This window comes from Flavobacterium sp. AG291 (assembly GCF_003350375.1).
GTDB lineage: Bacteria > Bacteroidota > Bacteroidia > Flavobacteriales > Flavobacteriaceae > Flavobacterium > Flavobacterium suzhouense.
This window is the reverse complement of the sequence record NZ_QQAR01000019.1, coordinates 1-57,671: the sequence shown is the minus strand read 5'-3', so window position 1 is coordinate 57,671 and position 57,671 is coordinate 1. Positions and strand designations below refer to the sequence as shown.

Annotated in this window: 49 protein-coding genes and 1 riboswitch (1 of these 50 running past the window's edge); of the genes, 28 read left to right on the top strand and 21 right to left on the bottom strand. The window is 39.5% G+C overall.

What is annotated here, in order from left to right:
* The 5 genes in view from DEU42_RS16530 to DEU42_RS16510 are tightly spaced (at most 57 nt apart) and all read right to left on the bottom strand, a layout consistent with a single transcriptional unit that may run on beyond the window.
* Positions 1 to 610 carry the 5' portion of a pseudouridine synthase gene (locus tag DEU42_RS16530; protein WP_114759441.1) on the bottom strand. 389 nt of this gene lie to the left of the window's left edge, so the window shows 610 of its 999 coding nt (coding positions 1-610); it begins with the start codon at positions 608 to 610; its stop codon lies beyond the left edge, outside the window.
* A 27-nt stretch (positions 611 to 637) separates the two neighbouring features.
* Positions 638 to 1,561, bottom strand: coding sequence for a geranylgeranylglycerol-phosphate geranylgeranyltransferase (locus tag DEU42_RS16525; protein ID WP_114759440.1), 924 nt, complete (start codon positions 1,559 to 1,561; stop codon positions 638 to 640).
* Positions 1,562 to 1,564: 3 nt separating this feature from the next.
* Positions 1,565 to 2,116, bottom strand: coding sequence for a hypothetical protein (locus tag DEU42_RS16520; protein ID WP_114759439.1), 552 nt, complete (start codon positions 2,114 to 2,116; stop codon positions 1,565 to 1,567).
* Between the two features lie 5 nt (positions 2,117 to 2,121).
* The gene (locus DEU42_RS16515; protein ID WP_114759438.1) at positions 2,122 to 3,060 is read right to left on the bottom strand and encodes a mevalonate kinase; all 939 of its coding nucleotides are present in this window, start codon (positions 3,058 to 3,060) and stop codon (positions 2,122 to 2,124) included.
* 57 nt (positions 3,061 to 3,117) lie between these two features.
* Positions 3,118 to 4,197: a diphosphomevalonate/mevalonate 3,5-bisphosphate decarboxylase family protein gene (locus DEU42_RS16510; protein ID WP_114759437.1), complete on the bottom strand. Its 1,080-nt coding sequence runs from the start codon at positions 4,195 to 4,197 to the stop codon at positions 3,118 to 3,120.
* Positions 4,198 to 4,362: 165 nt separating this feature from the next.
* Here DEU42_RS16510 and DEU42_RS16505 point away from each other — a divergent pair, with 165 nt between their 5' ends.
* Entirely contained in the window at positions 4,363 to 4,854 is a 492-nt protein-coding gene (locus tag DEU42_RS16505) for a TspO/MBR family protein (RefSeq protein WP_114759436.1), read from the top strand.
* 156 nt (positions 4,855 to 5,010) lie between these two features.
* Here DEU42_RS16505 and DEU42_RS16500 read toward each other — a convergent pair whose 3' ends face one another.
* The 10 genes from DEU42_RS16500 to DEU42_RS16455 form a co-directional block, all read right to left on the bottom strand.
* Positions 5,011 to 5,604: a hypothetical protein gene (locus DEU42_RS16500; protein ID WP_114759435.1), complete on the bottom strand. Its 594-nt coding sequence runs from the start codon at positions 5,602 to 5,604 to the stop codon at positions 5,011 to 5,013.
* 95 nt (positions 5,605 to 5,699) lie between these two features.
* Positions 5,700 to 6,920 (bottom strand): NAD(P)/FAD-dependent oxidoreductase, encoded by a 1,221-nt coding sequence (locus DEU42_RS16495; protein ID WP_114759434.1) that lies wholly within the window; start codon positions 6,918 to 6,920, stop codon positions 5,700 to 5,702.
* The gene (locus DEU42_RS16490; RefSeq protein WP_114759433.1) at positions 6,917 to 7,603 is read right to left on the bottom strand and encodes a glycerophosphodiester phosphodiesterase; all 687 of its coding nucleotides are present in this window, start codon (positions 7,601 to 7,603) and stop codon (positions 6,917 to 6,919) included. The genes DEU42_RS16495 and DEU42_RS16490 overlap by 4 nt, the downstream gene beginning before the upstream one ends.
* A 103-nt stretch (positions 7,604 to 7,706) precedes the next feature.
* The gene (locus DEU42_RS16485; protein WP_114759432.1) at positions 7,707 to 8,876 is read right to left on the bottom strand and encodes a T9SS type A sorting domain-containing protein; all 1,170 of its coding nucleotides are present in this window, start codon (positions 8,874 to 8,876) and stop codon (positions 7,707 to 7,709) included.
* An 80-nt stretch (positions 8,877 to 8,956) separates the two neighbouring features.
* Positions 8,957 to 10,393, bottom strand: a complete 1,437-nt coding sequence (locus DEU42_RS16480) for an alpha-amylase family glycosyl hydrolase (RefSeq protein WP_114759431.1) — start codon at positions 10,391 to 10,393, stop codon at positions 8,957 to 8,959.
* Positions 10,394 to 10,521: 128 nt separating this feature from the next.
* Positions 10,522 to 12,360: a glycoside hydrolase family 13 protein gene (locus DEU42_RS16475; RefSeq protein ID WP_114759448.1), complete on the bottom strand. Its 1,839-nt coding sequence runs from the start codon at positions 12,358 to 12,360 to the stop codon at positions 10,522 to 10,524.
* 203 nt (positions 12,361 to 12,563) lie between these two features.
* Positions 12,564 to 14,873 carry a glycoside hydrolase family 65 protein gene (locus tag DEU42_RS16470; RefSeq protein ID WP_114759430.1) on the bottom strand — a complete coding sequence of 770 codons (2,310 nt, stop codon included), beginning with the start codon at positions 14,871 to 14,873 and terminating at the stop codon, positions 12,564 to 12,566.
* 1 nt (position 14,874) lies between these two features.
* Complete coding sequence (gene pgmB, locus DEU42_RS16465) at positions 14,875 to 15,531, bottom strand: beta-phosphoglucomutase (RefSeq protein WP_114759429.1); 657 nt, start codon at positions 15,529 to 15,531, stop codon at positions 14,875 to 14,877.
* Between the two features lie 31 nt (positions 15,532 to 15,562).
* Positions 15,563 to 16,927: an MFS transporter gene (locus tag DEU42_RS16460; RefSeq protein ID WP_114759428.1), complete on the bottom strand. Its 1,365-nt coding sequence runs from the start codon at positions 16,925 to 16,927 to the stop codon at positions 15,563 to 15,565.
* Between the two features lie 203 nt (positions 16,928 to 17,130).
* A complete protein-coding gene (locus DEU42_RS16455; RefSeq protein ID WP_114759427.1) occupies positions 17,131 to 18,162 on the bottom strand; it encodes a LacI family DNA-binding transcriptional regulator in 1,032 nt (343 codons plus the stop codon).
* A 227-nt stretch (positions 18,163 to 18,389) separates the two neighbouring features.
* Here DEU42_RS16455 and DEU42_RS16450 point away from each other — a divergent pair, with 227 nt between their 5' ends.
* The 10 genes from DEU42_RS16450 to tsf all read left to right on the top strand — a co-directional run bounded on the left by DEU42_RS16450 (position 18,390) and on the right by tsf (position 31,044).
* Positions 18,390 to 21,449 carry a SusC/RagA family TonB-linked outer membrane protein gene (locus DEU42_RS16450; protein ID WP_199509107.1) on the top strand — a complete coding sequence of 1,020 codons (3,060 nt, stop codon included), beginning with the start codon at positions 18,390 to 18,392 and terminating at the stop codon, positions 21,447 to 21,449.
* Positions 21,450 to 21,462: 13 nt separating this feature from the next.
* On the top strand, positions 21,463 to 23,013 hold the full coding sequence (locus tag DEU42_RS16445) for a RagB/SusD family nutrient uptake outer membrane protein (protein WP_114759426.1): 1,551 nt from the start codon (positions 21,463 to 21,465) through the stop codon (positions 23,011 to 23,013).
* 17 nt (positions 23,014 to 23,030) lie between these two features.
* Complete coding sequence (locus DEU42_RS16440) at positions 23,031 to 24,140, top strand: SusE domain-containing protein (RefSeq protein WP_114759425.1); 1,110 nt, start codon at positions 23,031 to 23,033, stop codon at positions 24,138 to 24,140.
* 49 nt (positions 24,141 to 24,189) lie between these two features.
* Positions 24,190 to 27,024, top strand: a complete 2,835-nt coding sequence (locus DEU42_RS16435; protein WP_114759424.1) for an alpha-amylase family glycosyl hydrolase — start codon at positions 24,190 to 24,192, stop codon at positions 27,022 to 27,024.
* A 151-nt stretch (positions 27,025 to 27,175) separates the two neighbouring features.
* The gene (locus DEU42_RS16430; RefSeq protein WP_147278146.1) at positions 27,176 to 27,643 is read left to right on the top strand and encodes a hypothetical protein; all 468 of its coding nucleotides are present in this window, start codon (positions 27,176 to 27,178) and stop codon (positions 27,641 to 27,643) included.
* Between the two features lie 186 nt (positions 27,644 to 27,829).
* Positions 27,830 to 28,168, top strand: coding sequence for a hypothetical protein (locus tag DEU42_RS16425; RefSeq protein WP_147278145.1), 339 nt, complete (start codon positions 27,830 to 27,832; stop codon positions 28,166 to 28,168).
* A 149-nt stretch (positions 28,169 to 28,317) separates the two neighbouring features.
* On the top strand, positions 28,318 to 28,773 hold the full coding sequence (gene rplM / locus DEU42_RS16420) for a 50S ribosomal protein L13 (RefSeq protein WP_114759421.1): 456 nt from the start codon (positions 28,318 to 28,320) through the stop codon (positions 28,771 to 28,773).
* Between the two features lie 3 nt (positions 28,774 to 28,776).
* A complete protein-coding gene (gene rpsI, locus DEU42_RS16415; RefSeq protein WP_114759420.1) occupies positions 28,777 to 29,163 on the top strand; it encodes a 30S ribosomal protein S9 in 387 nt (128 codons plus the stop codon).
* A 173-nt stretch (positions 29,164 to 29,336) separates the two neighbouring features.
* Positions 29,337 to 30,116: a 30S ribosomal protein S2 gene (gene rpsB, locus DEU42_RS16410; RefSeq protein ID WP_114759419.1), complete on the top strand. Its 780-nt coding sequence runs from the start codon at positions 29,337 to 29,339 to the stop codon at positions 30,114 to 30,116.
* 103 nt (positions 30,117 to 30,219) lie between these two features.
* Positions 30,220 to 31,044, top strand: coding sequence for a translation elongation factor Ts (tsf, locus tag DEU42_RS16405; RefSeq protein ID WP_114759446.1), 825 nt, complete (start codon positions 30,220 to 30,222; stop codon positions 31,042 to 31,044).
* 169 nt (positions 31,045 to 31,213) lie between these two features.
* On the opposite strand, the gene ald is transcribed toward tsf, so the two are convergent.
* Complete coding sequence (gene ald, locus DEU42_RS16400) at positions 31,214 to 32,317, bottom strand: alanine dehydrogenase (RefSeq protein ID WP_114759418.1); 1,104 nt, start codon at positions 32,315 to 32,317, stop codon at positions 31,214 to 31,216.
* Positions 32,318 to 32,528: 211 nt separating this feature from the next.
* On the opposite strand from ald, the gene DEU42_RS16395 reads away from it, so the two are divergent.
* Both DEU42_RS16395 and DEU42_RS16390 read left to right on the top strand, forming a co-directional pair.
* Entirely contained in the window at positions 32,529 to 33,212 is a 684-nt protein-coding gene (locus DEU42_RS16395; protein WP_114759417.1) for a queuosine precursor transporter, read from the top strand.
* The gene (locus tag DEU42_RS16390; RefSeq protein ID WP_114759416.1) at positions 33,190 to 33,747 is read left to right on the top strand and encodes a DNA-3-methyladenine glycosylase I; all 558 of its coding nucleotides are present in this window, start codon (positions 33,190 to 33,192) and stop codon (positions 33,745 to 33,747) included. Before DEU42_RS16395 ends, DEU42_RS16390 begins: the two co-directional genes overlap by 23 nt.
* A 163-nt stretch (positions 33,748 to 33,910) precedes the next feature.
* Here DEU42_RS16390 and ahcY read toward each other — a convergent pair whose 3' ends face one another.
* Positions 33,911 to 35,227, bottom strand: coding sequence for an adenosylhomocysteinase (gene ahcY / locus DEU42_RS16385; RefSeq protein WP_114759415.1), 1,317 nt, complete (start codon positions 35,225 to 35,227; stop codon positions 33,911 to 33,913).
* A gap of 152 nt (positions 35,228 to 35,379) precedes the next feature.
* Here ahcY and DEU42_RS16380 point away from each other — a divergent pair, with 152 nt between their 5' ends.
* The 6 genes from DEU42_RS16380 to DEU42_RS16355 all read left to right on the top strand — a co-directional run bounded on the left by DEU42_RS16380 (position 35,380) and on the right by DEU42_RS16355 (position 43,801).
* Complete coding sequence (locus DEU42_RS16380) at positions 35,380 to 36,024, top strand: 4'-phosphopantetheinyl transferase family protein (protein WP_114759414.1); 645 nt, start codon at positions 35,380 to 35,382, stop codon at positions 36,022 to 36,024.
* A complete protein-coding gene (pnuC, locus tag DEU42_RS16375) occupies positions 36,024 to 36,659 on the top strand; it encodes a nicotinamide riboside transporter PnuC (RefSeq protein WP_114759413.1) in 636 nt (211 codons plus the stop codon). Before DEU42_RS16380 ends, pnuC begins: the two co-directional genes overlap by 1 nt.
* Positions 36,620 to 38,527 carry a DUF4301 family protein gene (locus DEU42_RS16370; RefSeq protein ID WP_114759412.1) on the top strand — a complete coding sequence of 636 codons (1,908 nt, stop codon included), beginning with the start codon at positions 36,620 to 36,622 and terminating at the stop codon, positions 38,525 to 38,527. The genes pnuC and DEU42_RS16370 overlap by 40 nt, the downstream gene beginning before the upstream one ends.
* 7 nt (positions 38,528 to 38,534) lie before the next feature.
* Positions 38,535 to 38,936, top strand: a complete 402-nt coding sequence (gene arfB / locus DEU42_RS16365; RefSeq protein WP_114759411.1) for an alternative ribosome rescue aminoacyl-tRNA hydrolase ArfB — start codon at positions 38,535 to 38,537, stop codon at positions 38,934 to 38,936.
* Between the two features lie 101 nt (positions 38,937 to 39,037).
* Positions 39,038 to 39,131: riboswitch (TPP riboswitch) on the top strand.
* Positions 39,132 to 39,220: 89 nt separating this feature from the next.
* A complete protein-coding gene (locus DEU42_RS16360) occupies positions 39,221 to 41,404 on the top strand; it encodes a TonB-dependent receptor (protein WP_114759410.1) in 2,184 nt (727 codons plus the stop codon).
* A 102-nt stretch (positions 41,405 to 41,506) separates the two neighbouring features.
* On the top strand, positions 41,507 to 43,801 hold the full coding sequence (locus tag DEU42_RS16355; RefSeq protein ID WP_114759409.1) for a GH92 family glycosyl hydrolase: 2,295 nt from the start codon (positions 41,507 to 41,509) through the stop codon (positions 43,799 to 43,801).
* Positions 43,802 to 43,804: 3 nt separating this feature from the next.
* Here the strand turns inward: DEU42_RS16355 and DEU42_RS16350 are convergent, their stop codons facing one another.
* Complete coding sequence (locus tag DEU42_RS16350; protein ID WP_114759408.1) at positions 43,805 to 44,245, bottom strand: Rieske (2Fe-2S) protein; 441 nt, start codon at positions 44,243 to 44,245, stop codon at positions 43,805 to 43,807.
* A gap of 164 nt (positions 44,246 to 44,409) precedes the next feature.
* Between DEU42_RS16350 and greA the strand changes: the two genes are divergently transcribed.
* The 3 genes from greA to DEU42_RS16335 all read left to right on the top strand — a co-directional run bounded on the left by greA (position 44,410) and on the right by DEU42_RS16335 (position 45,790).
* Positions 44,410 to 44,886 (top strand): transcription elongation factor GreA, encoded by a 477-nt coding sequence (greA, locus tag DEU42_RS16345; RefSeq protein WP_114759407.1) that lies wholly within the window; start codon positions 44,410 to 44,412, stop codon positions 44,884 to 44,886.
* A gap of 2 nt (positions 44,887 to 44,888) precedes the next feature.
* Positions 44,889 to 45,278: an HIT family protein gene (locus DEU42_RS16340; protein WP_114759406.1), complete on the top strand. Its 390-nt coding sequence runs from the start codon at positions 44,889 to 44,891 to the stop codon at positions 45,276 to 45,278.
* A gap of 98 nt (positions 45,279 to 45,376) precedes the next feature.
* Positions 45,377 to 45,790: a lipocalin family protein gene (locus tag DEU42_RS16335; RefSeq protein ID WP_114759405.1), complete on the top strand. Its 414-nt coding sequence runs from the start codon at positions 45,377 to 45,379 to the stop codon at positions 45,788 to 45,790.
* Between the two features lie 38 nt (positions 45,791 to 45,828).
* On the opposite strand, the gene DEU42_RS16330 is transcribed toward DEU42_RS16335, so the two are convergent.
* Entirely contained in the window at positions 45,829 to 46,980 is a 1,152-nt protein-coding gene (locus tag DEU42_RS16330; protein WP_114759404.1) for a sensor histidine kinase, read from the bottom strand.
* A 149-nt stretch (positions 46,981 to 47,129) separates the two neighbouring features.
* On the opposite strand from DEU42_RS16330, the gene DEU42_RS16325 reads away from it, so the two are divergent.
* The 3 genes from DEU42_RS16325 to aat all read left to right on the top strand — a co-directional run bounded on the left by DEU42_RS16325 (position 47,130) and on the right by aat (position 49,706).
* A complete protein-coding gene (locus DEU42_RS16325) occupies positions 47,130 to 48,002 on the top strand; it encodes a flavin reductase family protein (protein WP_114759403.1) in 873 nt (290 codons plus the stop codon).
* Positions 48,003 to 48,053: 51 nt separating this feature from the next.
* A complete protein-coding gene (locus DEU42_RS16320; RefSeq protein ID WP_114759402.1) occupies positions 48,054 to 48,515 on the top strand; it encodes a DUF3127 domain-containing protein in 462 nt (153 codons plus the stop codon).
* A gap of 555 nt (positions 48,516 to 49,070) precedes the next feature.
* Positions 49,071 to 49,706, top strand: coding sequence for a leucyl/phenylalanyl-tRNA--protein transferase (gene aat, locus DEU42_RS16315; RefSeq protein ID WP_114759401.1), 636 nt, complete (start codon positions 49,071 to 49,073; stop codon positions 49,704 to 49,706).
* A gap of 177 nt (positions 49,707 to 49,883) precedes the next feature.
* On the opposite strand, the gene rpmA is transcribed toward aat, so the two are convergent.
* On the bottom strand, positions 49,884 to 50,144 hold the full coding sequence (rpmA, locus tag DEU42_RS16310; RefSeq protein WP_114759400.1) for a 50S ribosomal protein L27: 261 nt from the start codon (positions 50,142 to 50,144) through the stop codon (positions 49,884 to 49,886).
* Between the two features lie 23 nt (positions 50,145 to 50,167).
* On the bottom strand, positions 50,168 to 50,536 hold the full coding sequence (gene rplU / locus DEU42_RS16305; RefSeq protein WP_114759399.1) for a 50S ribosomal protein L21: 369 nt from the start codon (positions 50,534 to 50,536) through the stop codon (positions 50,168 to 50,170).
* A 200-nt stretch (positions 50,537 to 50,736) separates the two neighbouring features.
* On the opposite strand from rplU, the gene DEU42_RS16300 reads away from it, so the two are divergent.
* The 3 genes from DEU42_RS16300 to DEU42_RS16290 all read left to right on the top strand — a co-directional run.
* Positions 50,737 to 52,062, top strand: coding sequence for a M16 family metallopeptidase (locus tag DEU42_RS16300; RefSeq protein ID WP_114759398.1), 1,326 nt, complete (start codon positions 50,737 to 50,739; stop codon positions 52,060 to 52,062).
* Between the two features lie 15 nt (positions 52,063 to 52,077).
* Complete coding sequence (locus DEU42_RS16295; protein WP_114759397.1) at positions 52,078 to 54,123, top strand: M16 family metallopeptidase; 2,046 nt, start codon at positions 52,078 to 52,080, stop codon at positions 54,121 to 54,123.
* Between the two features lie 201 nt (positions 54,124 to 54,324).
* A partial coding sequence (locus tag DEU42_RS16290) for a fibronectin type III domain-containing protein (protein ID WP_147278144.1) occupies positions 54,325 to 57,671 on the top strand: 3,347 nt, incomplete at its 3' end.

Genomic DNA, 57,671 nt, shown 5'->3' with positions numbered 1-57,671 from the left:
TATTCTTATCCATGCGACCTACTGGCTGAAGCTTAACGTTAGTAGCGCCACGAACAAGGTCAAGCACATTACGCATACTGCCATCTCCTTCTCCCGAAGTGGTAAAGTTCTTAGGCTTATTTAAAAGTAAATATTCTTTTCTTTCAGGTGTAATAGTAACCCCGTCAAAATTTACTACGTCAGAAATTTTAACGACATAACCCATCTCAGTAATAACCTGTCCGTTTACTTTTACGTTACCCGACTGGATATAGATATCAGCATCACGACGTGAACAAGCCCCTGAATTAGCTATATACTTATTAAGACGCATTTCGTCTTTAGCAATCTGGCGTTTAACTGAAGGTTTCTTTTCTGTAACAGGTTTATCAGCTACCGGCTTAATTTTAGGGTAGCCACCCTTTTTAGCAAAAGTTGCCGGCCCTTTTTTAGGTGCTGCCGGTTTTTTAGTTTTTTTTGCTGCCGGACTTGCTTTTGGAGTTTCATCCTCAAAAGCAGGCTTATCAAAAGATTTAGGTTTAGAAACCGGTTTCCTCGCTTTGTTCATGGGTTTGGAAGGACCGCTTTTCTTTCTGTCATTGCCGCCTCTCCTGCTATTGCCGTTGTTCATCTTGTCAAATATTTTTGCAAAGATAGCTTAAATACACGATAAAAGTTTCCTGCCATTCACTAAAACTGAAGGATCTATCAGTACAATAGAAAAGATACCAGCAACAATAAGGACCTTTAATATATTATGAAGCAGTAAATAATCCTTTTGCGAATCAGCTTTCCATAACTGAAAAAGGAACCAGATGATCACAATCATACCCCCATAAAAGTACATATCCATATATCCCACATCATATACATCGATAAGCAGGTACACGGGGATAATAGTAAGAATAGTAAGCGCCATGATTACAACCTTAGATACCTTTTCGCCAAACATTACCGGTATAGTACGGTAATCGGCAACAAGATCCCCTTTCATGTTCTCAAGGTCTTTTATAAGTTCACGGGTAAGTATGAGCAGATATAAAAATGTAGCATGCGCAAATATTACCTGATAGAAGTTCTTGAAATACATAAGTATCCCAAAGAAAGGCAATACCGCCAGAAATGCCGCTGTTAGGTTACCTATAAGCGGATATTTCTTAAGCTTATGCGAATAGAACCATATCAGGAAAATAAAACCTGAATAAAAGAACACTGCACGCCATGAAACCCAAAAAGCGAGCAGAACCACAATCAGGTTCATTGAAAAATACACATGCAGTTTTGTCTGCTGGCTAACCAGCCTGTCGAGCATGGATTTCTTAGGACGATTGATAAGGTCCTTTTGCGCGTCGTAAAAATTATTGATTATATAGCCCGAAGCAATCGTAAGTGACGATGCCAGTACTATCAGGAAAAGGTTAAGATCTAGGATAACATCGAGTGCTCTTTTCTCAGGAGCCAATATAAATATTGCAGACAGGTATTGCGCGAGGGCGATTACAGGAATATTGTAACCGCGCACCACAGAGAACAGGCTGAGAATCTTCATCAGAACCAATCGTGTTTCCCTCGATGCTGCCATACTTTATGCCTTTTTATCTTTTAACTTACCTCCCATCAATATTATTGTGAAAGTAATAAAGATAAATATGATACAACTTATAAGCGTTTTTAATATCTCCGGACCGCTAAGGGTCGCCTTAAGAGCCGGCATAAAATCCTGCGATTTGGCAATAGCCAAAAATACCGCCGAAGGCAACAGCAGCAACATAAAGGACAAAGTGATACGTGAACCTTTTTTCATATATAACCTTTTGATCCAGAAAAGCTGAGTGATAACCAGCGTCATGATTGGCGAAAAAAGGATGTACATAGCAAAACCGCCAAAATCAACTTTTACATTACCCGCCATAGTATTATCATGCATCAGCAGCGGATAAACCGCAACAGCTGCCAGTATGAAATAAATTATCCCTGAAATCCTCACCGTCTGAACAGCAGTAAGAATAAGGAGGTCTTTTACCTGTAAAGTTTTAAGATCGGAGATTCTTAACAGGGTAAGAATAGGTATAATAAAACCGAAGCCCACAAAAATGGACTTCAGGAGTATATTTAAAATATCGGTTATGCTTTGCATAATGTTTAGAATTGGTAAACCACTTCAAGTTTGTGGCCTTCAAGCGATTGTTTTGCTTTTTCTATATCTTCGGTAAAACCAAGGATATAGCCACCACCACCCGATCCGCAAAGTTTCAGGTAGTAGTCATTGGTATCAATACCTTTTTGCCATAATTCGTGAAAACCTTCCGGAATCATTGGCTTAAAGTTATTGAATACCACTTTAGAAAGCTCTTTGGTGTTATTGATAAGCGATTTCGCATCCCCCTTAAGGAAGTTATCAATACAGGCATCGGTATATTTAAGGAATTCTGTTTTGATCATATTACGGAAACCTTTATCTTTAAGGCTTTCCATAAATATCTGTACCATTGGTGCCGTTTCTTTTACAATCCCTGAGTCAAGCAAAAATACTGCGCCTTTTCCTTCAAGGTTTTGCATTGGTATACCAGTAGCCTCAACATTATCGTGCGAATTGATAAGGATAGGAATACTCAGGTAACTGTTAAGCGGGTCAAGACCTGAACTTGTTCCGTGAAAATACGATTCCATTTTACTGAAGATCGTTTTAAGCTGTAGTAGCTTCTCACGGGTAAGATTCTCAAGGACAGTTATCTTATTATTAGCATATTGATCATAAACCGCTGCTACAAGCGCACCGCTACTTCCTATACCATAACCTTGCGGAATACTTGAATCAAAGTACATTCCTGCATCAACATTACGCTTAAGGGTATCAAGATCAAAAGTAACCAAATCGGGTTGCTCTGTCTGAAGCTGTTCAAGATAAGCCACAAAACCTTTAAGGCTCTGGTTTGACTTTTTAGCAAGTTCGGTATTGGTGTCGTCTACTCTAAGACCTCCATTATAAAAATTATATGGAATTGCCAACCCTTTAGAGCCCTTGTTAATGCCATGCTCTCCAAAGAGTAAAATTTTTGAGTAAAATAACGGTCCTTTCATGGATGATATTTTTATTAAAGGTACGGATTAAAACGTTAAATGTTAAAAAAAATTATCCTAATTAATCTTAACGGCTCCCGTTCCAATTTCGTCGCAAATGTACTGACTGTTTTGGCAATAGCCAACTAATTCGTTCTTAATAAAATCTAAAACTTCACCACGAACGTTTTCGGGGTAAAGCACGTGCACGTTAGCACCTGCATCGAGTGTAAAACATACAGGCACAGTAGTCTTAGCCCTATACTCCCAAATCTTATTGATAATCTCCAGTGTGTTGGGTTTCATCAATATAAAATACGGCATCGATGTCATCATCATGGCATGAAGTGTAAGTGCCTCGCTTTCGGTAATTTTTATAAAAGCATCCAGGTCGCCGGTAGCCAGAGCCGACTTCATTTTCGACAGGTTTTCATGTGCTTGTGCAAAACGTTGCTCTGCAAACGGATGCCCGTGCATAAGGTCGTGCCCTACTGTGCTGCTCACCTGTTTTTCGCCTTTATCAACTAAAAGTATCGTATCCTGAAAATTGGCAAAAGCCAGATTCACATCCTGATACTCTACTCCAAAAAGGTTTGAGCTATCATCCGTTTCAACATGTTCGCCCCATATCACCACTTTACCTTTTACGCTTCGGCAGGCACTGCCCGACCCCAAACGTGCCAGAAAAGAAGCCTTTTGATTAAAGTAATCCTCTGTCATTTCAGGATTAAGTTCCTTTTCAAGGCTCATCAGGTTAACCGCCAATGCTGCCATACCCGATGCCGATGAAGCAATTCCTGAACTGTGCGGAAAAGTATTTTGGGTATCGATCGTAAAATGATAATCTTTCAGGAACGGAAGGTATTCTTCTACCCTTTCAAAGAATTTTTCAATCTTCGGGCGGAAGCTTTCCTTTGGCTGACCTTCAAAAAGCAAATCGAAAGAAAAACTACCATCATTGGTTTTCTTTTTAAAACCAAGTTTAGTTATCGTTTTGCAATTATTCAGCGTAAGGCTGATTGAAGGATTAGCGGGAAGCTGCTTCCCTAATTTGCCCCAGTATTTCACAAGGGCTATATTGCTTGGCGCACTCCACTCAAAGCTGCCTTTTTCTATTGTATTGGTATAAGGAGAAGGGATAAAATCCTTTTCGGACATGGTGATGTATTTTGATGCAAAGATAATTGTTTTGCCAAAGCAACAATTAGGATTTTTTTAGCCACTAATTTCACTAATTCATGCTAATTTTAAATTTAAGAAATCACACCTACAGAATAATTAACCGAATTCGCATAATTGGTGACTAAATACTAAATTTACCCCATGGAACAAAAACCCTTATCCCGTACCTTCAAGATAATCGTAATGATTGTTACCTGTGTCGTAATCGGTGCTATTGCAGGATTGCTAACACAAAAAGGCGTAGACACCTGGTATACTACCGTTCAAAAACCATCGTTCAACCCGCCTAATTGGGTATTTGCGCCTGTATGGTCAACATTATATGTGATGATGGGTATTGCTGCCGGACTCGTTTGGCATGAAATGGATCGTCAGAGAGAAACAGTACGCAAAGGACTTACCTTTTTCGCTATTCAGTTAGCACTAAATGCTCTTTGGTCGTTTATATTTTTCGGGCTCCATAATCCTTTTTTAGCCCTTTTAGAAATCATACTGCTTTGGCTGATGATATACGAAACCTTTGTACAATTCAACAAAGTGAACAAAATTGCGCGTATGCTTCTTATTCCTTATTTATTATGGGTAACATTTGCCACGCTTCTTAATGCAGCTATATGGTGGCTAAATCGCTAGTGCGTTGACCTGTCTGCCGACAGGCAGGTTTGATTATTTCTTGATCGGTTATTCGATAATAAGAAAATCCACTTTGTTATAAAATAATTTGGTGACCCGTTGCATTGATTAAATAATCAAATTACCGAATCACCAAATAAATCACAATAACAACAATTAATTTTTCAGGATAACAAACCAATCCCAGTCATCCGGGTTTCCTGACCCAACACTTGGCGTGTACAGGAAGAAATGAACCTTAGCATTTGGATTTGATTCCCTGTAATCCTTCACGATCTTCAGGTTATCTACAGCATCCCACAGTGCAGTGTAGTTAGCAGCATAAGGCCACTCATCAACGGGCACATACTCATCGTAAAGCACAAGCTCGCGTAATGACTCATCCGGCATTGGTACAGCTGATGCAATCGATTCAAAAGAAGAAACAGGATCGATTGATTCAGGATAGTGCATTCCACCTAATCCCATCCAATGGATATCTCCATCAAAAATTGGAGCGTCAAGTTCTTCATACTTCAATTTTATCGAACCAAAATCGCCCGGCAAATTGTATTCATGAGCAATAGTAAAAGTGGATGCATCTTCAAAAGAAAGTATCTTACCTCCTTCAAAAGTAAAATCAGTAGCATCTACCTTAAGTAATACAACTTTATTACCTGATTGCGGATCTTCAATAACAGCAGCACTGTTATCATCTGAGCATGCCATAACAGACAGGCATAGCCCCATAAGTAAAATTTTGTTTTTCATAATTGATTGATTTTTAATACTTAGATGAGCATTTAAAAAAACGGTTGCGTTAAAAAAACAACTATTTCATTGCAAATCAATCAATTCTTACACAACTACAGCTTTTCAACAATGCTATGGGCAGCTATGTAACCGCCAGTCCAGGCATTCTGAAAATTAAAACCTCCGGTAATGGCATCAATATTTAGAACCTCCCCTGCAAAATACATGCCCGGTAGCAACTTGCTCTCCATGGTTTTAAAATTAACCTCTTTCAGGTCTATTCCCCCGGCAGTAACAAACTCTTCTTTAAAAGTACTTTTACCATTCACTTGGTATTCACCATTTGTCAGTTGTTCGGCTAATGCCTGCAATTGTTTTTTGCTCAGGTCGGCCCAACGGGTCTCGGGCTGGATTCCTGCTGCATTGACCAGGCTTTGCCATAAGCGATTCGGGAAATCATATGGCGATTGTTTAGTAACAGTCTTTTTAGGCTGTTGTTCTTTCAACTCTTTAAGTTCTTCTTCGCACTCAACTGTATTAAAGTCTTTCAGCCAGTTTACCTGAAGCGTAAATTGATAATTCTTATCAAACAATTCCCGTGCTCCCCAAGCCGATACACGCAATATTGCAGGGCCGCTCATCCCCCAGTGGGTTATAAGTAAAGGGCCCGCAGCCTGCAACTTTGTGCCTTTTACGTTAACCGAAGCCTGTGCCGAAATTCCCATAAGGTCTTTTATCCTTGGGTCTTTTATGTTGAACGTAAATAGCGACGGTACAGGAGAAACAATAGTGTGTCCCATTTCAGCAAGCATATCCCACATTTTAGGATTGCTCCCCGTAGCCATTACCAGTTTTTCGGCAAGAAAAACCTCTTTATTGGTTTCAATCTTCCAATGGCTGTCGGCCCTGTATAATGATTTAATGCTCTCACCCATTATAATCTGAATCCCAAGTTTTTTAGAAGCTTCAAGAAAACAATCGATAATAGTTTGCGAGCTGTCCGTTACCGGAAACATACGCCCGTCTTCCTCTATTTTGAGTTCTACACCATGACGATCAAACCACTCGATGGTATCTCCTGAGCAAAAACGATTAAAAGGTCCTTTCAGTTCCTTCTCCCCTCTCGGGTAAAATTTCACCAGGTCATTAGGAATAAAACACGCATGCGTAACATTGCATCTGCCGCCTCCTGAGATGCGCACTTTGGAAAGCACTTCTTTTCCGCGTTCCAGTATCGCTATCTTTAATTTCGGATTAGCTTCCGCAATATTTATGGCAGTAAAAAAACCTGCAGCACCACCGCCTGCAACAATCACATCAAAACTCTTACTCATAGTAACTCAGGAAAATCAGTTATAATGCCGTCAACATTATATCCTTTTATGCGTTCAATATCTTCTTTATCATTTATGGTCCAGGTATACACTTTTAATCCTGCCTGCTGTGCTTTTTTCACATTGCTTTCGGTAAGCAGGCTGTAGTGGGGATGTATGGCTTTTGCAGAAAACTCCTGTGCCCATTCCCACGCCTGGGTAACACTGGCCTGTGTTAATACACCAAGTGGTATATTTTTATTAATCTCATTCATTATCAGCAACTCTTCACACTGAAAACTCGACACTATAAAATCATCATAGCTCCACCCCTCTTCATTTACCAAACGCTCCATAAAATCAGAAACAGGCTGTGCGGTATGACGCCCCTTCATTTCAATATTTACAAAACAACGGCCTTTGCATAAAGTCATCACTTCACTAAGCAGGGGTATTTCATAATGTCCATCTACTACTAAGTGCTTCAGTTCGGCAAGCGTCATTTTATTAACTTCACCGGTACCATTTGTAGTGCGGTCTACAGTAAAATCATGGATAACTACCAATTCTCCGGTTGCACATACATGCACGTCAAGCTCAATACCATCAATACCCATTTCTAATGCCTTTTCAAACGAAGCAAGTGTATTTTCAGATACATGACCTTTAGCACCGCGGTGCCCAATCTTTAATAGTGCCGCCATAGTGAATAGATTTTTTGTAAATATACAGAGATTTACTATCACGGCGACACAAACAAAAAAAGCATCCGCCATGGCGGATGCTTCTCACTATGAAAAAGAAAAACTATTTTCTGATAATTTTTACAGTTTTAACTGCATTTCCCGATGTAAGTTTCGCAAAATACATTCCCGGTGCAAAACCTTCTGCATTTATAGTCGCTACTGAAGCTTTAACCTGATTCGCAAATACAGTTTTACCCGTAACATCAACAATAGACAGCTGATCGATCATCATTCCTTCTGCAGCAAAATTCCATTGATTTTGTGTCGGGTTAGGATATACTGAAACACCATTAAGACCAAACTCATTAACTCCTGCTACAGGCGCAGTAAATGAATATGCACCTGTTTCCCTGTTGAAGGCTACATCCCAGATACCGGCAGTAATATTCAAGTTCGGGCCACCCGGCTCAGAGGTTGCAGTCCCCGAAGGAAAATCCGTACTACCCCAGGCAGTAGTATCCCACGAATGGTCAAGCCTGAATTTACCTTCACCTCCGGGGAAGTTAAAATTAGAAAGGGTGTAATTCTTACCATCGGTAGTACTCATATCGGTATCAGTAACCCATCCCGGATCCTCAGTAACTATCCCTAGCCCAATCATGCTTATAACTACATAATCAAAGCTGTAAGCCTTAGTTTCTAAATTAAAGGTAATATTGTACATATTACCCGCTACAGGTATCATGCCTCCTTCCACAGCCGTTCCCGAAGGAAATGATGAACTACCCCAGCCCATTCCTGTATCATCAATAGAGAAATCAACTGTAGTTTCGGGAATAGAAACGTTTCTGGCACTGTAGTGTACTCCATCAGTACTGGAAAGGTTTACGGCTACGCCTTCTCCATTCAACATCACTTCCGGAATTTCAACACCTACAGGTACAAAACTATAGGCTAATGTAGAAAGATTAAAAGTTACATTGTAAGTCCCGTTTACAGCAGGTATATTGGCCCCATTTAATGAAGCAGTCCCCGAAGGAAAACCAGTACCACCCCAGTTAGTAGTCCAGGCATCATCCTGCCTAAACTTTACACCGGGATCAGAAGAAGGCACAACAATAACAAGATTTTCATAAGTGTATACAACCCCATCTGTAGTGGTCATATCCAGGTCTGACTCCCAACCTGCAGGAGTTGAACTTCCCAATATCCCAATGCTGGGAAACTGGGCAAACATCATTGCAGTACCCGCCAAGAATACTGCACAAAACAAAAGTAATTTTTTCATCATTAAAAAATTTTTTAAGTTAACAATTGGTATTCAAATGGCAGGCCCGTCAAAAAATGCCGACAGGCCTGTTTATCATAATCTTATTTTACAAGAATCCAGTATTCCCAAGGCTTAAAGCTAAATTGCTGTCCTTTGGTCAGTGTTACTTTTTGTCCGCTCATATAGTTGGTATATTCACCTTCTACCGGAGCGGTAAATGCTTGCGGTTTCGCCGAAAGATTCGCTATATAAACCACCTTGCCTTTTCCGTTCTCCCTGTCAAAAGCAAGAATATTAGTATCGGCAGATGTCGCGATCCTGTTGTATGCTGCCGGTTTCTTACCACCGTTAAGTGCAGCATTCGTATTTTTCAACTTCCCTAGTTTTTCATAAACCGGATACATTTTGCCCTTTTGATGTGTAATCTCATCCTTCTCAAAGAATTTAAGGCGACGGTTAAAATCATATTCCTGCCCCGTATAGATAAGCGGCATGCCCGGCATGATGTAAGTCAGTGCAGCGAAAGCCTCAGCCCCCTCGCCCATTCTTTCATACTCGGTACCGTTCCATGCATTCTCGTCATGATTGGATGTAAAATTCATCCAGATATCCTCTTTTTTAAACTCCGTTGCACGTTTAGCTAAAAGTCCATCAAGATCTTTTACGGTCTTTTTGCCTTTAGCAATATCATTCATCATGTGGTGCACCGGCCAGTTATACCCCATATCAAATATTCCGTTAAACAAGTATGGCTTCTCCGATTCCATCAACATAAAAACAGGCTTAACCTCTTTTAGTTTCGGAATCGCATATTGCCAGAATTCGGTAGGAACATTATCGGCCACATCACAACGGAACCCATCAATATTGTGGTTTTTTACCCAATATTCCATTTCGTTCTTCATTGGCTCATACAGCACTTTGCTTGTATAGTCAAGGTGAGCAACATCAGTCCATCCCCAAGGTTTTCCCGTTTTAGGATCAAGAGGATCGGTTACTTCACCTTTGGCATTTTTATGGTAATATTCAGGATGCTCTGTAATCCATTTATGATCCCATCCGGTATGATTTGCCACCCAGTCAAGAATAACATACATACCATTTTCGTGAGCCGTTTTTACCAGGTTGTCAAAATCTTCTTTGGTACCTAAATCCGGATTCACAGCGGTATAGTCACTAATGGCATAATAGCTGCCCAAATATTTTTCCCGCTCTTTCGGATCTTTTATGTCTTCTATCGAAAGGTCGCCTGTCGCTTTTCTCCTTTTCAGTGAAATAGGATAAACCGGCATAACCCAAAGCACTTTTACACCTAATTCTTTTAAATGTGGAATGTCTTTTGTAAAAGCATTGAAAGTTCCTTCCGGCGAATAGTTACGGATGTTAGCTTCATAAATTACAGCATTCTCCATCATAGCATCGCTTACCGGGTCAAGGGTTTCGACCTGAGCCGTTTCAGGTTGTTCAGCAGCTTTTTTATCGTCTTTACAGCTAACAAAAGTTGCAAGTAACGTAGCTAAAAGAAGTGTTTTTTTCATATATAATTCCTTTTAATAATATCTTTAAAACTATCCCTACAAGGTCTTTAAGACCTTGTAGAAAATCCATAAAAACGATTATCTTCCCAACCTGCAAGGTTTCAAAAACCTTGTAGGTTTAATGTAGATTATTTCAATTCCAACACCAATGCCGATTTCGGCTCCATTGTAATATCGCTTTTTACATTTACCGTTTTACCCGAAACAACATCAATACCCGATGTATAGTTTTTCAGGCTTTCGCCAAAACGTGCCGTACCAAAAGTCTTTGATTCGTTACTGTTGTTGATGATTACCATAACCGTTTCCTTATCATTATATCTAAAGTATACATACACATTATCATGTGGTAAGTAATGCATCATCTTTCCATTGTGGATAACATCTTTGCCTTTTCTCCATATGAAAAGCTTAGAGGTAACCTCAAAGAATTTTTGTTGTTCGGCAGTACGACCAGCTTTGGTAAAGGCATTGTTACTGTCGCCAGCCCATCCACCAGGGAAATCCCTGCGGATATCGGCATCACCTTTGCCTTTGTCTCCAGCCATACCAATCTCACTACCATAATACAATTGCGGAATACCCCTAACAGTAGCCAGTATCGTCATTGCCATTTTGTATTTGTTGAAATCTCCTTTGTAGATCTCGTTAAAACGGCCTGTATCATGATTCTCAGCAAACGTCAGGATATTATTGATGTTAGGGTATAAAAAGTCATTGGTAAAATTATCATACACTTTTTGCATACCACTATCCCATCCTGATTTGTCTTCGTTGAAAACATTACCAAAGGCATCATGAAGGGTAAAATCCATAACACTTGGCAGGTAAGAGTTGTAGCTTTGTATCGCAGCGATCTTGCTGTCTTTTTGCCAATAAGCCATTTGTGCCTGATCGTGCATCCATACTTCTCCAACAATATTGAAATACGGATACTCGTCGGTAATCGCTTTTGTCCATTTGGCAATACCAGCCTTATCATTATACGAATAGGTATCTACACGGAAACCACCAAGATCGGCGTACTCAATCCACCAGATAGCGTTTTGCGTAAGGTATTTTAATACTAAAGGATTGCTTTGATTCAGGTCAGGCATCGATGGTACAAACCATCCATCCATACACTGTCTTGCATCTGTTTTAGAAGCATTCGGATCAAATTGTGTCGTCATACGATAGTTTGACTGCGAGTAACCCGGAAACTGGTGTACCCACTCATACGTTGGCAAATCTTTGTACATCCAGTGCTCAGCACCCCAGTGGTTCGTTACATAATCCAACACCAGCTTCATTCCTCTTTTTTTCAGTTCTGCCGAAAGGCGAACGTAGTCTTCGTTAGTCCCGTAGCGAGGATCTATTTTATACACATCGCTCTGGCCATATCCGTGATACGAATGCTGTTTGTCGTTGTCCTCACAAAGTGGTGTGCTCCATAAAGCCGTAGCACCAAGTTCCTGAAGATAATCAAGATTTTTTATTATCCCTTCAATATCACCACCGTGGCGGCCTCCTGGATTATTACGATCGGCTTTTTCAGTAACCGATTTGTGTGAATCGTTATTAGGGTTTCCATTAGCAAAACGATCAGGCATAATAAGGTAAATCATATCCGATGAATCATAACTTTCCCTTTCAGCCGATCCTACTTTACGCTGCTTTAGTGAATACTTTTGGGTAAAAGCGGTTTTGTTCTTATCCTTAAAGGAAAAGGTGAGTTCCTGTGCAGGTATATTTTTAGTATCTATGGTTACAAACACATAGTTCGGATTTTCAGTTTTAACCACATTGGTAATCACAACATTGTTAGATACCGATGGTGCATATTTTGCAATATCCTTACCGTAGAACATAATCTGCAGTTCAGGATTGTGCATCCTAGCCCACCAGAATGGCGGCTCGGTTTTTTGTATTTGCGCGAAGTTCACACCCGACACAAATAGTAATAAAAGACTAAGTAGTTTTTTCATTTGTTGTTTGTTTGGCTCCATCTTCAATATTAATTGAAAATGAAAATTATGATTTTATCCTCACCCCAACCCCTCTCCAAAGGAGAGGGACTAGCTTCACTAATATGATTAACCCTGAGTGGAGCCCCTCTCCTTTGGAGAGGGGTTGGGGTGAGGACAACAAAAAACCTACAAGGCCTCAAAGACCTTGCAGGTTGTAAAATTTATACTGTAACCAGTGTATTTGGTTCTACAGTTACAGCTTTTCCGTTTACATAAACGGTAATAGGCTGTGTTCCTTCCAACGAAAGTTTTGTCTCTGCGGCCTGTATAGCAATCTTCACTACCTGGTTCCTGAAATTAACTTTAAAAGAGTAACCACTCCATTGTTCCGGTATCCTTGGCTCAAAATGCAGCGTATCATCTTTTACCCTCATTCCGCCAAAACCTTCTACAATACTCATCCATGTTCCGGCCATACTGGTAATGTGACAGCCTTCTTCAACTTCTTTATTGTAATCATCAAGGTCAAGACGCGATGTTCTAAGGTAGAATGTATATGCCTGTTCCATCCTGCCAAGTACTGCTGCCTGTATAGAGTGTACACATGGTGACAGCGACGATTCATGTACGGTTAATGGCTCATAGAAATCAAAATGCTTCTCCAGCTGGTCTTTAGTAAAATGATCTTCAAAGAAATAGAAACCCTGAAGCACATCGGCCTGTTTGATATATGGCGAACGCAATATCCTGTCCCACGACCATTTCTGATTTATCGGACGCTGACTACGATCAAGATCGGCTACTTTTACAAGCTCCTTATCAAGGAAACCGTCCTGTTGCAGGTATACTCCAAACTCTTCAGAGTATGGGAAATACATGTTATCAGATACTTTTTTCCACTGCCTAACTTCTTCAGCATTCAGGTTTACCTTAGCCATGATACGATCGTGATCGGCAGCAAATTCATCTTTAACCCTTGTTATCTGCTCAACTGTGTAGTCAATACACCATTTAGCGATATAGTTGGTATAGAAGTTATTGTTTACGTTGTTCTCATATTCATTAGGACCGGTTACACCAAGAATAACATACTTGTCCTTATTCGCCGAATAGGTTGCCCTCTGATGCCAGAAACGCGCAATACCTATAAGCACCTCAAGTCCTTTTTCAGGAATATAGCTATAATCTCCCGTAAAGCGGTAGTAATTATAAATGGCAAATGCTATAGCCCCATTACGGTGGATTTCCTCAAAAGTAATTTCCCACTCGTTATGGCACTCTTCACCATTCATGGTAACCATTGGGTATAAAGCAGCACCATTGGTAAAACCAAGCTTGGCGGCATTTTCAATTGCCTTATCCAGTTGATTGTAACGGTAGGTAAGCAGGTTACGTGCCACCTGCTGGTCTTTGGTCGCCATGTAGAATGGTATACAATACGCCTCTGTATCCCAATAGGTAGAACCTCCATATTTCTCTCCTGTAAATCCTTTAGGACCTATGTTCAGCCTCGGGTCTTTACCAAGGTAGGTTTGGTTCAGCTGGAAAATATTGAAACGGATACCCTGTTGTGCTTTTACGTCGCCATCAATGGTAATATCGGCCATTTCCCAGATAGAAGCCCATGCCTGTTTCTGCTCATCTAAAAGTGTATCATAGCCCTTGGCCTTTGCCAAAGCGATCACGTTTTTAGCAGCATCAACCAGCTTATCATTAGTATGGTTAAGTGAAACGGTATAACCGCCAAACTTGATAACCGAAGCCGTATCGTTAGGATTAGCCTCAATAGTATAACTAAAAGTTACTTTATCTATAGTTTTCTCAACATCTGCCGGAAGTATTTCAGTAGCCACACCATTAAGCAATATACTGTTGTGCATAAAGGTCGTGGCATTAAAATGCGTCTTGAAAGTCCTCGCCGTTACAAAAGCTTCATTGCCGTTATACTGAGCATCCAGTGGTTCCCAAAATTTCTCTTCCCAGTTGGCATCTTCATTATGCACACCCGCATCAATATAAGGGCTGAATGTAATCTGTGCAGCTCTGTTTAGCGGAGTAACCTGATAGTTGATAACTCCCAACTCATCGGCTACAAGCGAAAGGAATCGTGTAACGTTTACTTTCACTTCTGTACCGTTTTGTAGCACAGCTTCGAAAGAACGGTTATACCAACCCTCTTTCATATTTAGTTCACGCTTAAAGTTCTTAACCGATGCACATGCATTAAGGTCAAGCACTTCATCGTTTATGGTGATATTGATTCCTATCCAGTTAGGTGCATTAAGCACTTTAGCAAAATATTCCGGATAGCCGTTTTTCCACCATCCCACTTTTGTTTTGTCCGGGTAATAAATACCTGCTATATAGCTCCCCTGAAAAGTATGTCCTGAGTAGCTTTCCTCAAAATTAGCACGCTGTCCCATGGCACCGTTACCAATACTGAACAAACTCTCTGAGGACTTTACTCTTTCTACATCAAATCCCTCTTCTATTACCGACCAATTATCCGGCACTATATAATCCTGGTTCATCTTATTTATTGACTAATGTTTGTAAAAAATCAGTATTTATTTCTGTAAAATCGTTGAAGTTGTATTGTGCTTCATTCAGCGTTGTAGCATCGCCTATCCCTATGCTTACCATTTTAGCAGCATTGGCAGCCTGAATGCCGGCAACAGCATCCTCAAACACAATCGATTTGTCTGCCGGGATATCCAGCATTTGTGCGGCTCTTAAAAAAACTTCAGGATCTGGTTTAGCATTGGTAACATCATTACCATCTACAATGACATCAAAAAAGTGAAGTACACCTACTTTTTCCAATATTGGTCTTGCATTTTTACTCGCTGAACCAAGTGCTATCTTCTGGCCGTTATCTTTTAGATACTGAAGTACTGTAACCACACCCGGAAGAATCTCATCTTCCTTCATATTTACAATGTAGTTCAGGTAGTCTTCATTTTTTTCAACAAGCCATTTGTCTTTATCTTCCTGGGAGGCTTCTACATTGCCAAGCCCCAGGATAATATCCAGCGAACGAATACGGCTTACGCCTTTGAGCAGTTCGTTATGCTCATGTGTGAAATCTATACCTAAACGGTTGGCTATCTTTTGCCACGCCAGGTAATGGTACTTGGCAGTATCAACAATAACCCCGTCAAGGTCGAATATAAATGCTTTTGGATTCATTATGTTTTTTGATTGATTTAATTTTAACCTGTTACAGGATTACGGGTTCATCATCAACGTCTTTCACTCTCAATACAAACAATGCTGCGATAATAAAGGCAACACCACTTGTTACAATTGCAAAGATTGGATTACCATGATAAAGGTATTTTACTATGAGCCCACCTATAAGGGCATTGACTATCTGCGGTATTACGATGAAGAAATTAAATATCCCCATGTAGACACCCATCTTTTTTACCGGTATAGCACCCGAAAGTATTGCATAAGGAGTAGCAAGTATACTTGCCCAGGCAACACCTACAGCCATCATAGAACCTATAAGCCAGGTAGGGTTCGGAACAAAATATACCGAGATAAGACCCAGCCCGCCTATAATTAAGGCAAAGAAGTGTGTCTTTTTACGGCCTATCTTTTTAGCAATGGCAGGAATAAAAAATGCGATTACTGCCGAAACAGCATTATAAACCCCAAAGATGATACCTACCCAGTCTCCTGCCTGTTGATACAATGCATTTTCCTGATCGGTAAAATCTTTAAGTTCTTTTAAAGGTGTTCCGTAAAGATGATGTGAAATGGCCGGGGTAGCATATACCCACATACCGAATAGCGCAAACCATGAAAAAAACTGCACCCAACTTAACTGACGCATCGTTTTAGGCATTTTGGCAAAATCTGAAAAAATATCCGTAAGCTTAGGATTTACAGGAACTATCCCTTCTTCTTCCTCACTTTCAAAGGCAGCCATTTCTTCCGGGGTATATTCCTTAGTGGTAGTGATTGTAAGCAATACAGCTCCCACAAGGCATATAGCGCCAATAATAAACGAAAGAATAAGATGGTATGGTACTCCTCCGGCAATAGGCTCGCTTGAAACCCCAAACCAGTTACTCAGGGCATATGGAAGCCATGAACCTATTACAGCTCCAAAACCAATAAGGGCAGTCTGAACGCTAAAACCTAATGTCCTTTGATCTGACGGAAGTATGTCGGCAACCAAAGCACGAAAGGGCTCCATGGCTACATTAAAGGAAGCATCCATAATCATAAGGAAACCTGCACCAACCCACAAAGCCGGCATCATTGCTGCCAGAGCTCCTGCCTGAGGCATGAATATCAATCCTAATGCGGCAAGAACCGACCCGACTAAAAAGTAAGGCTTTCTGCGTCCAAAACGTGTCCAGGTAGTATCACTGTAATGACCAATGATAGGCTGCACAATAAGCCCCATAAGAGGCGGAATAATCCAAAACCAGGAAAGGCTGTGCACATCGGCACCAAAAATCTGAAGTATCCTGCTGGCATTTGCATTTTGCAGGGCAAATCCCATTTGAATTCCCAGGTAACCGAAACTCATGTTCCAGATTTCCCAGAAACCTAATTTACGCTTTTCCATTATCGTATTTTAATGGTTATTAACTACGATAAGCGCGCTATGTGCTTATCAAAAACTTATGGTGAAAGTGAAGTATAAGCTTTGATAATCACAACAAAGATAATTGTTTTTTAATCCGAAAAACATTTTGCCTCAAAAAAAATCCGGCCACATAGCCGGATTTATAATTTTTAAAACACTGAAAACAAGAATATTGACAACAACTACAACGTTGACGTAGATTCCCTGTGTACAAGGTGCGTATCTATCAGTTCGGTACGATATTGTTCATTACCATCCTCTTCTTCCTCCATTTCAAGGCGTTCTATAAGCATTTTGGCAGCACGGCCTCCCATTTTAATACCATTCTGGCTCACTGTAGTGATGGTAGGTGTTGAGAATTGCGAAATGATACCATCAGTAAAACCAATAACTGAAATATCCTCAGGCACTTTAAGCCCCATTTTGTTGGCCAGTTTTATAGTAGTTACTGCAAAAAGCTCATTTACGGCAAAAATGGCATCGGGCTTATTATTTTGCAGCATCGCTTCAATTTTGGCAGCACAATTATCGATATCCTCAATTTTGACAATTATGTTATCGTTAATAGGTAAATCATGGTCGTTAAGTGCATTTACATACCCCTCTGTACGCAGTTTACCCACACTCACATAATCAACAGTGGTAACAAGGCCAATATTCTTAAAGCCCTGTCTCACCAGAAAGTCAACGGCATCATAAGCCGCCAATTGATCATCTATGATTACCTTGTCGCAAAGCACGTCATTGGTAACCCTGTCAAACATGACAACAGGCATTCCCTGATTAATGACTTCCTGTATATGGTGAAAGTCTTTTTTCTGTTGCGTTTCTTTAGAAAGCGACATGATAAATCCGTCCGTACTACCGTTGGCAAGCATCTCCATATTGATTACTTCCTTATCAAACGATTCATCAGAAAGACAGACAATTACGTTATATCCATTTTCATTTGCTACCTGCTCAATTCCACTAATTACGGTAGCAAAAAAGTGGTGTACTATCTCGGGAATTATAATCCCGATGGTCTTTGTTTTTTTATTTTTTAGGCTTAAGGCAATGTTGTTAGGCTTATAGTTATACAGCTTTGCAAAAGCCTGAACTTTCTGACGGGTATCCTCACTAATTTCTATACTGTTCCTCAATGCTTTAGACACCGTTGAGATAGAAACATCGAGCTCTTTTGCTATCTGTTTTAAAGTTACTTTTCTTTTCATAAAATCGTGTTAAAGTATAGTATTCGAAATAAAGATAGGTTTTAATTTTATTAGTAACAATTATCTTACTGAAAACCTGTAAAATATAGAAAGTTTTCAACACGAAAACGTTGTCGCTAACCCAATATCACGAAAACGTTTTTTTGCTACAGGAATTTACATAATTTTAACATTGAAAGTGAATTATAAGCAAGTACAAAACCCAAAATTAACCCTAAACAACTTGTATGAAAACAATCTACACAAAGTTATTGCTTTTACTGCTTTTGTTGCCCTTTACCGCTCTCGCCCAGAGCACTTTAAAGGGAAATATTAGCGACGCTACATCGGGTCAGCCCATACCCGGTGCAAACGTGATAGTAGAAGGAACTTCAAATGGCACTTCTACCGACATGGACGGTAACTTTACCTTAGCAAATGTTAAGAAGGGAGACCGTATTGTAGTTAGCTTTATAGGCTACTCAAACCAGGTAGTTGAATACACCGGACAAGCCACTTTAAACGTTGCGCTTCAGGAAGATGCAACGCAGCTTCAGGAGGTGGTAGTTATCGGTTACGGTACGACTACCAAGAAAGATGCTACAGGAGCAGTTGACGTAGTTTCGTCAAAAGACTTTAACAAAGGTGCTATCGCAAATGCTGACCAATTACTGGTTGGTCGTTCTCCGGGTGTAAGGATCACCAATGCCGGCGGACAACCCGATGCAGCACCAAATATCAGAATACGTGGAGGTAGCTCACTAAGTGCACAAAACAATCCTCTAATAGTAATTGATGGAGTACCTCTTGATTATGTATCTCCGGCAGGTTCAGGCAACCCGCTAGCAATGCTAAACCCAAACGACATTGAATCATTTACAATACTAAAAGACGCTTCGGCTACAGCTATCTATGGTTCGAGAGCTTCTAATGGTGTTATCCTTGTTACTACCAAAAAAGGAACATCAGGAAAACCACAATTCAGCTATTCTGCTAATGTAGCTTTTGGCAAAGTTGGTAAAACGGTAGATATGATGGATAGTAAAACATTTACTAAATTCATCCAAGAGTATCACCCTGACCTGACTAATATGCTGGGTGTAGACGATCCTTCAAATGCGTTATCAGACGATCCTACAACACCTGAAATAGAAGGCAGGATCCTTTCGAACACTAACTGGCAGGATGCTATCATGAGAACGTCTATCATGACAGACAATAACTTTAGCGCCAGTGGTAATTTATTTAAGGTTTTACCTATCAGGGCATCTGTTGGTTATCTTAAAAACGAAGGCCTGGTAAAAACAAGTGATTACGAACGCTATACCGGATCCCTTAAACTTACCCCTAGTTTCCTTGATGACCACTTAAAAGTTGAACTTAACGCTAAAGGTACCCAGTCTAAGAAAAACGCTATTGACGAAGCATCAGCTATTGCAGGATCGCTAAACATGGATCCTACAAAACCAATATATAATGCTGATGGCAGTTATGCTCAGGTAACTTCAGGAACAAACGGAAAGCTTGACGGGCAGTACAACCCGGTAAACCTTTTGAACGAGAGAAGAAGACCTGAAGAGATTAAGAAATTGCTTGCTAACCTTCAGTTAGACTATAAAATGCACTTTTTGCCTGAATTAAGAGCAATTGTTAACATGGGTGTAGAAGCTTCACGCTCTAACATTACAGAAACATTCTCAGACAAGGCTTTTTCAGCATATCAGCTTGATAATACTGACAACACTTATAAATACCACCCTGGCAAGAACTATGGTGAGACTCAAACCATTACAAACAGAACTTTTGACACTTACCTAGCCTATACTAAAAACCTTACCGGGTTTGTAACACGCGTTGATGCACAGGCTGGTCACACTTATCAGGATTTTAAAAATGACGGTTACAAAGACATCTACAGATATAATTCGGTTACAGGTGAAAGAGAAGTTGCAGTAAATGAGCAAAACCCAAACAACAGATATTATACTAAAGCAGCTATAGAGTCTTACTTTGGCCGTGCTAATGTTGATTTGGCCGACAAATATCTTTTCACATTTACACTAAGAGCTGACGGATCGTCTTTATTTAGAAAAGACAATCGTTGGGGTTATTTCCCGGGTGCAGCATTTGCGTGGAGAATTAACGATGAGAACTTCCTTAAAAACAGTCAGGTTGTAAACAATCTTAAATTACGTTTAGGATACGGACAAACAGGACAACAGGACATTACAAGCATTGCAGGATATTATCCTACTTCGGCCCTATATGAGCCTGGAGATCCTAACGGACAATATCTTCCGGGATATAACACTTACAGCCCGAAAGCATTTAACGACCAGTTAGAATGGGAGGTTACAACAACTTATAACGTGGGTCTTGATTTTGCTTTCTTTAAAAATGACATCCTATCAGGTTCGGTAGATGTTTACAAAAGAGACACAGACAATTTGCTTGTAAAAGCCTCTGTACCTTCAGGACAGTACCTTACAAATGAAATCACTCAAAACATAGGCTCTTTAACTAATAAAGGGGTTGAGATCGATTTGAGACTTAAACCTATTACAACAGATAATTTTAGTTGGGAAGTACTTGGTAACCTTGCGTATAATATTGGAGAAATTACCGATTTAGGAAACAGGTCTTCATTTGACCCTGCAGAAATAAAACTGCCAACTTCTACCGGTATTACATTTATAAGACAAGCGGTAGGCCAGCAGCCTTATGCAGCTTATGTATTTGAACAATTATATGATTCATCGGGTCGTCCTATCGTTGGAGCTTACAAAGACCGTAACGGTGATGGTGTAATTACAAATGATGACAAATACTACACAGCTATGCGTCCTAACTGGACATTTGGTTTCAGCACAAACTTTACGTACAAGAACATAGACCTTTCAGCAAGTTTCCACGGGCAACTTGACGGACAAGTATATAACGCTGCTAAACTACAGGGCGGATGGACAGACAGACCTGTTCCTAACAACTCTAACAGCCTTAACAACGTTCTTGATTTTTACAATGGTGCAGCAGATCCACGCTTTACAAACATTCAGGGAAATATTCCTCTTTCAGACTACTATATTGAAAACGGAGCTTTCCTAAGATGTGACAACATTACTCTTGGTTACAGATTTAATGATGTAATCAAAAACGGATACGGATCTATTCGTCTTTATGCAGCTGTAAACAATGCGTTTTTAGTAACAAATTACTCAGGTCAGGATCCTGAAAATTTCAACACGCTTGACAGTAACTTTTACCCACGTCCAAGGCAGTGGAGCTTTGGTCTAAACTTTGACTTCTAAAAAAATATTGGATATGAAAAAAATAAGTACAAAGATAATTCTGGGATTATGTACGATGGCCTTGTTGTTCTCTTCTTGCAGCAGCGAGCTTGATACTAAACCTAAAGTAGAATTATCGTTAGAAAATCTTTTAGCAAATGACCCTAACGCTGTACAGGGCCTTTTGTCTAAAATGTATGGAACTTTGGCCCTATCGGGAAGCAAAGGTCCCGGAAGTTCTGATATATCAGGTGCCGATCCAGGTGAAACTGCGTATTTAAGAAGCATTATAAACCTACAGGAATTTACAGCCGATGGCATGAAGAACCGTTGGGGAGATGATGGTCTTGACCAGTTAACCACTACTTCAAGGTGGGATCCTAACAATAAATTCTTCAGATACCTGTATGACAGGGTATATTACATTGTTCCTCAAACTACAAACATCATAATTGCTCTCGGCAAAGTTGATGTTGAAAACAAAGAGCAAATAATAAGTGAGCTTCGATTTATAAGAGCTCTTGCTTACTATACCATGATAGATGCTTTTGGTAAAGGCGTATTAGTTACCAACGAAAACTATGGTACATCTACACCACTGCCTGAAGCTTCTAGACAGGAACTGTTTGACTATGTTGAAAGTGAATTACTTGACATAGAAGGAAAAATAGGACTTACTAATGAATATGGAAGAGCTAACAAGTCGGTTGTTCGAATGCTTTTAGCTAAACTTTATATCAATGCAGAAGTTTATACAGGTACGCAAAGATATAGTGATGCCCTTACTAACATTAACAAAGTAATAGGTGAAGGTGGTTATACATTAGCAACTAGTTTTGTTAGCCAGTTCTCAGGTGACAACTATACTTCTACCGAAATTATCTTCCCTCTTATCGCTGATGCAGTAACGAGTCAGAGTTATGGTAATACTACTTACATAGTAAACGGATCTTGCAGTACTGAAACCATGAATATAAACGATTTTGGTACCAGCGATGCATGGACAGGGCATAGAGCTACAAAAGCATGGTATGGTCTGTTTGGAGACCTTGAAACATCTACTGATGACAGGGCTAAACTATTCTGGACTGAAGGGCATAACTATGAGATGGAAAACTATAAAACATGGACCGATGGATATCCTTCAGTGAAATTTAGGAATACTAATTTTTCAAGTCCGTCCATATCAACCCCGTTCTCAAGTACAGACTTCCCTATGTACAGGCTGGCTGATGCTTATCTAATGTATGCCGAGTGTGTATTAAGAGGCGCTACAGGAGGAACTTCTCAGCAGGCTTTAGATTATGTAAATGCAATAAGAAACAGATCTCATGCGGCAACAATAACTTCAGGAGAACTTACGCTTGACTTCCTACTTGATGAAAGAGCAAGAGAATTGAATTTTGAAGGACACAGAAGAACTGACCTTATCCGTTTTGGCAAATTTACAGGAGGAAGCTACTTATGGCCGTGGAAAGGAAATGCTGTAAATGGTGCTGCTATTCCGGATACTTACAAAGTATTCCCTATACCATCTACTGCTTTACAATCTAACCCTAACTTATCTCAAAACTCAGGCTATTAATACCTAAAACTCAAAAGATGAAAAAAATATTAAAACTATCTCTTCTATCGTTATTGTTTGTTTCAATAACGGCATGTAGTGACGATGATAAAACCATTGCTACAGCAAACAGTGCACCCGTGCTTATTTCACCTGAAGACGGAACGAATGTAGTACTTAACGAAGGTCTTGAAAACAACCCGGCAGTTACATTAGTATGGAATCACGGCGATTATGATGTTTCAACCGAAATAACTTACTCTGTAGAAGTTGCACTAGGCGGGACTGATTTCGCTACTCCTATACCTGTACTTCCTACAACTACTAATCGTTTTTATACTCTAACTGTGGGCGTTCTTAACGATTTAGCTATACAGGCAGGAATTACTCCTTTTGAAACAGGAGATCTTGATGTAAGAGTAACATCAACTTTAGGTACTGCTAATGCTATGCCGATGGTTTCTAATGTACTTACAATTACAGTTACTCCATTTGAAGCTATTGTACCTGTAGATCCAAAATTATTCTTTGTAGGTGCACCACAGGCCTATTATGGCCTTAATGCATGGGATAACACTACTGCAATACCTATGAGATATATTGGCGATGGAACTACACAGGTATTTGAAGCTTATGTAAAAGTAAATGCTGGTGAAGGATTTAAATTTATCGGACAACAAGGTTCATGGGATAATGGAAATTACGGAACTATAGGTGGTGCACAGGATGGTAACCTTGAAAACAGCGGAGGAAGCAGTGACATTAAAGTGGCTGAAACTGATGGAGCTGGTTTATACTATGTTCAGGTAGACATTGACAACCTCAAATACAAAGTTGTAAAAATGACCTGGGGTATTATAGGTGATTCTACAGCAGGTGGATGGAGCGACGAAACTGCAATGAACTATGATTTTGCAACCAACAAATGGACCCTTACTGCCGATCTTACTGCTGCAGGTCTTAAATACAGATCTGGAAATTCAGGAACTGCAATATATGGTGACGCATGGAAGTTTAACGTAGGAAACAGCGACCCTAAAGTTACTTATAACGCTGCTGCTCCAAACTTCTCTATAGCTACAGCAGGTTCTCACAACCTGGAATTAACAATAAACTTTGACGGTACAGCAACAACTGCCGGAGAATAATACCTTAAAGAGGGCCGCAATTGCAGCCCTCTTTCTACTTTAAACATCTATGAAAAATATCACTACATTCTTATTTTTACTGATAGGAGTCCTTGGATTCGGGCAGGCTACCACTACCCCATCTCCGGCTATCGCCACGGCTCCCGTTACGGTAAACTTTGACAAAACCGGTACGCCATTGGCAACTTATACCGGAACAATTTATGCACACATTGGCCTTACCGTTGATGGTCAGGACTGGCAATATGTAAAAGGATCATGGGGAGACAATACAGTTCAGCCGGCGCTTACTTTTGTAACCGGAACAACTTATAAGCTCGATCTTAATCCGGATTTATATACTTATTTTGGAGTTCCCTCAACCAGCACCATCACTAAAATATGCGTGGTGTTCAGGGCTGCTACAGGCTCACCCCAATCTTCAGACATTTTCTTAAACGTGGGCGCATTTCAGGTGAGTCTTAACACACCTGTACAAAACAGTGTAACGTTATTAAATTCAGGCGGTAACTTTAATATTACCGCATCAAATACCGGCGGCAATGCCAGTTATAGTTTAAAAGCTAATGGTGCTGTGATAAACAGTAACGCTGCCACTACTAACTATGCATACAATCACACCAACATAACTACGAACCAAAACTATGAGCTTACGGTTACTCAGGGCTCAAGTTCGGTGGTAAAAACATTCTCTGTAATCGTAAATCCGGTAACAGTATCTGAAGCTATGCCTGCAGGTGTTGAAGACGGTATTACTTACAGTGATGTAGACAATACAGTAGCGACACTTGTACTTGATGCTCCGGGCAAAGACTACGTATATGTTGCCGGAAGCTTTAATAACTGGACACCTACAGCGGCTTATGCCATGAAGAAAGATCCTGAAACCGGAAAATTCTGGTTACAGCTTTCAGGTTTAACATCGGGAGAAATTTACAGCTACCAGTATTGGGTGGTAGACGAAACACCTCTGGCTAATTCGCCAAAGGTTGTAAAAACTGGCGATCCATATTCTACACTTGTATTATCTCCTTATGATGATCCGGGAATTCCAGCAAGCACTTACCCTAATCCTCCTGCTTATCCACAAGGTCAGGAAAGAGAAGTAACGGTATTACAAACAGGCCAGGCAGCTTACGACTGGCAGGTAACCAACTTTACAAAACCTAAAAAAGAAGATCTTGTTATTTACGAGGCACTTGTAAGGGATTTTGATGCTGACAGAAACTATCAGGATCTTATCGATAAAATTGATTACTTCACATCACTTGGCATCAACGCTATTGAGCTTATGCCGGTAATGGAATTTGAAGGCAACGAAAGCTGGGGTTACAACACTTCTTTCCACATGGCTCTTGATAAATTCTATGGGCCTTCGGACAAATTAAAAGAACTGATTGACCTTTGCCATCAAAATGGCATTGCCGTAATACTTGACGTTGCCCTTAACCATGCTTTTGGAAGAAATCCAATGGTTCGCATGTGGATGGATGATCCGGATGGTGACGGTTTTGGAAATCCAACTACCGAGAATCCTTACTTTAATACTGTAGCAAAACATAGCTATAATGTAGGTAATGATTTTAACCATCAGCAGCCAAGAACAAAAAACTACGTAAAACGCGTGGTTAGACACTGGATTGAAGAATACCACATTGACGGTTTCCGTTGGGATTTGACTAAAGGTTTTACACAAAACTGTACCGAATCTGACGAAACCTGTACAAACGCTTACCAACAGGACAGAGTTGATGTGCTTAAGGAATATGCCGATTACTCATGGAGCCTTGACCCTACCCACTATACCATATTTGAACACTTAGGTACTGATGCTGAAGAAAAGGAATGGGCAAACTACAAATATGACGAAGGTAAAGGTGTTATGCTTTGGGGTAAAATGACTGACCCTTACAATCAGCTTACTATGGGCTACAGCACAAACAATAATATTGCACGAGTAGGCCACATGGCACACAACGGCTTTTTAGGCAAAAGAGTTGTTGGCTATGCTGAAAGTCATGACGAAGAACGACTGATGTATAAAAACCTTCAGTACGGCAACAGCAATGCAAATTATAATGTAAAAGATGCTGCAACTGCCCTTAACAGAATGAGCGCTCAGGCAGCAGTATTCTTTATGGTACCGGGACCTAAAATGGTATGGCATTTTGGCGAACTGGGATGGGATCTTTCTATTTTTACCTGTAACAACGGTACAGTAAACCCAACAGGTGGCACCGATGGCGATTGTAAGCTTGACACTAAGCCACAACCTCAGTGGACACAGAATTGGATGGGCGATACAAACCGTAGCAAAATATACTATAACTGGAGAAGAATGATACAGCTTAAAAAAGATGAAGCTGTATTTGAAGGCAACTATACGCTGGCATCAACAAATACTCTTACTCCAAAAGTATATATTTCAGATGCTACAATTCCTTCTACAGAACTTAACAGCGTTGTGGTACTATCTAACTTTGACATAGTATCGAAAACAATAACACCAGACTTCCCTACTACCGGAACATGGTACAACCTTATGAATAATGCATCTTATGAGGTAACAGATACCGCTGCTACTATTACACTTGAACCGGGTGAATTCAGGATATTTGGTAACCAGACAGTTGTATTAGGCACCGGAGAGAACACTATCGAAAAAGTTGCTCTTTACCCTAATCCAACGTCTGATGTATTTGCACTTAATATAGCTGTAAATAAACTGGAAATCTATTCCCTTACAGGACAACTGGTAAAAACTTTTAGCAATACTTCTGCGTATACTATATACGACGTAAACAGTCTTACATCAGGCATGTATCTTGTAAAAGTTATTGATACTGAAAACAGGCAAAGCACCCTTAAGCTAATACGAAAATAGATTGAGTTAGTTATTTTAAATATTCAAATTTTGTAAAGGGCTTCCGTGTTTAACGGAAGCCCTTTTTATGTTATATATATCTTAAAGGAATATGAAACGCTTTTTCTGTGCGTTACTTTTATAAATACACACAAATACGAAAATGAACACCATGAAAAAGACAATCCTTTTATTGATTACTATCCTATCCGTTATATCGTGCGATACTTCAAAAAAAGCTACCGCTAACGCTAAACCACAAGTACAATATAAAGACGACTTTAAATCGGCATCCGAAAAAGAACGATTGGCTCTATTAAAAAAACTGAATGCAACAGAAGCAAATTATTCAGTGCTAATACTTACCCAAAATTATAAGGGAGAACAGGTAATTATATCTAATGAGAAGAAAACACTATACAAGGAGTATCCTATTTCGAACAAAAAAACAGGAATAGCAGACCAAATACGCATAGATAACACTATCGACACAAAAGTATACGACAACCTGACCAAAAAAGAAGCGGTTATTTCGTCGAAAGAAGCTAAGAAGCACAAATACATTTACCTGATGAAACAGCCCGGTGCTGACAATCCGTTTTTAATTACGTATAGTAATACGTTGAGGCCATTGGAGTAAGTTTTTATATTAGCTAAAAATAAACTAATGGGCCATAACATTTGTGCAATTATCGGGCATGGAGACCAAGCTAATCCTGACTCTATTAAGAAATATCAGTTAGCTGCAGCATTCGAGAACGGATTCGCTATAATTATTCTTTTCGATGAGTCCATGTATTATTGGCATAACAAAACCGGGGTAGATATGGATTCAGAAAGTGAAGACATCGACTGGGCATCACCTCTTTCATTCTTTCTCGCAGAAGAAATAGGATTTAAGCAATACGCAATTATACAGACAGATTATTTTGGATGCATAGGCACACAATGCGCTTCTCTTTATGAGGACAGAATTGCTATTATAAAAGACACCAGTATCAATGAAGTTCTTTTTGCACTCGGTGTCTCCCCAACTGAAGGCATGGATTGTTTTGACACGATAAATCTTGGCGACTACAGGAATGATGAATATTATTACTGGGATGAAATGAACTTTGCTGAAAACAAGCCTAATATGATTTCGGGAAGGGTTCCAAAAGAATAAGTCAATAATAATATATATGTATATTATCTTCACACTCAAAAAATTATCTATTTAGAATAATTTTTCCTATCTGTTTGAATTTCTAAGAAATAGTTGTACTTTTGCGCTCCCTTTATTGGGGATGGAATGTTTAATTAAAATAATTTATTGTGAACACATTAAGCTACAAGACAGTTTCAGCTAACAAAGCTACTGCTCAGAAAGAGTGGATCGTTGTTGACGCTGAAGGTCATAATTTGGGCCGTTTTGCTTCTAAAGTTGCGATGCTTTTAAGAGGTAAATACAAAACAAATTATACACCGCACGTGGACTGTGGAGATAACGTAATCGTTATCAATGCAGACAAAATCAACCTAACTGGAAACAAACTGGAGGACAAAACTTACATCCGCCACACAGGTTACCCAGGAGGTCAGAGAATTTTAACTGCTAAAGTTGTACAGGCAAAAAACCCTGCAATCTTAGTAGAGAAAGCTGTAAAAGGTATGCTTCCTAAAAACAAACTAGGAGCTGAACTTTTCCGCAACCTGAATGTATATGTAGGACCTGAGCACAAACATGCTGCACAGTCTCCTAAAACCGTTAATCTAAACGACTTAAAGTAAAACATGGCAACAATTCACAAAATTGGCAGGAGAAAAACTGCTGTTGCCCGTATTTACCTTTCTGAAGGAACTGGTAAAATCACGGTTAACAAAAGAGAATTTGCAACTTATTTCCCAACTGCAACATTACAGTACAAAGTATTACAGCCACTTGCAATGACAGGTTCTGCTGAAAACTTTGACGTTAAAGTTAATGTTTACGGTGGTGGTACTACAGGACAAGCTGAAGCTGTAAGAATGGCTATCGCTCGTGCTATGTGCGAAGTTGATGCTGAAAACAGAAGCATCCTTAAACCAGAAGGCCTATTAACAAGAGATCCAAGAATGGTAGAGCGTAAGAAATTCGGTCAGAAGAAAGCTCGTAAAAGATTCCAGTTCTCTAAACGTTAATATGTCATTATTGGATTTTATCATCCAATACTATTCATTTTTATTATTGAATTTAAAAACAATGTTGTTGTTGCCCCACCGAGGTGAGGGGTTAGTTTAGCATCTAAATGGGCAAGGCCGAATTTTCGCCACTTACTCATTGCTTACTCAACAGAACGTAAACTATTACAAAAATGGCAAATAAAGTAGAAGTTAAAGACTTACTGGAAGCAGGTGTACACTTTGGACACATGACCAGAAAATGGGACCCGAACATGGCCCCTTACATATACATGGAGCGTAATGGTATTCACATTATCAACCTGTATAAAACTGCAGCTAAGATCGAAGAGGCTAACGAGGCTCTTAAAAAGATCGCTGCATCAGGCAGAAAAATCCTTTTCGTTGCTACTAAAAAACAAGCTAAGGATATCGTTGCTGAAAAAGCAGCAGCTGCAAACATGCCATACATCACTGAAAGATGGCCTGGTGGTATGCTAACAAACTTCGTTACTATCCGTAAAGCTGTTAAAAAAATGGCTTCTATCGATAAAATGAAGAAAGACGGTACATTCAACACGCTTTCTAAGAAAGAGCGTCTGCAAGTTGATCGTCTACGTGCAAAACTTGAGAAAAACTTAGGTTCTATAGCTGACATGACAAGGCTTCCGGCTGCGTTATTCGTTGTAGATATCAAAGCTGAACACATCGCAGTAAAAGAAGCTCAAAAATTAAACATTCCGGTTTTCGCAATGGTAGATACCAACTCTGACCCACGTCAGGTTGACTATGTTATCCCTGCAAATGATGATGCTTCTAAATCAATAGAAAAAATCTTAGCTCTTGTAACTGGTGCTGTTGTTGAAGGTCTTTCTGATAGAAAATCAGACAAAGAAGACTTCAACGAAGAGACTGTAGAAGCTGCTGCTCCTGCTGCTGCTCAAACAGAAGCTCCTGCTGCTACTGAAGAGTAAAGATAACATTACAATAAAGCCGTTGTGCTGGTAGATGTTTACTTTTGTAGCATATTATCATCATAACGGCTTTTATTTTTTTAACTCAAAAACAATATTCAAAATGGCAAATATTACTGCTGCTGACGTAAATAAACTAAGAACAATTACAGGTGCTGGTATGATGGACTGCAAAAAAGCACTTGTAGAAGCTGATGGAGATTTTGACAAAGCTATCGAGAACCTTCGTAAAAAAGGTCAGAAAGTAGCTGCTAACAGAGCTGACCGTGAGTCTACTGAAGGTGCTGTTATCGCTGTTGTTAACGCTGACAAAACTACTGGTGTAGTTATCTCTCTTAACTGTGAAACCGACTTCGTTGCTAAAAACGAGGCTTTCGTTAAGCTTGCTAACGACCTTGCTGCTCTTGCACTTAACTTTACTTCTAAAGAAGATTTCCTTGCTGCTGATTTCAACGGTCTTACTGTTGCTGACAAACTAACTGAGCAGACAGGTGTAATCGGTGAAAAAATCGAGATCGGTTCTTTCGAAAGACTTGAAGGTGCATTCGTTGGTTCTTACATCCACGCTGGTAACAGAATCGCTACTCTTGTTAGCCTTTCTGCTAACGTAGCTGGTGGTGAAGAAGCTGCACGTAACGTTGCTATGCAGGCTGCTGCTATGGCTCCTATCGCTCTTAACGAGGAAGGTGTTGACGCTGCAACTATCGAGAAAGAAATCGAGATCGCTAAAGATCTACTACGTCAGGAAGGTAAACCGGAAGCTATGCTTGAAAACATCGCTAAAGGTAAACTTGGACGTTTCTTTAAAGACAACACTCTTGTTAACCAGGATTTCATCAAAGACAACAAACTTAGCGTAAGCGAGTACATCAAGTCTGTTGATGCTAACCTTGTAGTTACAGGATTCAAAAGAGTTGCACTTGCATAAGTAAACCTCTTTTATAAAACAAAGAACCCCAAATTTTACAATTTGGGGTTTTTTTATGGTCAGACTCCTCCGACCGGAAACAACAAACAAACAAACAAACAATAACGAAAACTAAATTTATAACTCTAAGTTTTTAAAGCCGAAAGTCTAAGGCTGATAAATAATCAGATTAACGTATCACCAGATCCACTTCTTCAAAAGCTTTTTTTATTTCTTCAATAACAACCTCTCCCTTTACAACATTAAGTCCACGGCCTAAATCAGGATATTTACTGCAAGCCTCCTCCCAGCCAAGGTTAGCCAGCTTCAACACATAAGGCAGCGTAACATTAGTAAGCGCCAGTGTAGACGTATACGGCACCGCTCCCGGCATATTAGCCACACAGTAATGCACAATATCATCTATAACAAATGTAGGCTCCTCATGCGTTGTAGGACGCGTTGTTTCAAAACAACCACCCTGATCAACCGCTACATCAACCAGAACCGTACCCGGGCGCATATCTTTTAGCATTTCACGGGTTATTAGATTCGGCGCTTTTGCCCCGGGAATCAATACTGCCCCAATGATAAGATCGTGATCTTTTATATGTTTCTTTATATTATAAACACTCGAAAATTCAGTCACAACGTGGCTTGGCATAATATCATTTACATAACGAAGGCGTTTCATATTGATATCCAATATCGTAACATGCGCTCCTAAACCGGCTGCCATCTTCGCTGCCTGAACTCCCACGACACCGGCACCAAGCACCAGTACCCTTCCGGGAGGAACACCCGGCACACCGCCAAGCAATACGCCCCTTCCCTTTATAGGCTTCTCAAGATACTTAGCTCCCTGCTGAATAGCCATACGCCCCGCCACCTCACTCATTGGCGTAAGCAATGGGAGAAAACCATCGTCATCACTTACAGTTTCATACGCAATACATACAGCCTTACTTGCAATCATGGCTTTGGTAAGCGCTTCACTTGAAGCAAAGTGAAAATAGGTAAATATCACCTGATTCTTTTTGATCAGAGGATATTCTGAAGCTATTGGCTCCTTTACCTTCACGATCATATCAGCTATTGCAAAAACACCTTCAGCAGTTGGCAACATCACTGCTCCGGCATCACGATAATCTTCATCGGAAAAACCACTGCTCTCGCCCGCCGATTCCTGAATATAAATCTGATGCCCGTAGTTAACCAATTCGAACACCCCCGCCGGAGTAAGGGCTACCCGGCTTTCATTATTCTTAATTTCCTTTGGCACCCCTATTTTCATAGCGTATGATTTATAATTTTATACAAATATAAACATATACCCCTGAAAAATACTATACTGAATGTGAAATTTTACAAATTTTTAATACACACCCCCTCTAAAAACAAATTTCATCCGCAAAAAAATATGATTTTCTAAAAGACATCCCCTTCAAACTTATAAATGCCATAAAATATAAATTATTAATACCTTTACTCTTTACCCTTAACCTATGTTTCAGACCCGTAAAGACACTGTATACGTTATCCTCGCAGGAATTTTCATAACCAATGCCGTAGTTGCCGAGCTTATAGGCGGCAAACTTATAAATGTGGCTACCGTACCCATGAGTGTAGGGATATTGCCATGGCCAATAGTTTTTATCACTACAGACCTCATCAACGAATATTTTGGTGAAAAAGGTGTACGTCGTTTATCGTATATTACCGCGGGTTTAATTGCCTATTGTTTTTTCATGCTTTGGTTGGCATTGAGTATCCCCGCAGTTAAAGGAATGGGAGTTCAGGATTCTCAGTTTAATGCAGTTTTTGGTCAGGGAATGTGGATAATAGTAGGAAGTATAACCGCATTTTTAGTTTCACAGCTAATTGACGCCACACTCTTCCATTGGGTAAAAAGAAAAACAGGCAATAAATATATCTGGCTGCGAAGTACAGGATCTACAGTGATATCACAATTTTTTGACAGTTTCATTGTTTTGGGCATAGCCTTTTGGGCAACAGGACAAATGGACACTCAAACCTATATTGCATCGGGTTTAACCGGATACTTTGTAAAACTAATAATTGCTATATTGCTTACCCCACTAATTTATCTCGGACACTATCTGATAGAAAAATATATCCATAACGAAAAATCAAACAATACCAGTCATGACAGGCAAAAAGCGTTGTAAATGGTGTGTAGGCGACTCACTTTACGAAGACTATCACGATAACGAATGGGGCAAACCCGTTTATGACGATCATAAACTATTTGAATTCCTACTATTAGAAACCTTTCAGGCAGGTCTGAGCTGGATAACTATATTACGCAAGCGTGAAAACTTCCGAAAGGCTTTTGACAATTTCGATTATAAGACAATTGCCAGATATAACGAAACGAAAATTGAAGAATTATTACAGGACACCGGTATCATCAGGAACAGATTAAAAGTACTGTCCGCAGTGAGCAACGCACAGGCATTTATAAAGATTCAGAAAGAGTTTGGAAGCTTTTCAAGCTACTACTGGGCATTTAGCAACAATAAACCTGTAGATAATAAATTTGAAGCATTATCACAGGTACCTGCCACTACCCCATTATCTGACACTATTAGCAAGGATATGAAAAAACGCGGTTTTAAATTTGTAGGCTCAACGGTAATTTATGCCAACATGCAGGCAACAGGCATGGTAAATGACCATATTATGGAATGCAATTTTAGATAATAGTATTGAGATGTGAGTATTGAGATGTGAGTATTTAGAAAACTTCACTTATCCCTATATAAAGACAAACCCCGCAAATGCGGGGTTTCTTTATTTCTAAGTGACATTAAAATTTCAAACTAAAAATCTAAAATCTCAATACTCACTTCTCAATACTTATAGATTAGTAACGATAGTACTCCGGTTTGAATGGCCCTTGTACCTCAACACCAATATAAGCAGCCTGCTCTTCGTTAAGCGTTTCAAGTTCAACACCAAGTTTGGCAAGATGAAGTGAAGCCACTTTCTCATCAAGGTGCTTAGGAAGCATATAAACTTTATTTTCGTAAGCAGCACTGTTGTTCCAAAGCTCAAGCTGAGCAAGTGTCTGGTTAGTGAAAGAGTTACTCATTACAAAGCTTGGGTGACCTGTAGCACATCCAAGATTTACAAGACGGCCTTCAGCCAGGATGATAACATCTTTACCATTTACAGTATATTTATCAACCTGAGGCTTGATCTCGATTTTAGAAGCACCGTGGTTTTTGTTTAACCATGCCATGTCGATTTCGTTATCAAAGTGGCCGATGTTACAAACAACAGTTTTATCTTTCATTTGCTCGAAGTGGCGACCCACAACGATATCTTTGTTACCTGTAGTAGTGATGATGATATCAGCATTACCAATTACAGTATCAAGTTTTTTAACTTCATAACCATCCATAGCTGCCTGAAGCGCACAGATTGGATCGATTTCAGTAACTGTAACGATAGATCCTGCACCACGGAAAGATGCAGCGGTACCTTTACCTACGTCACCATAACCACAAACAATAACTCTCTTACCTGCTAGCATAAGATCGGTAGCACGACGAACAGCATCAACAGCACTTTCTTTACAACCGTATTTATTATCAAATTTCGATTTAGTAACCGAATCATTTACGTTGATAGCCGGCATAACAAGCGTACCATTCTTCATTCTTTCATACAGACGGTGAACACCTGTTGTAGTTTCTTCTGAAAGACCTTTGATAGCAGCTGTAAGCTCAGGGAAACGATCGAATACCATATTGGTAAGATCTCCCCCATCATCAAGAATCATGTTAAGCGGTTTACGGTCTTCTCCAAAGAAAAGCGTTTGCTCGATACACCAGTCAAATTCTTCCTCGTTAAGACCTTTCCATGCATATACCTGGATACCTGCAGCAGCAATGGCAGCAGCAGCGTGGTCCTGAGTAGAGAAAATGTTGCATGAGCTCCAGGTAACTTCAGCACCAAGAGCAACTAAAGTTTCGATAAGAACAGCCGTTTGAATTGTCATGTGAAGACAACCTGCAATACGAGCCCCTTTAAGCGGCTGAGATGCGCCATATTCAGCACGAAGCGCCATTAGACCCGGCATTTCAGCTTCAGCAAGCTGAATCTCTTTTCTTCCCCATTCCGCAAGCGAAATATCCTTTACTTTGTATGCCACGTATGGCAGCGTTGTAGTACTCATGAATATTGTATATTTGTATTAGCAAAAAATTTTTGCAAATTTAGTGAATGCATTTGTAATTAGCCCGTTTTAAGAACAAAATATAAAAATATGCCGCATCCATAACCATTTGTGATACAACATTATGGAATCATTGGCACCAACTTTACCCCATGCCTTTATACAAATCTGTCAACATCGATAAGGATACCCGCCTGCTTATTTGGAAAAACACCGAAAGCCTGGAAGAGTTTTTTAATCATATAAAGCTTAAAGACAGTTGTTCGCTTAGGGTTGACGGTATGAAAAGTGAACTCCACAAAAAAGGTTTTCTTGGTGTAAGAATGCTCCTTCAGGAAATTGGCTATACTGATTTCGATCTTTTTTACGACTCCGATGGCAAACCCCATCTTACCGATGGCATGAACATATCGATTACACACTCCTATGCATTTTCAGCTATTATTGTGAGTAAAAACGATATTGGGATTGATATGGAACTGCAAAGAGAAAAGGTAATTACCATAGCTGATAAATTCATTGAACCGGAATTCAACTACCTTGATCCTTCACATCTTACCGATTACATGAAACAGCTCATAGTTATATGGGGTGTAAAAGAAGCTGTCTACAAAATGATATCACGTGCCGGACTAAGCTTTAAGCAAAATATTTATGTTTTCCCTTTTGAACTGACAGATAAACACGGAATGACATCGGTAAATTATGAAGACATTAATGAAAGCTACCCGTTTTACTTTGAAGAAGTGGAAGATTTTACTCTAGTATACTGCCTGGGCAGCAAAACCAAACTATAATGACCGACTTCTTTGATTTTTTCTTTGGACAGTTTAAAGGCTACACAACTGAATTCCTGACCCTTGAACTGACTGCAATTTTTTTCGGACTGTTAAGCGTAATTTACTCCGCCAAAAATAGCATACTGGTATACCCAACAGGACTTATAAGTACTTTTATATTTGTATACATTCTGTACACTGCTGATCTTTATGGAGATCTTATAATTAATGCTTATTATTTTTACATGAGTATTTACGGTTGGTATTTATGGAGCCGTAAAGACCGACAGCACCACGATTTGTTAAAAATAACAGCCGTTTCAGCTAAAGATAATTATAAATGTTTAGGCATTTTTATAGTTTCCGTTATATTTGTATCCGTTGTATATCACTTCTTTCATATGTTCAACCAATGGTGGGCCTATGTAGACACATTTATAACGGGGCTTTTCTTTATAGGAATGTGGCTATTGGCCAAACGGAAAGTCGAGAACTGGCTATATCTTATAGCAGGAGATATAATTGCAATCCCCCTATTTTTTTACAAAGGACTGATTTTTACCGGTTTCTTTTATATAATACTAACCACAATCGCCATATTTGGCTATCGGTCATGGAAGAGAACATTGCAGGACGAACTACAAATACCGTAAACATTACCATATATGGTAATGAGCTAAATGGAAGGGAAGTTGCTGAAACGTTTGCGCAATTTGCAAATCCGACAGATAACACTGCTCCTAATTTTGTATTTCGTACGGTAAGCATTGACAAAGCTCTTAATGAAGATGATAAAACGACACAGCTTTTTATAATCTGTGACGCAACTAATGATGCAGATAAAGCATCTATAAAAAAACTAAAACAAAGATTAACCACCAACAACCAACCACATATAATGATTAATTCAAACAATACTCCTTTTTTCGAGGCAGGGAAAACAGTTCTTGACGAGCTGATCCGGGCTAAAGAAATGGGATTGTCTGAAACAGACTTTGCTGACATAAGGAACAAAGGCATAGACATACAAACTATAATAAATCAATTAAACATTTTTAAAGACGGGGTAAGCAAAACTTATCTGAATAAACCGGCGTCATTAAAAAATGGCATCATAGAACTCCCTGAAGAAATAGCTCTTAAATATGCTTCTCATTTTGACAGTGAAAAGGATAATTTCACATTAACTAAATTTGTACCAGCTTCTGGAGCGGCTACAAGAATGTTCAAATTCCTTAATGAGTTTGCAAGCGAATTTAATTATGACAAGGAAACTATAAATGCTTACATAAACCGTAAAAAAGACAATCATCTTCGTTTATTTTTAGTAGGACTGGAAAAAATGCCTTTCTACAAAAATATTATTGAAGTACTAAAAGAAGATGAAAACTTCGCTGCCATGCCGAAAGACAAAAAAATATTTGTCTTTATTAAAACCATGCTAAGCAGCAAGCATTTTGACTTCGCCAATAAGCCAAAAGGAATATTACCTTTTCATAACTATAATGGTTTTATAGCCACACCTATCTATGAACACCTAAAGGAAACAATTGCCTATGCAAGTTCTAAAGGTGAAGCAAACATCCAGTTCACCATATCGGAAGAACATATGGATGGGTTTATTGATGAAATAAAAACAGTTAAGGAAAACATTGAAAAGGAATCGGGCATCCCATTTAATATAACTTTTTCTTTTCAGCAAAAAAATACAGATACACTTGCTGTAAATACAGACAACACTCCTTTTAGAGAAGCCGGTGGACATCTTTTTTTCAGGCCGGGCGGACATGGTGCGCTAATTGAAAACCTTGGACAACTGGATGCCGACATTGTTTTCATTAAAAACATAGACAACGTTAGCCATAACAATACACATACAATTGCCCTCTATAAAAAAGCACTTGCAGGAATATTGATCACACTTCAGGACCAAGTTTTCACCTACTTAAAAATGATTGAAGAAGACAGTATCAGTGAAGAAGACATGAATGCTATTTTTGCTTTCGCTAAGGAAAAACTATTGCTTCACATACCAGCTGACGTATCAAAATATACACCTCAAAATAAAAAGGAATTCATATTCAACTTATTAAATAAACCTATCCGCATTTGCGGAATGGTAAAAAATGAAGGGGAACCCGGAGGTGGACCTTTTTGGATAGAATGCAGTAAAGGCGCACTTTCGCTTCAGATAGTTGAAAGTTCTCAGGTAGATCTTGACAACAAGACCCAAAAAGAAATTTTCTCAACAGCAACCCATTTTAACCCGGTTGATTTGGTATGTGGACTAAAAAACTACAAGGGCGAATATTTTGACCTCCATAAGTTCGTAGACAAGACATCGGGCTTTATTGTAAATAAAAACAGGTTTGGCAAGGAAGTAAAATCATATGAGCTTCCGGGCCTATGGAATGGAGCGATGGCAGGATGGATCACTCTTTTCGCCGAAGTCCCTCTTGAAACCTTTAATCCTGTAAAAACAGTAAACGACCTTTTAAAACCTGCACATCAGCCCTGGTAATATTTCAATGAATATAGATACAGCAATACAGGAACTCGATTACAAAGCAGTAAGAAGTAGTGGTGCCGGAGGACAAAATGTAAACAAAGTTTCCTCTAAGGTAGTACTTAGCTTCAATCTTACAGCAAGTAATGCCCTTACCGACGAGGAAAAAACATTGGCTTCAGTACGCCTTGCCTCTAAACTGACCAATGAAGGTGTTCTTATCCTGCAATGTGACGAAGACAGGAGCCAGCTACGCAACAAAGACATTGTTACCAAACGGTTTCTGGCAGTAATGGAAAATGCGCTTAAAGAAGATAAGCCCCGTAAGCCTACCAAAATACCGCGTTCGGTAATTAAAAAACGTATTGAAGGCAAACGCAGGCAGGCCGAAAAAAAACAATCCCGAAGAAGGCCTGACTTTTAGATTTTAGTATTGAGTATTGAGAAGTTAGACAGGAAACAAGACCTTCAACACTAAAATCTCAATTCTAAAATCTAAAATCTCAATACTTTTTGTACTTTTGCGCCGTCTCAAAGGGGTGCTCTAAATAACGAGCTGAGATTATACCCAAAGAACCTGGGCAGGTAATGCTGCCAAGGGAAAGACAATAAAACAACGGAGTTCATGCCGTGTTCATTTGTCAAAAACAAATCATTTTTAACTAACAAAAGAATAATTACCCCTTTTATTCGTAATTTTTTTTACGAATGAAATCTTTATTCATTTTTTCGAAAAGTAACAAAGTCGCAAAGCTGCAAAGCTGCAAAGCGGTTACTTCAATTCTCCTTACTACTTTAGGCTTTACCGCCTATGCTCAGCAGCCTGTAGCACAGGATTCTGTAAACAAGCTTGATGAAGTGCTGGTACAATCTGTTCGCGCTAACAGCAATACCCCGGTAACATTTACCAATGTAACCAAGGCTGAACTTGCTCCGCGTAACCTTGGTCAGGACATCCCTGTATTACTTAGCTACCTGCCATCTGTAGTAACAACTACCGATGCCGGTAATGGTTTTGGTTATACAGGCATGCGTGTAAGGGGAGCTGATGCAACACGTGTTAACGTAACCCTGAACGGTATCCCATTTAACGATGCCGAATCTCACGGCTCTTTTTGGGTAAACATGCCCGATTTCGCATCATCTGCCGAAAGTATTCAGTTGCAGCGCGGTGTAGGTACTTCTACAAACGGTGCGGGTTCATTTGGCGCGAGCCTTAATGTATTAACCGACACTTACAAACATGATTCAAGCGGTGAGATATCCAACTCTTTTGGTAGTTACGGTTCTAGAAAACATACGGTAAAATTCAGTACCGGGCTTATGAACGATAAGTTCGAGATTGCAGGAAGATTGTCATCCCTTGCCTCAGACGGTTATATCGACAGGGCATCATCAGACCTGAAATCGTATTTCCTTCAGGGAACTTATGTAGGAAACACGACCCTTATCAAGGCATTGGTTTTTGGCGGAAAAGAAAAAACATACCAAGCATGGAATGGAATAGATGCCACTACCCTGCGTAACAACAGACGTTTTAACCCATCTGGAATGTATACAGATGAAAACGGCGAAACCCGTTTTTACAATAATGAAACTGATAACTATCAGCAGGACAACTACCAGCTGCACTGGAATGAAAGGTGGAGCGACCGCTGGAGCACTAACGCAGCATTGCACTATACCCGTGGCAAAGGTTATTATGAGAACTACCGCGACGATGCCGCTTTTGGCAAATATGGATTACTGCCTGTAATCATAGGCGGTACAGAAATTACCGCTACTGACCTGATTACCCAAAAATGGCTTGATAACGACTTTTATGGCTATACCTTATCGGCTAATTATAAAGACGATAAATTCAACATTGTTATGGGTGGTGCGTGGAACAAATACAAAGGTGCGCACTACGGAAACGTGATATGGGCACAATATTCTGGTAATGTCCGTCCGGGCGACAGATATTATGATAATGATGCCGATAAGCAGGATGCCAACATTTACGCCAAAGTAAACTACCAAATAACAAGCAAACTGAACCTTTTTGGCGACCTTCAGCTTCGCAATGTTGAGTATGAAGCAAGCAATGTTCTTGAAAGTAATGACACTCCACTGCCGGTAAATGATACTTTCAACTTTTTTAACCCTAAGGCAGGACTGACCTATACAGTAAACGACAAAAACAATATTTACTTCTCTTACGCCCGTGCTAACAAAGAGCCACGCCGAAGCGACTATGAATATGGCAGCAACAAGTCGGAAAGCCTAAATGATTTTGAATTAGGATGGAGGTTTAAATCCGGACGAAGTACGGTAAACATTAATGGTTACTATATGAGATACAAAGATCAGCTAGTACTTACAGGTCAACTTAATGATGTAGGCGGTTATATATACACGAACAGCGGCGACAGCTATCGTATGGGTATAGAAGCTGATGCTACTCTTGTACTTACTGAAAAATGGATTTTAAGACCTAACATTGCAGTAAGCGATAACAAAAATGTTGATTTCAACATCGAAACAGAGACCGGAACTCAAAACCTTGGCAATACAGAAATTGCTTTTTCGCCAAGCGTAATAGCGGGAAACCAATTAATTTTTCTTCCTGTAAAAAATTTACAGGTTGCATTACTTTCTAAATATGTTGGTGAACAGTTTATGGACAACTATGAAACACCAAGCGCCAAACTAAAAAGCTATTTTACAAGCGATCTGAATATTAGCTACGAATGGAATATAAATAAGGTATTCAAATCGATAGTGTTTAACGGATTAGTAAACAACATTTTTGACAAAGAATATGTTTCTAACGGGGCGATGTATGGCGACCCTTACTATTATCCTCAGGCTGGCATTAACTTTCTTGCCGGAGCAACATTAAAGTTCTAAGAACTAACTGAAAAGATTTTAACCAAAAGCGGGAAACGGATAGTTCCCGCTTTTTTGTTTACTGTTCAAAAACAGTTATTTTTACCCAACAACTATCCGGACATGAAATTAAACATTCTTTTTACCGCATTATTCCTGAGTTCATTGGCATTTGCCCAAAAAACAGAAAAGAAGAACTATCAATATATCAATCCGCTTATAGGAACGCAACGAATGGGCCATACCTTTCCCGGCGCAACAGTTCCTTTTGGATCAGTTCAGCTTAGCCCGGATACAGATACCATCGCTTATGAGCTCAACAAAAAATACAACGGCAAAGTATATGAATACTGCGCAGGATACCAGCATGAAGACAAGACCATAGTTGGCTTTAGTCACACCCACTTTAGCGGAACAGGCCACAGCGATCTGGGCGACTTCCTTATTATGCCTTCTATAGGAGGATTACAACTTAATCCCGGAACGGCAGACAAACCACTTTCTGGCTACCGTTCAGCATATTCGCACGCAAATGAGACAGCTACTGCCAATTACTACAAGGTAAAACTGGATGATAATAATATTACGGCAGAACTTACCGCCAGCCATCGTGTAGGGTTTCATCGTTATACTTTTCCTTCAACAGAACAGGCACATATTATCCTGGATTTGATGCACGGTATTTACAACCACAACGAAAAGAATGTATGGACCTTTATTCGTGTTGAAAATGACACCCTTATCACCGGTTACCGACAGACTAACGGCTGGGCAAGAACCCGCACGGTTTACTTCGCAATGACATTTTCTAAACCCATAAAACAATATGGCGCACGAAAATATGATGAAAACAATATATATAAAGGCTTTTGGCGAAAGTTTGACGAATCGAAAAATTTCCCAGAGCAGGCAGGCAGAAACATCAGAATGTATTTTGATTTTGATGTAAAGGCAAGCGAACAGGTGTTGGTAAAAATGGCACTATCTCCGGTGAGTACTGCTGGCGCATTAGCCAATATGCAAGCAGAAATTCCGCATTGGGATTTTGACAAAACAAAACACGATGGCGAACTGCTGTGGGAAAAAGAACTAAATAAAATCAAAATTGAAACCCTCACTGAAAACGACAAGGTTAACTTTTATACCGCCATGTACCATGCATTTATAAACCCGACTGTTTATATGGATACTGACGGAAGTTACAAAGGCCTGGATCAAAATATCCATAAAGCCGATGGCTTTACTAATTACACCACTTTCTCCCTATGGGATACTTACAGAGCATTACATCCCCTTTTTAATATTGTACAGCCAAAACGTAATACCGACATGATCAAAAGTATGTTGGCACATTACGATCAGAGCGTACACCATGCGTTACCTGTATGGTCGCATTATGCCAATGAGAACTGGTGCATGATTGGCTATCATTCGGTTTCGGTAATTGCTGATGCCATAGCTAAAGGCAATGATGATTTTGATAAAGAAAAGGCACTTAAGGCCTGTATCAGCTCATCAAACCTTAAATACTTTGACGGACTCGAATACTATATTTCAAAAGGTTATGTTCCTGAAGATAAAAACGGTTCTTCAGTTTCAAAAACACTTGAATATGCCTATGATGACTGGTGTATTGCACAGATAGCCAAAAACATTGGCAACAAAGCTGTCGCCGATGAATACACCAAACGCTCACACAATTACAAAAATGTATTTGATCCGGCTACCGGTTTTATGCGCCCAAAAATGAACGATGGTACTTTTAAAAAGGAATTCGACGCGTTGGATACGCACGGACAGGGCTTTATTGAAGGAAATGCATGGAATTACAGTCTGTATGTACCGCAATACCCTGATGAACTTGTAAAGCTTAACGGTGGTAAAGAGGAATTTACCCAACATCTGGATTCATTGTTTACCATGACACTCCCTGATAAATATTTTGCCAATACAGAAGATATTACCCGAGATGGAATTATTGGCAATTACGTTCATGGCAATGAACCGTCGCACCACGTAGCCTATCTGTATAATTGGACAGGACATCCGGAAAAAACACAGCAAAGGGTTCGTATGATACTTAATGCCATGTATAAACCAAAATCTGACGGGCTTGGCGGCAATGACGATTGTGGACAAATGAGCGCATGGTATATTTTTTCATCACTGGGTTTTTATCCTGTGGCACCGGGAAGCGATCATTACGCGATAGGTTCTCCCAACATCAAAGAAGCAACACTTAATCTTGAAAACGGAAAGACATTCACAATCATCGCTAAAAATCAGTCACCGGCTAATGTATATGTCAGCAAAACAGAATTAAACGGAAAAATATTAGACAGAACCTATCTGACACATAAAGAAATCACACAAGGCGGCGAACTTGTTTTCTATATGAGTAAAAAGCCTAAGAAATAGTTTTTAATTAGAAATCAGCAATTCGTTTTCAGATATTTGTTGAACTCTGTAAGGCTTTAGTCCATACTGTACCTTGACTCCGCCTGTAGGCTGTCCTGTATATAAAAAATATTCAACATTATCACATGGGCAGGTTGCCATGATTCCGTTAAGTGTAAGCCTTGAACAGGTATCCAACGGTTGATTGGGGCAACTTGCCTCAAAAGCGGTAAAACCGGTTCCTGTATTTGTTACAAAAATTCCATTGATACCTGAAGTTACCGTAGAAACATAAACTGCATTCCCTGCAAATTTGAGTTGACTATAGAGGGGCGAACTCATATCAACCGGAACCTGAAAACTATAATTAGGAAGGTATTTGTTATTGTTGTTAAAATTATCATCATCACAACTTGCCATTATGGCAACCATCAGTAATCCAAACAGTAAAATATATTTTTTCATTAAATGAAAATTTAAGCTTTATAATTATGAAACAAATTTAATTTAATTAACTTTGACATCATGCTATTGCGTGATTAAAAACTGAAATACTAAAAAAATATTATCTTTGCAGAAAGAAATCCCATCGCAATGGGATTTTTTCTATTTATATAAACGACGTAATTATGAGTACAGTATCTTATTATACAGCTGAAGGATTAAAAAAACTGAGAGATGAACTTGATCAGCTAAAAAGTATTGAAAGACCTAAGGCTTCTGCTGCAATTGCAGAGGCAAGAGACAAAGGTGACCTTTCTGAAAATGCAGAATATGATGCAGCTAAAGAGGCACAGGGACTTCTTGAGCTTAAAATAGCCAAGATGGAAGAGCTTGTTGCTAACGCTCGTCTTATAGACGAGTCACAACTTGACTTATCAAAAGTACTTGTACTTAGCACGGTTAAAATTAAAAACCAGGCTAATGGCATGGAAATGAAATATACCCTTGTTGCTGAAAGTGAAGCCGACCTTAAAACCGGAAAAATTTCGGTTACATCACCTATTGGAAAAGGACTGCTGGGAAAATCAGTTGGAGAAACAGCTGAAATAAAAGTACCAAACGGAACACTTATGTTTGACGTTCTTGAAATAACAAGAGACTAACCATGAGTTCTATATTTACAAAAATAGTTAATGGTGAAATTCCGGCTTACAAAATAACCGAGGATGATAATTATCTGGCTTTTCTGGATGTTAATCCAAACGCCAAAGGCCATACTTTGTGTATCCCTAAGCAGGAGATAGACAAGATTTTTGATATGGAGGAAGAACATTATCTTGGATTGATGAAGTTCTCCAGAAAAGTTGCCAAGGCTCTTGAAAAAACTGTACCATGCAAACGTGTTGGTGTCGCAGTTATAGGCCTTGAAGTTCCTCATACACACGTGCACCTTATTCCGCTGAACGAAATGGATGAGATGCGTTTTGTAAATAAAGTAAAACTCGAAAAAGAAGAATTTGAAGCGCTTGCAAAAGCCATAGCTTCAAATCTGTAATTGATAATTATTTCCTAAAATACAATAAACCACGCTAAGCGTGGTTTATTTATTTAACAATTTAAAAGTCATCAACCAAAACATAAATTAAGCGAATCATGAAAAAGATATTCGGATTACTACTAACACTTGCATGTCTTGCCGGCTGTTCAAGCGATGATAATGCAAAAAAAGATGCCGTAAGCCTCGACCAGCTTGCAAAAAGATGGTATTACAAAGCCACCAAAATTGGTAACTCATCATCAGATTATGTACACCAGCCTTGTGGCAAGGACTATTTAGAATTTGTAGCACCCAACACTGTAAAAGAGCTGCACTGGACGGACTGCCAACAGGACCCGGAAACAGAAACCGGAACCTACACTGTTAATGCCGAAATTAATCAGCTTACAACCACACTGGGTACCGAAACTGTAACGTATATAATAAAAAAGCTCAACTCTAAAGAACTCGAAGCAGAAACCTCAATAGCAAATGCAAAGGTTACTTTTGTTTTCACGAGTGTACCATAAAAAAGTCGGCTGTCTAAAAATGACAGCCGACTTTTTTATTATATTTTCTTATAAGTTGCCTGCATAGTGGTCCCCTTCCCCATTTCGGAAGAAAACACCCTGATCCTGCCCTTGTGATATTCTTCTACAATACGCTTTGTTAACGAAAGCCCAAGGCCCCATCCCCTTTGCTTTGTGGTAAAACCCGGTTCAAACACTTTTTTAAACTGACTCTTCGGGATACCTTTTCCGGTATCACTTACCTTTATCCTTATGTGTTTTTCGCTTTCTGAAAGAATCACATCAAGCCTTCCTTTACCTTTCATGGCATCGATAGCATTCTTTACCAGGTTTTCAACCGTCCAGCTATGCAATTCAGGATTAAGCATCACTTTAACCGGATGATTTGGAGCCATAAAAAAGAATTCCACCTGCCTTGAAGCTCTCGATCTCAGGTATTCGAACGACTTTTCAGTTTCGGCTACAATATCCCTTTCTTCGAGCACCGGCTCCGACCCTACCTTACTAAAACGCTCGGCAATAACCTGCAGGCGCTGTACATCTTTTTCTACTTCGGTTACCGTAGTTTCGTCCACATTATCCGCTTTCATGATTTCTATCCAGCCTAAAAGCGATGATAATGGCGTACCAATCTGATGCGCTGTTTCTTTTGCCATACCGGCCCAAAGCCTGTTTTGGGTTGCCATTTTGCTGGCTCTGTAAAAGATAAACACTATTGTTGCAAACAAAATGACAATTATAGCTAAGGTAACCGGATAATATTTAAGGTTATTCAACAACTGGGAATTACCATAGTACAAATACTGATGATCCCCCTTACCCAGATTTATTACTATAAATGTTTGTTCTTGTTTTAATTCGTTCAGATATGCTTTTTTGCGAATAGTATCGTTTGCAATTTCATCCGGTAGATTTTTTGAATCCTGAACTACTCCGTTTTTATCAGTAAGGATAATTGGAACCGAACTATTATTTTGTATAATCATTAACGGAAGCGTAAAGTCGGTATCCTGCATGGATGGAGCATTCACCATGCGATATGCTTCTGCCAAAACCTCAACCTTTTTTCTTTCATCTTCTTTAAAGATGTTAAAAAAACTGTAGGTATTCCAAAGTATAGAAAGAACTATAAAAAAAGAAGCCGCGATAATTAACCATCTACTAATATTCCTGTTATCTGAAAATTGCATAAACGTGTATTTGTGGCTTAAAGATACTAAAAGTTGGGAGGTGGTTTATAATAACGGCACTGAGGGTTATATATTTTATCAACAGCTTTCATAAAACCCTATGCTGGTAGTTAAGAAAAAGTATCTTTGTATAAACAAAAAAAGCGATCATGCTCACTATAGACCCTAAAGAACTTACTACTCCTAAACTGCACGGTTACTTACAAAGTGCAGTGGGACCCAGACCAATAGCACTGGCAAGTACGTTAGACGGCAACAACACCCCTAACCTTTCGCCTTTCAGCTTCTTTAATATTTTTAGTTCAAACCCACCGGTATTAATCTTTTCTCCTTCGAGAAGGGTACGCGACAATAGCGTTAAGCACACATTGCTGAATGCTGAACTTAATCGCGAAGTAGTAATAAACGTGGTAAACTATGCTATGGTAGAGCAAACTTCACTATCGAGTACAGAGTATGCTTCGGGGGTAAATGAGTTTGAAAAAGCAGGATTTACCATGATTCCTTCGCAAACTGTAAAACCTTACAGGGTAAAGGAAGCACCGGTACAGTTTGAATGCCGCGTAAACCAGATTATAGCCCTGGGTACTGAAGGCGGAGCAGGAAACCTGATACTTTGTGAAGTACTGAAAATGCACATTGACGAAAGCATTCTTGATGCTAACGGAGCGATAGACCAGCACAAAATAGACCTTGTTTCAAGACTTGGCGGAAACTGGTATTCACGTTCTTCAGAAGGGCTTTTTGAGGTTGAAAAACCCCTGACAACTTTAGGCATAGGTGTAGATGCTATTCCGGGATTTGTAAAAGAAAGTGGTTTCTTCGATGGTAACGATTTAGGCAAACTTGGCAACACCGAAACATTGCCTACTGATGAAGAAATTGATATCTTTGTAAAAGAGAGCTTTGAGATTAAGGCCGTTTTAAGCGCCGATGATGAAAGCAAAAAGTTCCTGAAAGCCAAGGAATACCTTGACAACAACCAGGTAGCCACAGCATGGAAAGTGCTGCTTGCCAAATAAATTTAATTAATAACGATAGCTGCTGCAAGGCAGAAAATAACAACAAACATTATGGAAGTTTCAGGAAGAATTAAGATGATTGACGAAACCAAAGCTTTTGGTGCTAATGGTTTTAGAAAAAGAGAAATAGTAGTTACTACCGATGAGCAGTACCCACAGCACATTATGATCGAGTTTACTCAGGACAAATGTGACCTGCTTAACAACTACACTGTAGGCGAACCTGTAAAAGTTTCCATAAACCTTAGAGGAAGAGAATGGGTAAACCCTCAGGGAGAAACAAAATACTTTAACTCTATACAGGGCTGGAGAATAGAAAAAGCCGGAGCTGAAGCTCCACAAGGCTATGGACAACCTCAGGGTTATGGTGCTCCGCAAGGATACCAACAAGCTCCTCAGGGATACAACCAGGCACCACAACAAGGTTATCAGCAGGCACCTCCCGCACAAAACGATCGCTTTGAACCGGCAACAGGTTTTAAGGAAGAAGAACACGACGACTTACCATTTTAATAAAATCACAAAAACCCGAAGCAATGCTTCGGGTTTTTTATTTCATCTCTATTGTTTATAAACAAAAAACGGAGATCCGAACCACCAGATCTCCGCATAAAATTAGCTAAAACACAAACCATGTTTTATTACTTATGAAGTAATGTATCTATAGCAAATAGCCATAAATTATAGTAGTTTATATTTCGTGGTAAAACTACAAAACCTATATGAGAAAAGGATTACAGAAAAATATGCTCCAAGGATAATTTTTGTTATAAAAAATTACTTACAAGTAAGCGAAAATTAAAAACGGAGATCCGAACCACCAGATCTCCGTATAAATTTAGCTAAACACAAACTATGCTTTGATGCTCAAGCATCTATGCTATAATAAATCGTCGTTAAAAACTATTTTGCTTGTATTCGGGTGCAAAATTATAATAATAACACTACCCTTTATTGAACTATTCCTACATTTAACATTTAGATAATGCTAAATCACAAAATAGCTTATTTGTGTGAGTTTAACCAGTGATAGCAGTTATAAATATTACATTTGCAGAAAAATAGAAAATGTACTTCCTGACAAGCGAATTATACTTCCCATCAGCAGAACAGGCATCTCCTGAAGGCATTGTTGCCATAGGTGGCGATCTTTCGCCTCAGCGACTGCTATTAGCTTACCGTAGCGGTATATTTCCCTGGTTTGAAGACGACGAGCCTATTTTATGGTGGAGTCCCCCTGAGAGAATGGTTTTGTTTCCTGACGAACTAAAAATTTCGAAGAGTATGCGAAACATAATTAACCGTGGAATTTTCAGGGTAACCTTCAATACCGCATTCAGGGAAGTGATATCTAACTGCCGCAACATTAAAAGAGACGGACAACCAGGCACGTGGATAACTACCGATATGGTTGAAGCCTATTGCAACTTAAATGAATTGGGTGTAGCCAAATCGGTTGAAGTATGGCAGGGAGATGAACTTGTAGGTGGCCTATATGGTGTGGACCTTGGCCATATTTTTTGTGGTGAAAGTATGTTTTCTAAAGTGAGTAATGCCAGCAAAATCGCTTTTATAGCATTGACAAAGCAGCTTTACATAGCTAATTACCGCCTTTTAGACTGCCAGGTATACAATGAGCATCTGGAGAGTCTTGGCGCACGGGAAATAGAGCGTGAAGATTTTTTAGAGATACTTAAATACTAATTTCCAATCACAGTCACAGTTTTAATCCGCCATTTCAGGCGTAATGCATCAAAGCGCAGCGACCCGATGAGATTGCTTTGTCATATCTACCTGTAATTAAAAAAGAATCGGAAATATCAATAAAACAAAAAACCCACTCCTTGCAGAATGGGTTTTTATATGATAGAGTTTTATTTCTTAAGCTTCGAATGGAACTACAGAAACGAAAGATTTGTTGTCACCTTTCTTCTGGAATTTCACTACACCGGCAACTTTTGCATGAAGAGTATGATCTTTACCCATGTAAACGTTTTCACCAGCATTGTGCTTAGAACCTCTTTGTCTTACGATAATGTTACCTGCAATAGCAGCCTGTCCACCATAAATCTTAACGCCTAGACGTTTCGATTCTGATTCCCTACCGTTCTTGGAACTACCGACACCTTTCTTGTGAGCCATGATGTTTTGTTTTTAAATGTTAATTATTCCTCTGTAGCTTCCGCTTTTTTAGCCGCCGCTTTTTTCTTTGGTGCTGCACCAGCTCCTGTGATACCAGAAATTTGGATTTGCGTTAAAGATTGACGGTGACCGTTTTTCTTTTTGTAACCTTTTCTTCTTTTCTTTTTGAAAACGATTACTTTTTCACCTTTTAAGTGTTGTAACACTTTAGCTTCTACTGAAGCACCTTCTATAGCCGGGGCGCCTATAGTTACGTTTCCGTTATCATCTAAAAGAAGAACTTTTGCAAAAGATATTGCATCTCCTTCTTTAGCATCAAGACGGTGAACATAAACCTTAAGGTCTTTGCTAACTTTGAATTGCTGCCCTGCTATCTCTACGATTGCGTACATAACAATATGGTTTAATTAATTTTTTTAAGGTTGCAAATATACAACTTATTATTTATCAGCCAACACACGTGTGATATTTTATACGAAAAAATCGGAGAATATGCCTTATGAATCCAAATTCTTAAAAAAAAGTAAAAATATTGTAACAAAATCTCGAACTTGCACACCAATTAGCAATATCAAAATAATTATTAATTTTTATGAAAAAATCTTTAATGGCTTTGGGTTCACTTCTTATGCTTGGCGGAGTTGCTTCAGCTCAAAAAGTGGCATTCGAAGAATACAATTTAGACAACGGCCTTCATGTTATCCTTCACCAGGATAAATCGGCTCCGGTTATCGTTACTTCGGTAATGTATCACGTAGGTTCTAAAGACGAAAACCCTGAAAGAACAGGTTTTGCACACTTTTTTGAACACTTACTGTTTGAAGGAACAGAAAACATCAAACGTGGTGATTGGTTTAAGATAGTTACTGCTAATGGTGGTAACAATAACGCCAACACTTCTGACGACAGAACATATTACTATGAAGTTTTCCCTTCTAACAACCTTGAGCTTGCTATATGGATGGAAGCTGAAAGAATGCTTCACCCTGTTATCAACCAGATAGGAGTTGACACTCAAAACGAAGTTGTTAAAGAAGAAAAAAGACTTCGTATAGACAACCAGCCTTACGGAAACCTTATTGCAGAAGTTAAAAGAAACATGTTTAAAGTGCACCCGTACCGTTGGGCAACTATCGGTTCAATGGATCACCTGGACGCTGCAACACTTGAAGAATTCCAGGCTTTCAACAAAAAGTTCTACATCCCTAACAATGCAGTGCTTGTTATTGCCGGAGATTTTGATCCTGCACAGGCAAAAAAATGGGTAGATCAATATTTTAGCAAAGTTCCAAAAGGAACACCTGTTACTCGCCAGAAATTCGAAGAGCAGCCTATCACTCAGGCTTTCAAGGCTACTTACGAAGATCCTAACGTACAGCTTCCAATGGTGGTTACTGCTTACAGAACTCCATCAATGAAAACAAAAGACGCTAAAGTTCTTGATATGATCTCTTCAATCCTTACAGGCGGAAAAAGCTCAAGGATGTACAAAAAGATCGTTGACGAGAAAAAAATGGCGCTTCAGATAGGTGCTTTCAACTATAGCCAGGAAGATTACGGACTATATATAGTTTACGGAATTCCAATGCAGGGCTTTACAGCTGCTGATGTAATGAAAGAAGCTGATGCAGAAATCGTGAAACTTCAGACAGAACTTATCTCAGAAAGAGAGTTCCAGAAACTTCAAAACGAAATTGAGAGCAACTATGTAAGCAGCAACTCTAACGTTGAAGGTATTGCAGAAAACCTTGCTTCTTTCTACCTTTTATATGGTGATGTAAACCTAATCAATACTGAAATTGAAATCTATCGTTCAATTACCAGAGAAGACATCAGAGAAGTTGCTAAAAAATACCTTAACCCTAACCAACGTTTAACGTTAGACTACGTAGGCGCTAAAGACAAAGCACAAAACTAAGCATTGAAAAAAATCATGAAAAAAGTTATATATATCCTAGCCGGCGTATTGTTATCATTCAATATGCACGGACAAGTTATACCACAGCCTAAACCGGGACCAGCTCCTAAAGTTAACGTAGGCAAACCGGAAACTTTCTCTCTTAAAAACGGACTTAAAGTTCTTGTTGTAGAAAACCACAAACTTCCTACAGTATCTTACACCCTTACTATGGATAACGCTCCGTATGCAGAAGGTGCAAAAAAAGGTGTTTCTGATATGACTGCAGCCCTTATGGGTAGCGGAACTAAAAAAATGCCTAAAGATGCTTTTAACGAAGAAGTAGATTTCTTAGGTGCCAGCATTGGCTTCGGATCGCAATCGGCTCACGGAAGCGGACTTTCTAAATATTCTAACAGAATTTTAGAACTTATGGCTGACGGTGCTCTAAACCCTGTATTCACTCAGGAAGAGTTCGACAAACAAAAAGCACAAATTATTGAAGGTCTTAAATCTGACGAAAAAAGTGCATCTGCTATCGCAGGCAGAGTTGGCGGTGTTCTTGTATTTGGTAAAAATCACCCGGCAGGTGAGTATCTAAGTGAAGAGACATTAAATAACGTTACCCTTTCTGACGTTCAGGCAAACTACAATACTTACTTTGTTCCCGGCAACGCATACCTTGTAGTTGTTGGTGATGTAAAAGTTAAAGATGTAAAAAAACAAGTTGAAAAACTTTTCGGTTCTTGGAAACCTGCTATCGCTCCAAACGTATCTTATAGCGACCCTAAAGACGTTCAATACACTCAGATTAACTTTGTAGATGTACCAAATGCGGTTCAGTCTGAAATTTCGGTTGTGAATGTTTCTAACCTTAAAATGACTGATAAAGATTATTTTGCTACGCTACTTGCTAACCAAATTCTTGGTGGTGGTGGAGAAGGAAGATTATTCCTAAACCTTCGTGAAGCTCACGGATGGACTTATGGTGCTTATTCTTCAATTCGCGGAGGTAAATATGTAAGCGATTTCTCTTCATCAACATCTGTAAGAAACACAGTTACTGACAGTGCAGTTGTAGAGATCTTTAATGAGCTTAAGAAAATAAGAACTGACCTTGTTTCTGAAGAAGACCTTAAAAACGCTAAAGCGAAATATGTAGGAAGCTTTGTAATGAACATGGAAAAACCGGGAACTGTTGCCCGTTATGCACTTACAACACAAACTCAGGGTCTTCCTGCTGATTTCTACGAAAACTACATCAAAAACATCAACGCTGTAACTGCTGAAGACATCAGAAGAGCTGCTAACAGATTCTTCTCTGTTGAAAACGCACGTGTTGTAATTGTAGGTAAAGCTGCCGATGTACTTCCGGGTCTTGAAAGCCGCAAAATGCCAATATTCTATTTTGACAAATATGGTAACCCAACAGAAAAACCTGTTGCTAAAAAAGCTGTTCCTGCAGGTGTAACTGCTAAAACAGTTTTAGATAACTACATTAAATCTATCGGTGGTGAAAAAGCTGCTAAAGGAGTTAAAAGCATCTACACTAAATCTAACGCTACTGTACAGGGAGCTCCTGTAGTTCTTACTTCAAAAGTTACTTCAGATAATAAACAAGCTGTAGAGCTTACAGTTATGGGCAACTCTATGATGAAACAGGTAGTAAACGAAAAAGGTGCTTACAGAATGGGTCAGGGTCAAAAAGAAGAAGTTAAAGGCGAAGAACTTGCTGAACTTAAAGCAAGCGCTGTTCCTTTTGAAGAACTTACCATGGCTAACAGCAAAGATGCAGCAGTAACAGGAATCGAAGCGATTAACGGTTCAGATGCATATTCAGTTAAAAAAGGTGACACAACATACTACTATGATGTAAAATCAGGTTATAAAGTTGCCGAGTCTCGTGATCAGGAAATTGCTCCGGGTCAAAAAACTACAATCTTCACTTACTACGGTGATTATAAAGATGTAAAAGGTATTAAGGTACCTCACAACATTATTATGAATGTTGGTATCGAGCTTAACCTAACAGTTAGCGAAGTTAAAATCAATGAAGGTGTAACACCTGCTGATTTCCAATAATATTATTTTGATTGCTTACAGAAGCCTTCGCTAACGCGAAGGCTTTTTTGTTTTATTTATTTCAATATTTTTTAAAACAACTCAAAAAAAACCAATCAGAAATAAACTTGTTAAATTTTTTTTCAAATTACAAATAATTAATAAATAGATAGTGTTTAATTCATATTTTTATAAAACTATTAAACACATAATTTTATTTGTATGAAAAAATTTACTTCACTATTAGTAATGATTCTGCTTCTCGTCGTCACGACAGTTAATGCACAAACATCGCTCTACACTTTTTCACAGTCAACAGGTACCTATACCGAAATTACAGGAGGAACAGTTTTAATTTCCTGTCTGGATTGTGGAACAACTTACGACACCAATTCTTATACAGCTACATTACCAACACCTTTCCTCTTTAATGGAACACCCGTAACAGATGTAGTAATGAGAGTCGACGGAAGTTTAGTTTTGGGCACTACAACACTTAGTTCTGCGCAATCCCCTTTAAGTTCAACAACTGTTGGCACAGGTGTCGTATCACCATTGGGTATGCAATTAAGAAATACAGGTATAACAGGAACGCTTTTTGAAATGAGATGGCTGGATAATGGAACAGATTATATCTTCCAGTGGAAAAATGTGGCCCGTTTAACACAACACACTGTTGAGACATTAAATTTCCAGGCTAAACTAAATAAAGCTACCGGAGTAATCAGCTTTATTTATGGCCCCATGAATAACGTAGCTGCTTCTGAAACATATCAACCTCAGGTTGGACTTAGAGGCACAACTACCGCTGATTATTTTAGCAGATCACTTACTGGCTCAATCCCTGATTTAACACCTTCATGGGACGACACGGTAGTATCTACAACAAATACAACAGCATCTACAGTAAGATTCACAACTAATTTACCTGCTGTTTTTCCACCATCAGGCTTAACTTATATATTTACTCCACCACCTCCATGTAGCGGTATTCCTTCAGCAGGAACAGTATCAACTATTTTAGACAGGCTAATATGTTCCGGAACAGCTCCTGGAGTTATCACTGTTCCTGATGCCCCCCTTGTAGGAGGAATTTCATATCAGTGGGAAGAATCAACAAATGGCGGAACTTCTTGGGCTAATGCCATAGGTGGAACAGGAGCCACAACAAATTCTTACACACCTCCAAGCTTTTCAGGCACAACAATAAAGTACCGCTTAAAAGTAACCTGTGCAAACGGAGGCGGGTCGGCTACTTCGGCTGTAACAACAATAAGTCCTGCAGCAGCCCCTCTTACACAGGCATCAAATTTAACTTTCGGCAGCTTAGGATTAGGATATAATTCGGTAAATATGCTATTTAATGCTGGCACCGGTACGCGAAGATTAGTTTATATGAGTACTACTCCTATCGTAGATCCTACTGCAACCTCTATGACCACAGCTCAATTAACAGGAAACTCTGCCTATACAGGAACAGCGCAACAATTAATATACGAAGGAACCGGAACCGGTGTGACAGTTACAGGCTTAACCTGCGGAACAACATATTATGTTAAGGTTTATGAATACAACAGATGCGGCACAACACCTTTCAGTGTTTTCATAAACACTACCAATGGAACCAACGCTACAACGTTTGCAACACCATTAACGGCAACTTTACCTAATATAAACAATATTACAGGATTTGTAGGCGCAAACATGGGTAGCGTTTCTACCGGTTGGTTTGAAGCAGCAATTACAACCGCTTCGGGTGCTACACCTCTTACAGCTAATCCTTCAGGAATAACTTCTCAATGGGTCAACTCTACGGCGTTTGGAGGCCAGACAACCGCAAAGATAAACCTTGTTGCTGCAGCAAAGAACGAGTGGATTATTAGCCCTAAATATGTTCTTACAACGGCTACAAGAGTTAAATTCGCCGCTGCAATAACAGCTGCAAATTCAGCAAACGCACACGCTACAGGCATGCAGGGAACCGATGATCAGGTTCGACTGATGATTACCACCGATTGTGGAGCAACATGGACAACGCTTTATGCTATAAATGCTGCCACCACGGTTAACCTAAGTAACGTATTAACAGATTATACTATTGCTATACCAACATCGTATATTGGACAAACAGTACAAATAGCATTTCAGGCAACTGAAGGACCTGTAGACGATACTCCTACCTATGACGTTCACTTGAGTTATATAAAAGTTGAAGAAATCCCAAGTTGTGATTTCCCTATTTTTTCAAACTTTACCAATATCACCAAAAATAGCGTTACTATTAACTGGAATGTACCTAACACAGGAACACCGTCAGGTTATCAATATATAGTTTCTACATCGAGCACAACACCTGTAAGTGCAGGCACTGCCACAACAGGATTAACAGCAAACGTAACAGGATTACAGCCTTCTACCACATATTATGTATTTATAAGATCTGTATGCGGAGCAAGTTTTAGCGACTGGACAACCGTTAAATCCTTTACAACAATGTGTAACTATAGTGACATTACTGCTACCACCCCAGGAGTACGTTGTGGAGCAGGAACAGTAAACCTTGCTGTAGCTTCTACAGGCACGGTTAAATGGTTTGACACTCCTATAGGTGGTAATGCACTGGCAACCGGATTAACATATAGTCCAAACGTAACCGCAACAACAACATTTTATGCAGGTACAGAAATAGCCGGTTCACCACAATCAGGTGGCGGAAGAACAACAACTGCTACAACCAACACTACTGCTGCCGGTACCGGATATGGACTTATATTTGATGTAAGCTATGCTTTTGTACTTAATTCAGTAGATGTATTGCTTACCGGAACAAATGCGGGTAACCTTACTGTAGAACTTAGAAACAATACTGATACCCAAATACAAACAGTTACCGTAGCTGTTCCTGCCGGGAATTCAACAAATCCGACACAATTTACTGTCAACCTAGGCTGGAATATACCTGCCGGAAACGGATACAGGATAGTAGCCTTAGCCGGCGCTCCGGCAATGGTACGAGAAAATTCAGGAATACCATATCCTATAGCACTTGGAAATGTTGCAACACTGACTTCGGCTTACCTTAATGGAAATACTGACCCTGGATACTATTTCTTCTATAACTGGAACTATACCGCTCCTTGTTACTCGACAAGAACTCCGGTAGTTGCTACTGTAAACACTCCTGCTGCGTTTACGCTAAGTACAAATACTGCAACAACATGTCAGGGCCAGCCTACATCTGCTGTCACCATAACTTCCGGTGCAGCTGATTACACTGCTTATTCATGGGAACCATCAACAGGCGTTTCAGGTAATGCTACTACAGGATGGACATTTAGCCCAAGTACAACAACAACTTATACATTAACGGCCTCCAACTCAACTACAGCATGCTCTACAATAGCAACTGTTGACGTATCTATAAATGTAATTGTAGCTCCGACAGTTCCTGCTGCTACTCAGGATTTCTGTAATGCAGGTACAGTTGCTGATCTTGTTGCAACCGGAACAGGAATTAAATGGTATGCTGCTGCAACAGGAGGTACGGCTTTAGCTTCAACAACCGCTCT

Bases quoted from the DNA above. Each gene is read 5' to 3' on its own strand.
- DEU42_RS16520 (WP_114759439.1), bottom strand. From the start codon at position 2,116: ATGCAAAGCATAACCGATATTTTAAATATACTCCTGAAGTCCATTTTT.
- DEU42_RS16380 (WP_114759414.1), top strand. From the start codon at position 35,380: ATGCCTTTATACAAATCTGTCAACATCGATAAGGATACCCGCCTGCTT.
- DEU42_RS16320 (WP_114759402.1), top strand. From the start codon at position 48,054: ATGGAAGTTTCAGGAAGAATTAAGATGATTGACGAAACCAAAGCTTTT.
- DEU42_RS16325 (WP_114759403.1), top strand. From the start codon at position 47,130: ATGCTCACTATAGACCCTAAAGAACTTACTACTCCTAAACTGCACGGT.
- ald (WP_114759418.1), bottom strand. From the start codon at position 32,317: ATGAAAATAGGGGTGCCAAAGGAAATTAAGAATAATGAAAGCCGGGTA.
- DEU42_RS16350 (WP_114759408.1), bottom strand. From the start codon at position 44,245: ATGAAAAAATATATTTTACTGTTTGGATTACTGATGGTTGCCATAATG.
- rplU (WP_114759399.1), bottom strand. From the start codon at position 50,536: ATGTACGCAATCGTAGAGATAGCAGGGCAGCAATTCAAAGTTAGCAAA.
- DEU42_RS16425 (WP_147278145.1), top strand. From the start codon at position 27,830: ATGGATTCAGAAAGTGAAGACATCGACTGGGCATCACCTCTTTCATTC.
- DEU42_RS16485 (WP_114759432.1), bottom strand. From the start codon at position 8,876: ATGATGAAAAAATTACTTTTGTTTTGTGCAGTATTCTTGGCGGGTACT.
- DEU42_RS16335 (WP_114759405.1), top strand. From the start codon at position 45,377: ATGAAAAAGATATTCGGATTACTACTAACACTTGCATGTCTTGCCGGC.
- DEU42_RS16475 (WP_114759448.1), bottom strand. From the start codon at position 12,360: ATGAAAAAACTACTTAGTCTTTTATTACTATTTGTGTCGGGTGTGAAC.
- pnuC (WP_114759413.1), top strand. From the start codon at position 36,024: ATGACCGACTTCTTTGATTTTTTCTTTGGACAGTTTAAAGGCTACACA.
- DEU42_RS16525 (WP_114759440.1), bottom strand. From the start codon at position 1,561: ATGGCAGCATCGAGGGAAACACGATTGGTTCTGATGAAGATTCTCAGC.
- DEU42_RS16395 (WP_114759417.1), top strand. From the start codon at position 32,529: ATGTTTCAGACCCGTAAAGACACTGTATACGTTATCCTCGCAGGAATT.
- DEU42_RS16355 (WP_114759409.1), top strand. From the start codon at position 41,507: ATGAAATTAAACATTCTTTTTACCGCATTATTCCTGAGTTCATTGGCA.
- DEU42_RS16390 (WP_114759416.1), top strand. From the start codon at position 33,190: ATGACAGGCAAAAAGCGTTGTAAATGGTGTGTAGGCGACTCACTTTAC.
- DEU42_RS16505 (WP_114759436.1), top strand. From the start codon at position 4,363: ATGGAACAAAAACCCTTATCCCGTACCTTCAAGATAATCGTAATGATT.
- DEU42_RS16480 (WP_114759431.1), bottom strand. From the start codon at position 10,393: ATGAAAAAAACACTTCTTTTAGCTACGTTACTTGCAACTTTTGTTAGC.
- DEU42_RS16495 (WP_114759434.1), bottom strand. From the start codon at position 6,920: ATGAGTAAGAGTTTTGATGTGATTGTTGCAGGCGGTGGTGCTGCAGGT.
- DEU42_RS16510 (WP_114759437.1), bottom strand. From the start codon at position 4,197: ATGTCCGAAAAGGATTTTATCCCTTCTCCTTATACCAATACAATAGAA.
- DEU42_RS16340 (WP_114759406.1), top strand. From the start codon at position 44,889: ATGAGTTCTATATTTACAAAAATAGTTAATGGTGAAATTCCGGCTTAC.
- pgmB (WP_114759429.1), bottom strand. From the start codon at position 15,531: ATGAATCCAAAAGCATTTATATTCGACCTTGACGGGGTTATTGTTGAT.
- rpsI (WP_114759420.1), top strand. From the start codon at position 28,777: ATGGCAACAATTCACAAAATTGGCAGGAGAAAAACTGCTGTTGCCCGT.
- DEU42_RS16455 (WP_114759427.1), bottom strand. From the start codon at position 18,162: ATGAAAAGAAAAGTAACTTTAAAACAGATAGCAAAAGAGCTCGATGTT.
- rpsB (WP_114759419.1), top strand. From the start codon at position 29,337: ATGGCAAATAAAGTAGAAGTTAAAGACTTACTGGAAGCAGGTGTACAC.
- DEU42_RS16370 (WP_114759412.1), top strand. From the start codon at position 36,620: ATGGAAGAGAACATTGCAGGACGAACTACAAATACCGTAAACATTACC.
- DEU42_RS16430 (WP_147278146.1), top strand. From the start codon at position 27,176: ATGAAAAAGACAATCCTTTTATTGATTACTATCCTATCCGTTATATCG.
- DEU42_RS16500 (WP_114759435.1), bottom strand. From the start codon at position 5,604: ATGAAAAACAAAATTTTACTTATGGGGCTATGCCTGTCTGTTATGGCA.
- DEU42_RS16445 (WP_114759426.1), top strand. From the start codon at position 21,463: ATGAAAAAAATAAGTACAAAGATAATTCTGGGATTATGTACGATGGCC.
- DEU42_RS16470 (WP_114759430.1), bottom strand. From the start codon at position 14,873: ATGAACCAGGATTATATAGTGCCGGATAATTGGTCGGTAATAGAAGAG.
- tsf (WP_114759446.1), top strand. From the start codon at position 30,220: ATGGCAAATATTACTGCTGCTGACGTAAATAAACTAAGAACAATTACA.
- DEU42_RS16360 (WP_114759410.1), top strand. From the start codon at position 39,221: ATGAAATCTTTATTCATTTTTTCGAAAAGTAACAAAGTCGCAAAGCTG.
- ahcY (WP_114759415.1), bottom strand. From the start codon at position 35,227: ATGAGTACTACAACGCTGCCATACGTGGCATACAAAGTAAAGGATATT.
- DEU42_RS16330 (WP_114759404.1), bottom strand. From the start codon at position 46,980: ATGCAATTTTCAGATAACAGGAATATTAGTAGATGGTTAATTATCGCG.
- arfB (WP_114759411.1), top strand. From the start codon at position 38,535: ATGAATATAGATACAGCAATACAGGAACTCGATTACAAAGCAGTAAGA.
- DEU42_RS16490 (WP_114759433.1), bottom strand. From the start codon at position 7,603: ATGGCGGCACTATTAAAGATTGGGCACCGCGGTGCTAAAGGTCATGTA.
- DEU42_RS16295 (WP_114759397.1), top strand. From the start codon at position 52,078: ATGAAAAAAGTTATATATATCCTAGCCGGCGTATTGTTATCATTCAAT.
- DEU42_RS16435 (WP_114759424.1), top strand. From the start codon at position 24,190: ATGAAAAATATCACTACATTCTTATTTTTACTGATAGGAGTCCTTGGA.
- DEU42_RS16460 (WP_114759428.1), bottom strand. From the start codon at position 16,927: ATGGAAAAGCGTAAATTAGGTTTCTGGGAAATCTGGAACATGAGTTTC.
- DEU42_RS16440 (WP_114759425.1), top strand. From the start codon at position 23,031: ATGAAAAAAATATTAAAACTATCTCTTCTATCGTTATTGTTTGTTTCA.
- DEU42_RS16450 (WP_199509107.1), top strand. From the start codon at position 18,390: ATGAAAACAATCTACACAAAGTTATTGCTTTTACTGCTTTTGTTGCCC.
- DEU42_RS16300 (WP_114759398.1), top strand. From the start codon at position 50,737: ATGAAAAAATCTTTAATGGCTTTGGGTTCACTTCTTATGCTTGGCGGA.
- aat (WP_114759401.1), top strand. From the start codon at position 49,071: ATGTACTTCCTGACAAGCGAATTATACTTCCCATCAGCAGAACAGGCA.
- rpmA (WP_114759400.1), bottom strand. From the start codon at position 50,144: ATGGCTCACAAGAAAGGTGTCGGTAGTTCCAAGAACGGTAGGGAATCA.
- DEU42_RS16515 (WP_114759438.1), bottom strand. From the start codon at position 3,060: ATGAAAGGACCGTTATTTTACTCAAAAATTTTACTCTTTGGAGAGCAT.
- greA (WP_114759407.1), top strand. From the start codon at position 44,410: ATGAGTACAGTATCTTATTATACAGCTGAAGGATTAAAAAAACTGAGA.